This is a genomic window from Nostoc sp. XA010 (genome assembly GCF_020829625.1).
Lineage (GTDB): Bacteria > Cyanobacteriota > Cyanobacteriia > Cyanobacteriales > Nostocaceae > Nostoc.
In genome coordinates this window covers 344,879-402,549 of sequence record NZ_JAIVFX010000002.1, presented here as the reverse complement: position 1 = coordinate 402,549, position 57,671 = coordinate 344,879, and the positions used below count along the sequence as shown (strand labels likewise).

The 57,671-nt window shown below is 41.7% G+C and carries 43 protein-coding genes and 1 pseudogene (1 of these 44 cut by a window edge); 20 read left to right on the top strand and 24 right to left on the bottom strand.

The genetic code is table 11. From position 1 onward, the window contains the following. A protein-coding gene (locus LC608_RS04720; protein WP_229552419.1) for a Coq4 family protein crosses the window boundary here: on the bottom strand, positions 1–440 show its 5' portion. 220 nt of this gene lie to the left of the window's left edge; the window shows 440 of its 660 coding nt (coding positions 1–440); the start codon lies at positions 438–440; its stop codon lies beyond the left edge, outside the window. A gap of 265 nt (positions 441–705) precedes the next feature. Beyond that, the gene (locus tag LC608_RS04715; RefSeq protein WP_229552418.1) at positions 706–894 is read right to left on the bottom strand and encodes a hypothetical protein; all 189 of its coding nucleotides are present in this window, start codon (positions 892–894) and stop codon (positions 706–708) included. A 37-nt stretch (positions 895–931) separates the two neighbouring features. Between LC608_RS04715 and LC608_RS04710 the strand changes: the two genes are divergently transcribed. Beyond that, positions 932–6,397 (top strand): ATP-binding sensor histidine kinase, encoded by a 5,466-nt coding sequence (locus LC608_RS04710; protein ID WP_229552417.1) that lies wholly within the window; start codon positions 932–934, stop codon positions 6,395–6,397. Between the two features lie 87 nt (positions 6,398–6,484). On the opposite strand, the gene LC608_RS04705 is transcribed toward LC608_RS04710, so the two are convergent. Further along, positions 6,485–6,775, bottom strand: a complete 291-nt coding sequence (locus tag LC608_RS04705; protein ID WP_229552416.1) for a hypothetical protein — start codon at positions 6,773–6,775, stop codon at positions 6,485–6,487. Between the two features lie 98 nt (positions 6,776–6,873). After that, complete coding sequence (gene hisC / locus LC608_RS04700; RefSeq protein ID WP_229552415.1) at positions 6,874–7,971, bottom strand: histidinol-phosphate transaminase; 1,098 nt, start codon at positions 7,969–7,971, stop codon at positions 6,874–6,876. A gap of 228 nt (positions 7,972–8,199) precedes the next feature. Here hisC and LC608_RS04695 point away from each other — a divergent pair, with 228 nt between their 5' ends. Both LC608_RS04695 and LC608_RS04690 read left to right on the top strand, forming a co-directional pair. Beyond that, positions 8,200–8,820: an rRNA large subunit pseudouridine synthase E gene (locus LC608_RS04695; protein ID WP_229552414.1), complete on the top strand. Its 621-nt coding sequence runs from the start codon at positions 8,200–8,202 to the stop codon at positions 8,818–8,820. A gap of 88 nt (positions 8,821–8,908) precedes the next feature. After that, entirely contained in the window at positions 8,909–9,940 is a 1,032-nt protein-coding gene (locus LC608_RS04690) for a VOC family protein (RefSeq protein WP_229552413.1), read from the top strand. A gap of 10 nt (positions 9,941–9,950) precedes the next feature. Here the strand turns inward: LC608_RS04690 and fdhD are convergent, their stop codons facing one another. After that, the gene (gene fdhD / locus LC608_RS04685) at positions 9,951–10,790 is read right to left on the bottom strand and encodes a formate dehydrogenase accessory sulfurtransferase FdhD (protein ID WP_229552412.1); all 840 of its coding nucleotides are present in this window, start codon (positions 10,788–10,790) and stop codon (positions 9,951–9,953) included. 27 nt (positions 10,791–10,817) lie between these two features. Between fdhD and LC608_RS04680 the strand changes: the two genes are divergently transcribed. Together LC608_RS04680 and LC608_RS04670 are read left to right on the top strand one after the other, a co-directional pair. Continuing rightward, on the top strand, positions 10,818–11,132 hold the full coding sequence (locus tag LC608_RS04680) for a serine hydrolase domain-containing protein (RefSeq protein WP_229552411.1): 315 nt from the start codon (positions 10,818–10,820) through the stop codon (positions 11,130–11,132). A 441-nt stretch (positions 11,133–11,573) separates the two neighbouring features. Beyond that, on the top strand, positions 11,574–12,023 hold the full coding sequence (locus LC608_RS04670; RefSeq protein ID WP_229552410.1) for an orange carotenoid protein N-terminal domain-containing protein: 450 nt from the start codon (positions 11,574–11,576) through the stop codon (positions 12,021–12,023). 200 nt (positions 12,024–12,223) lie between these two features. On the opposite strand, the gene LC608_RS04665 is transcribed toward LC608_RS04670, so the two are convergent. The 5 genes from LC608_RS04665 to LC608_RS04645 all read right to left on the bottom strand — a co-directional run bounded on the left by LC608_RS04665 (position 12,224) and on the right by LC608_RS04645 (position 20,569). Beyond that, positions 12,224–14,446, bottom strand: coding sequence for an FdhF/YdeP family oxidoreductase (locus tag LC608_RS04665; RefSeq protein ID WP_229552409.1), 2,223 nt, complete (start codon positions 14,444–14,446; stop codon positions 12,224–12,226). Between the two features lie 255 nt (positions 14,447–14,701). Further along, complete coding sequence (locus LC608_RS04660; RefSeq protein WP_229552408.1) at positions 14,702–16,957, bottom strand: EAL domain-containing protein; 2,256 nt, start codon at positions 16,955–16,957, stop codon at positions 14,702–14,704. Positions 16,958–17,202: 245 nt separating this feature from the next. Continuing rightward, entirely contained in the window at positions 17,203–17,781 is a 579-nt protein-coding gene (locus LC608_RS04655) for a tetratricopeptide repeat protein (RefSeq protein ID WP_229552407.1), read from the bottom strand. 828 nt (positions 17,782–18,609) lie between these two features. Further along, positions 18,610–18,915, bottom strand: coding sequence for a hypothetical protein (locus tag LC608_RS04650; RefSeq protein ID WP_229552406.1), 306 nt, complete (start codon positions 18,913–18,915; stop codon positions 18,610–18,612). Positions 18,916–19,894: 979 nt separating this feature from the next. Next, positions 19,895–20,569 (bottom strand): carbonic anhydrase, encoded by a 675-nt coding sequence (locus LC608_RS04645; RefSeq protein ID WP_229552405.1) that lies wholly within the window; start codon positions 20,567–20,569, stop codon positions 19,895–19,897. Between the two features lie 644 nt (positions 20,570–21,213). Here LC608_RS04645 and aroA point away from each other — a divergent pair. From aroA to LC608_RS04630, 3 genes are all read left to right on the top strand, one after another. Then, positions 21,214–22,494: a 3-phosphoshikimate 1-carboxyvinyltransferase gene (gene aroA, locus LC608_RS04640; protein ID WP_229552404.1), complete on the top strand. Its 1,281-nt coding sequence runs from the start codon at positions 21,214–21,216 to the stop codon at positions 22,492–22,494. 777 nt (positions 22,495–23,271) lie between these two features. Next, complete coding sequence (locus LC608_RS04635) at positions 23,272–23,802, top strand: PEP-CTERM sorting domain-containing protein (RefSeq protein ID WP_229552403.1); 531 nt, start codon at positions 23,272–23,274, stop codon at positions 23,800–23,802. A gap of 225 nt (positions 23,803–24,027) precedes the next feature. Further along, positions 24,028–25,617 carry an alkaline phosphatase gene (locus tag LC608_RS04630; RefSeq protein ID WP_229552402.1) on the top strand — a complete coding sequence of 530 codons (1,590 nt, stop codon included), beginning with the start codon at positions 24,028–24,030 and terminating at the stop codon, positions 25,615–25,617. Positions 25,618–26,110: 493 nt separating this feature from the next. Here LC608_RS04630 and acsF read toward each other — a convergent pair whose 3' ends face one another. After that, positions 26,111–27,187 (bottom strand): magnesium-protoporphyrin IX monomethyl ester (oxidative) cyclase, encoded by a 1,077-nt coding sequence (acsF, locus tag LC608_RS04625; RefSeq protein WP_190731574.1) that lies wholly within the window; start codon positions 27,185–27,187, stop codon positions 26,111–26,113. A 479-nt stretch (positions 27,188–27,666) separates the two neighbouring features. Here acsF and LC608_RS04620 point away from each other — a divergent pair, with 479 nt between their 5' ends. Beyond that, positions 27,667–28,161 carry a TM2 domain-containing protein gene (locus LC608_RS04620; RefSeq protein ID WP_229552401.1) on the top strand — a complete coding sequence of 165 codons (495 nt, stop codon included), beginning with the start codon at positions 27,667–27,669 and terminating at the stop codon, positions 28,159–28,161. A gap of 69 nt (positions 28,162–28,230) precedes the next feature. Here LC608_RS04620 and LC608_RS04615 read toward each other — a convergent pair whose 3' ends face one another. Continuing rightward, positions 28,231–28,890, bottom strand: a complete 660-nt coding sequence (locus tag LC608_RS04615; protein WP_229552400.1) for a DUF2996 domain-containing protein — start codon at positions 28,888–28,890, stop codon at positions 28,231–28,233. 139 nt (positions 28,891–29,029) lie between these two features. Next, positions 29,030–29,299: pseudogene (locus LC608_RS04610) on the bottom strand (hypothetical protein); the annotation flags it as partial. A gap of 759 nt (positions 29,300–30,058) precedes the next feature. Here LC608_RS04610 and LC608_RS04605 point away from each other — a divergent pair. After that, positions 30,059–31,018, top strand: coding sequence for a water stress protein WSP1 (locus tag LC608_RS04605; RefSeq protein WP_229552399.1), 960 nt, complete (start codon positions 30,059–30,061; stop codon positions 31,016–31,018). 289 nt (positions 31,019–31,307) lie between these two features. Here the strand turns inward: LC608_RS04605 and LC608_RS04600 are convergent, their stop codons facing one another. Both LC608_RS04600 and LC608_RS04595 read right to left on the bottom strand, forming a co-directional pair. After that, positions 31,308–32,825: an NYN domain-containing protein gene (locus LC608_RS04600; RefSeq protein WP_229552398.1), complete on the bottom strand. Its 1,518-nt coding sequence runs from the start codon at positions 32,823–32,825 to the stop codon at positions 31,308–31,310. Positions 32,826–32,888: 63 nt separating this feature from the next. Next, positions 32,889–33,761 carry a D-alanyl-D-alanine carboxypeptidase family protein gene (locus tag LC608_RS04595; RefSeq protein ID WP_229552397.1) on the bottom strand — a complete coding sequence of 291 codons (873 nt, stop codon included), beginning with the start codon at positions 33,759–33,761 and terminating at the stop codon, positions 32,889–32,891. Positions 33,762–34,138: 377 nt separating this feature from the next. Between LC608_RS04595 and mnmG the strand changes: the two genes are divergently transcribed. From mnmG to LC608_RS04585, 3 genes are read left to right on the top strand one after another with little or no spacing between them, the layout of a single operon-like run. Beyond that, positions 34,139–36,061 (top strand): tRNA uridine-5-carboxymethylaminomethyl(34) synthesis enzyme MnmG, encoded by a 1,923-nt coding sequence (mnmG, locus tag LC608_RS04590; RefSeq protein WP_229552567.1) that lies wholly within the window; start codon positions 34,139–34,141, stop codon positions 36,059–36,061. 47 nt (positions 36,062–36,108) lie between these two features. Next, a complete protein-coding gene (locus LC608_RS36775) occupies positions 36,109–36,231 on the top strand; it encodes a hypothetical protein (RefSeq protein ID WP_263983699.1) in 123 nt (40 codons plus the stop codon). A 60-nt stretch (positions 36,232–36,291) separates the two neighbouring features. Beyond that, positions 36,292–37,647 carry a hypothetical protein gene (locus tag LC608_RS04585; protein WP_229552396.1) on the top strand — a complete coding sequence of 452 codons (1,356 nt, stop codon included), beginning with the start codon at positions 36,292–36,294 and terminating at the stop codon, positions 37,645–37,647. A gap of 90 nt (positions 37,648–37,737) precedes the next feature. Here the strand turns inward: LC608_RS04585 and LC608_RS04580 are convergent, their stop codons facing one another. Further along, a complete protein-coding gene (locus tag LC608_RS04580) occupies positions 37,738–40,023 on the bottom strand; it encodes a glycoside hydrolase family 10 protein (RefSeq protein WP_229552395.1) in 2,286 nt (761 codons plus the stop codon). A 450-nt stretch (positions 40,024–40,473) separates the two neighbouring features. Between LC608_RS04580 and LC608_RS04575 the strand changes: the two genes are divergently transcribed. Further along, positions 40,474–40,785: a threonine dehydratase gene (locus LC608_RS04575; protein WP_229552394.1), complete on the top strand. Its 312-nt coding sequence runs from the start codon at positions 40,474–40,476 to the stop codon at positions 40,783–40,785. A 972-nt stretch (positions 40,786–41,757) separates the two neighbouring features. Here the strand turns inward: LC608_RS04575 and LC608_RS04570 are convergent. Then, on the bottom strand, positions 41,758–41,967 hold the full coding sequence (locus tag LC608_RS04570) for a hypothetical protein (protein WP_094352741.1): 210 nt from the start codon (positions 41,965–41,967) through the stop codon (positions 41,758–41,760). 367 nt (positions 41,968–42,334) lie between these two features. Here LC608_RS04570 and LC608_RS04565 point away from each other — a divergent pair, with 367 nt between their 5' ends. Both LC608_RS04565 and mutL read left to right on the top strand, forming a co-directional pair. Then, on the top strand, positions 42,335–43,372 hold the full coding sequence (locus tag LC608_RS04565; RefSeq protein ID WP_229552393.1) for an adenosine deaminase: 1,038 nt from the start codon (positions 42,335–42,337) through the stop codon (positions 43,370–43,372). 497 nt (positions 43,373–43,869) lie between these two features. Further along, positions 43,870–45,588 carry a DNA mismatch repair endonuclease MutL gene (mutL, locus tag LC608_RS04560; protein ID WP_229552392.1) on the top strand — a complete coding sequence of 573 codons (1,719 nt, stop codon included), beginning with the start codon at positions 43,870–43,872 and terminating at the stop codon, positions 45,586–45,588. An 18-nt stretch (positions 45,589–45,606) separates the two neighbouring features. On the opposite strand, the gene LC608_RS04555 is transcribed toward mutL, so the two are convergent. Both LC608_RS04555 and LC608_RS04550 read right to left on the bottom strand, forming a co-directional pair. Beyond that, positions 45,607–46,158: a Uma2 family endonuclease gene (locus LC608_RS04555; protein ID WP_229552391.1), complete on the bottom strand. Its 552-nt coding sequence runs from the start codon at positions 46,156–46,158 to the stop codon at positions 45,607–45,609. 170 nt (positions 46,159–46,328) lie between these two features. Then, a complete protein-coding gene (locus tag LC608_RS04550; RefSeq protein ID WP_229552390.1) occupies positions 46,329–46,511 on the bottom strand; it encodes a CsbD family protein in 183 nt (60 codons plus the stop codon). Between the two features lie 306 nt (positions 46,512–46,817). Between LC608_RS04550 and LC608_RS04545 the strand changes: the two genes are divergently transcribed. Both LC608_RS04545 and LC608_RS04540 read left to right on the top strand, forming a co-directional pair. Then, entirely contained in the window at positions 46,818–47,705 is an 888-nt protein-coding gene (locus LC608_RS04545; RefSeq protein ID WP_229552389.1) for a TIGR02587 family membrane protein, read from the top strand. After that, on the top strand, positions 47,702–48,097 hold the full coding sequence (locus LC608_RS04540; RefSeq protein WP_229552388.1) for a TIGR02588 family protein: 396 nt from the start codon (positions 47,702–47,704) through the stop codon (positions 48,095–48,097). Before LC608_RS04545 ends, LC608_RS04540 begins: the two co-directional genes overlap by 4 nt. 395 nt (positions 48,098–48,492) lie before the next feature. Here LC608_RS04540 and LC608_RS04535 read toward each other — a convergent pair whose 3' ends face one another. The 4 genes from LC608_RS04535 to LC608_RS04520 form a co-directional block, all read right to left on the bottom strand. Continuing rightward, complete coding sequence (locus LC608_RS04535; RefSeq protein WP_229552387.1) at positions 48,493–49,260, bottom strand: ChaB family protein; 768 nt, start codon at positions 49,258–49,260, stop codon at positions 48,493–48,495. Between the two features lie 162 nt (positions 49,261–49,422). Beyond that, positions 49,423–49,962, bottom strand: a complete 540-nt coding sequence (locus LC608_RS04530; RefSeq protein WP_229485536.1) for a Dps family protein — start codon at positions 49,960–49,962, stop codon at positions 49,423–49,425. A 386-nt stretch (positions 49,963–50,348) separates the two neighbouring features. Next, positions 50,349–50,699 carry a hypothetical protein gene (locus tag LC608_RS04525; protein WP_229552386.1) on the bottom strand — a complete coding sequence of 117 codons (351 nt, stop codon included), beginning with the start codon at positions 50,697–50,699 and terminating at the stop codon, positions 50,349–50,351. A 733-nt stretch (positions 50,700–51,432) separates the two neighbouring features. Further along, positions 51,433–52,533 (bottom strand): glutamate--cysteine ligase, encoded by a 1,101-nt coding sequence (locus LC608_RS04520; RefSeq protein WP_229552385.1) that lies wholly within the window; start codon positions 52,531–52,533, stop codon positions 51,433–51,435. Positions 52,534–53,069: 536 nt separating this feature from the next. Here LC608_RS04520 and LC608_RS04515 point away from each other — a divergent pair. Beyond that, on the top strand, positions 53,070–53,744 hold the full coding sequence (locus tag LC608_RS04515) for a Mo-dependent nitrogenase C-terminal domain-containing protein (RefSeq protein WP_229552384.1): 675 nt from the start codon (positions 53,070–53,072) through the stop codon (positions 53,742–53,744). 75 nt (positions 53,745–53,819) lie between these two features. After that, positions 53,820–54,848, top strand: a complete 1,029-nt coding sequence (gene obgE / locus LC608_RS04510; protein WP_229552383.1) for a GTPase ObgE — start codon at positions 53,820–53,822, stop codon at positions 54,846–54,848. A 15-nt stretch (positions 54,849–54,863) separates the two neighbouring features. Here obgE and LC608_RS04505 read toward each other — a convergent pair whose 3' ends face one another. Continuing rightward, a complete protein-coding gene (locus LC608_RS04505) occupies positions 54,864–57,494 on the bottom strand; it encodes a PAS domain S-box protein (RefSeq protein WP_229552382.1) in 2,631 nt (876 codons plus the stop codon). Between the last annotated feature and the right edge of the window lie 177 nt (positions 57,495–57,671).

Here is a 57,671-nt window from a genome sequence, read left to right as displayed (position 1 = left end):
TGGGCAACATAAAAAGCTTCTAATTGAATTTCTCCAAGAATGTTTGTATTGCATCCAGTAATAATGTGCCAAATGTCATGTGTTTCTGTGATATGCGCTCCTAAAAATTGGTAATCATTCTCTACTTGCCCTGAATGTAAGGGTTTCAAATTGTTCTTGAACATGTGTTCAGCATAGGTATATCCCAATGTATTGGTAGGTAAACAATAAAGTTCCTGTAAATCGATATCACCTAATCTTGGGCGCTTTTGAAATGCTTCCTTTCCTTGTGCTGTGCTATGAAGAAGTTCTATCATTTTTTGTAAACTGTGCAAATCACTAACAGTATTTGCCAAGTTGCCAACACTTTCAAAGTCACCATCAGGCGCTCTTACTATATTTATAATGCTCTCTAGTGCGCTATCCTGCCATGTTGGCTCAAGTTTTTCTACAGAATGCATTCTTAAAAACCTCTGTTAATCCTTTGTCTTTTAGTTTGACATGCTATCAGAATTTTGGTTAATCAGAATCTGGTGCGATCGCAAAATGCTAAACAGGCGCAAGTCTTAGAGCGGAATTACCAAAAGTTGAAGAAGAAGGCAACAGGAATACTACCCTCTAACTCCTGCTGCTAGAGCAAGCTCACTTGAGGTTTCAGTTAAGAATACCAAAAAAATCTTTGAAATTGTGAGTCCAGTCCTGTAAACGGGTAACAGTCGTAGGCAACTAGCTATCTTCGTAGCGTTCGGAATGAGTATCACCCGTAAGGGTTGCTTGGAATTTAGATGGGGTTGAGAGAAAAGCGTTTTGAAGAGGAGCCTCATCTAAATTCCTACCTCCACCAAGAACTGCCTTCTTCAATAGTATTTGAAGAGTTAATTTAACCTGAATTTCGGGAATTATTATAGTAACCATCAAAATCTATTATAAAACAACATTCAGCCAAGTAAGAATGCTTAAATTAATTGCTCGTATCCCAGATTATAGTATTGCAAGTTTAATTTATGAAGCTACTGCCACAGTAATTTATCGAGCATACTCCAAGGCTAACGGGAACTCAGTTGTCATCAAACTGCTTAAAGCAGAATATCCGACTGTCAAAGAGATTGCTCAGATTAAGCACGAATACGAAATTATCCAAAACCTGAACATTGCAGGTGTAATCAGAGCTTATGAATTAATTAGTTACGACAACGGTTATAGTAATGGTCTAGCAATGGTTTTAGAAGACTTTGGTGGAGAATCTTTAAAAGTTCAGATATCTAATATAGGCTTTGAACTTACGAAATTTCTCAACATCGCCGGTCAAATTACTGAAACTTTAGGAGAGTTACATACCCAGCACATTATTCATAAGGATCTTCAGCCCGAAAACATTCTTTATAACCCCAATACCGAAAAAATAAAATTGATTGACTTCAGCATCGCTTCGCTGCTGTCAAAAGAAAGTCCAGAAATCAGTAGCCTCAACCTCCTAGAAGGAACGCTGGCTTATATGTCGCCAGAACAAACTGGACGCATCAATCGAACCTTAGATTATCGTACAGATTTTTACTCATTAGGTGTCATTTTTTACGAAATGCTGACGGGTCGGCTCCCCTTCCAGAATGCTCAAGACCCAATGGAATTGGTACATTGTCACATTGCGAAAATTCCAGTAGCTCCGCATGAGATTAATCCTAATGTACCACTGGCAATCTCTGCGATCGCTATGAAACTTCTCAGCAAAACTGCTGAAGACCGCTATCAGAGTGCTTACGGGTTAAAGGCTGACCTAGAGCAAGCAGCCATACAACTGCAAACAAAAGGCAGCATTGAGCTTTTTACCTTAGGCCAGCAAGATTTTTCGCATCAATTCCAAATAGCTCAAAAACTTTACGGTCGGGAAGTAGAAGTGGCGGCTTTAATGGCTGCCTTTGAAAAAGTTAGCCTTGGTTCTAGCGAAGTTGTCTTAGTAGGAGGATATTCTGGTATCGGCAAATCCTCATTAATTAACGAAGTTCACAAACCGATTGTCGGGCAACGAGGTTACTTCATCGGTGGCAAATTTGACCAACTTAAGCGAGATATTCCTTATGCTTCTTTGATTCAAGCATTTCGAGAATTGATGCGACAACTGTTAGCTGAAAGCCAAGCCAGAGTTGAGGTTTGGAAAAATAAATTACTACAAGCATTGGGAGTTAATGGTCAAGTTATTATTGATGTCATCCCGGAAGTAGAACTGATTATTGGGCAGCAAGCCCCTGTACCGCAGTTGGGCATTGCTGAATCTCAAAATCGTTTTAATCGGGTATTTAAGCAATTTATCCATGCCTTTACTGCTCCTGAACATCCCTTAGTACTGTTTTTAGATGATCTCCAATGGGCGGATGCTGCCTCTGTGAACCTGGTCGAGAATCTGATGACTGACCCAGAAAGTCAGTATCTTTTGCTGATTGGGGCTTACCGAGATAACGAAGTTAGTCCCACCCATCCCCTGATATTAATGCTAGAGGCAATTAAAGCATCTGGGGCTACCGTTGAAGAGTTGCTTTTGAAGCCATTAGCAACACCTCATATTACTCAACTAGTTACTGAAACGTTCAATTGCGAATCATCTCAGGCAGAACCTTTAGCCAATTTGCTATTTCAAAAAACCCAAGGCAATCCCTTTTTCTTGACTCAGTTACTAAAAGTACTACATCAAGATAATCTCTTGACATTTGATTATCGTTCGGGTTTATGGCAGTGGGATCTCAACAAAATTCAGGAACAAGCCATTACCGATAATGTAGTCGATTTAATGGTGAATAAAATTCAAAGGCTCTCAGAACCAACGCAACAAGTTTTACAATTAGCTGCTTGTGTTGGCAATCGGTTTAATTTAGAAATTCTAGCTGTAGTCAACGAAAAATCTCCATCAGCAACAGCAATTGATTTATGGTCAGCTTTGCAAGCAGGATTAATTCTTCCTTTGAGCGATACTTACAAAATTCCTCAGTTGTTGAATCAGTCAGAATTGGCAACATACTGCAATACTGCTGTACAAGTTGACTATAAGTTTTTGCATGATCGCGTTCAACAAGCTGCCTATTCTTTAATTCCAATCGATCAGCAACAACAAGTACACCTAAAGGTAGGTAAATTACTATTACATAATACTGAAAAAGCACAATTAGAAGAACATCTTTTTGATATCGTTAACCATCTCAATGCTGGCAGTTCATTGATTGTGGAACCAGCAGAAAGATATGAATTGGCAGAATTAAATCTGAAAGCAGGGCAGCGAGCAAAATCATCTTCGGCGTTTGTAACTGCACTCAAGTTGCTAAAAACAGGGATGGGTTATCTACCTAAAAATAGCTGGCAGGATAATTATTTACTTACCTTAAATTTATATTTACAATCTGGAGAAGCCGAATTTTTAAATGGAAAATATGAGGAAGCTTTGCTGATTTTCGAGCAGAGTTTCAGCCAGGTTCAAACTACTCTTGATATGTGTCGGGTGAACGAATATCGAATTATGTGTTATCGGATGGAGAATGATTTAAACTCCGCATATAAAATTGGATTAAATACTTTAGAGTTTTTAGGCTTGGAGTTTACAGCTTACCCCGATGATGCATATCTATTAGAAAAACTTAATCAAACCAAAAAAATTATTGGCGATCGCTCAATTTTTAGTCTTGCAGAACTACCACCAATGCAAGACGAAGAGAAGCTGATGGCTCAACGCATCTTAAAAGAAGTCTGGCCTATTGCCTACTTTTTGGGATCTAAAGCGTTGCATATCACATCAATGAATATAACTCAACTTTCAGTTCAGTATGGCAACTCACCAATTTCTGTATTTGGTTACATGCTGTATTCCTTCAATTTAGTATTTCAATATGGTGAGGTGGATTCAGGTTATGAGTTTGGTGAACTATCTCTGCGTTTGCATGAAATTTTAATAACGAAAGAATTAGAAGCAAATATTTTGAATATGTGGGGAGGTTTAATTTGTCATTACAAAGACCATATTAGCCAGGCAAAACCTTATTTATTGAAGGGATTTAATAGTGGTTTAGAAACAGGTTCTTATCAATGGTCTGGTTATTGTTCGGTTAACTTTTTATGGCAATGCTTATTTGGGAATGAATCTTTAGAAAAAACCGCAGAAGTAGCCGAAGATTTTATTCCTAGCCTCCGCAAAATTGACAGAAATATGTTGAACTACCATCTGTTGGCTATGGAAGCGATCGCTAACCTAACTAAGCCAGCAGAAAAGATTGATGAACTTGTTGGAACTTGGGCAGATGAACGGCAAGTGCTAGAGTTTGCGTTGGCATCTTCGGATATGTTGAGTGCATTTGTAGTTTACATCTATAAACTTGCGCTCTGTAACTGGTATGGAGAATATACAAAAGCTGTTGAGTATGCAGAGAATGCCGAAAAATTTGTTGGAGGAGCGCGAGGGATTTTTATTAATCCTGTTTTCTATTTTCACCAAAGTATTGCCTTAGCAGGGGCTTATGCGGAGGCAGATATCGAAACTCAAGCCATTTATCTGCATAAACTAAATGCCAACTTAGAAAAATTCCAGCAATGGGCAATGCACTGCCCAAGCAATTATCAACACAAGTTATTGCTGATCCAAGCTGAAATTGCTCGGATTCACCAACAAGATTATCAAGCAATGGAGCTGTATGATAAAGCGATCGCTTCTGCTGCCGAAAATGGTTATTTACAAAATGAAGCCTTGGCAAACGAAGTCGCATTTCGATTTTACTTGGCCAAGGATAGGAAAAACTTTGCCAAAGTTTATTTTAAAGAAGCCCGCTATTGCTATCTAAAGTGGGAAGCTACAGGTAAAGTCTGGCAACTGGACGAACAATATTCCCAAATTTTTACAGATACAGTTGGGGAAGTAGCTGGGCGAGGTAAGACTACAAAGAAGATCCAGGATATTTCTGAAGTTAAAACCCAAACTCTAGATATCAGCACAGCGATTAAAGCGTCCCAAGCACTCTCAAGCGAGATGGAGCTAAGTCGGCTGTTAGAGAAGATGATGACGATCGCGATCGAGAATGCTGGGGCCCAAATGGGTTATCTACTTGTAAAACGAGAGAACCAGTGGGTGATTGAAGCCGAAGGAAGCATTGATCGAGATCAAGTGACAGTGCGATCGTCGAGTCTTTTTCAAGTAAAGCATAAACTACCAGTTTTGCTGATTAACTATGTTGAAAGAACAAAAGAAAATTTGGTTTTAGACGATGCTAGCCACACAGAACGTTTTGTGAGTGACAACTATATTGTTGCCAATCAACCCAAATCAATTTTGTGTTTGCCTTTCTCTCATCAGGGTAAGCTAACTGGAGTTCTTTACCTGGAAAATAACCTCACCACCGGAGTCTTTACCGCAGAGCGATTAGAGGTACTAAACTTATTAACTTCGCAAGTTTCCATCTCTATAGAAAATGCTCGGCTCTACACAAATTTGCACATATACTCCCAGGAGTTAGAGATTTCGGAAACACAAGCGCGTGAGAAAGCAAAACAGCTAGAACACACCCTCGATGAATTGAAGCTCACCCAGTCTCAGATGGTGCAAAGCGAAAAAATGTCTAGCCTGGGGCAGTTGGTAGCAGGCGTTGCTCACGAAATCAATAACCCAGTCAGCTTTATCTACGGCAACCTTACTTACGTTAATAATTATGTCAAAGACTTGATGAGTGTAGTACAACTTTATCAGCAGCAAAACCAGAATTTACCGCCTAAAGTTCAGAATGAGATAGATGCGGTTGACTTAGATTTTTTGATGGAAGATTTACCTAAGCTGTTGGCTTCAATGAAAGTAGGAACCGATCGCATTCGCCAGATTGTATTATCTTTACGAAACTTTTCCCGCCTAGACGAAGCTGAAGTCAAAGCCGTTGATATCCATGAAGGCATTGATAGCACCCTGATGATTTTGCAAAATCGGCTTAAACCCCAACCGGATCATCCGGGAATTCAGGTAATACAGGAGTACGGCAACCTGCCACCCGTAGAATGTTACCCCGGCCAACTGAATCAGGTATTTATGAACCTGATTGCTAATTCGATTGACTCTTTGGAAGAATTTAACAAACATCGGACTTATGCCGATATCACACGTCAGCCAAGTATCATTACAATTCGTACTACTGTTGAAGGCAATTTTGCCGTCATCCGCATTGCTGACAACGGTTCTGGTATCAGTGAAAATGTGCGTCGGCAACTCTTTACACCCTTTTTTACTACCAAACCTGTTGGTAAAGGCACTGGTTTAGGGCTATCTATTAGTTACCAGATTGTGACTAATAAGCATCGAGGGCAGTTGGAGTGTATATCAGTTTTAGGACAAGGAGCTGAATTTATGATCTCTATCCCCCTTAAGGCAAGGCTAGTACTTGACCAACCCAAAAATGACGAGTGAAGCTCTTGAGGCAGCGACCAGGGGGCAGGGAAGGAAAAAAGCTTAACTGCAACACGCTTGGCTTTGTGAAAAATTGTAGCGACTGTTTTAAAAGTCAAGCGATGGTTTTGTTTGTGGAGATTTATGAAAGCGATGCCTACGGCGGGCTACGCCTACGTGTACTTGATCGCGGTGCGACAAAGTTTGAAGTACTCCAACACGACTTCGGAGTACTCCAACACGACTTCGGAGTACTCCAACACGACTTCGGAGTACTTCAACACGACTTCGGAGTACTTCAACACGACTTCGGAGTACTTCAACACGACTTCGGAGTACCTCAACATGACTTTGAGCTATCTGTTGCTTATATAGCAGTCCTAAATCATTCGTGGACATTGAGATCAAAAGTGCGATGCCTGCTCTGGGCTACGCAAAGCGCAACCCAACAAAGCCCCCGAAATGTTGGGTTACCCTGCGGGATCTTGCTACGTTCCTCAACCCAACCTACACAACTTTTCTCCCCCTGCTCCCTTATCCCCAATCTCTAACAAATAAATTAGTGCCTCAACTAAAGCCTGATTTTGTTCATCAGTGCCAACAGTAATGCGTAATTTATCATCTAGTCCAGGCTGCTTGAAGTAGCGGATTAAAATTCCCCGTTCCTTCAGTTTTTGATAAAGATATTCTGCGTTTCCTTCTTTTGGCTGTACGAGCAAAAAGTTAGCTTGGGAATCCCAAAGGTGAAAACCTAATTGTTTTAAGTCTGTTGCTAACTGATTCCGCGATGCTTTAATCTTTGTCACACAAGCATTTTTATAAGCTTGATCGGTAATAGCAGCCGTGCCAATTGCACAAGCGATCGCATCAATGTTATAGCTATCTTTCACCTTAAACAATCCCTGCAACAGCTTGGGATTCGCCACCCCAAATCCCAGCCGTAATCCAGCCAACGAGTACCCTTTAGAAAGTGTGCGAATTACAATAACGTTTTCGTAGTCCTTGACCAAAGCCAATGCATTCTCTTCGGTAAAATCTATGTATGCTTCGTCAATTACTAAAACTCCCGATAACTGGCTGGCTAATTTTCGCAGATCATTTGTTGCTACCACATGCCCCGATGGACTATTAGGCGATGCAATGAATGTCACACATCCATTGGCAGCAATTAGTTCTTCTAAAGGTAAACTGTAGTCATTGCTGTAAGGAATCTCAATAATTTCCGCAGCTTGCATTTCTGTTAACGTGCGATATAGCACATAAGTTGGCATGGGATAAACTACTTTCGTTCCAGGTTCTGCACAGGCTCGAATCACCACACTCAACAATTCGTCACTGCCATTTCCCACAATTATCCAATCGCTAGGAACACCTAAAACTTTACTTGCAGCTTGCCGGAACTCCCCCCCGAAAGGTTCTGGATACCGCCGCAACCACTCGCCATCAATATTTTGCAGCACAGCTAGCGCCGCAGGCGAAGGAGGATAGGGGTTCTCGTTACTGTTGAGTTTAATTATCTGTGTACCGCGTTGAGGCTGCTCACCGGGAATGTAGCTAGCCATTGCATCTACATTAGAGCGAAAGTAGTTGGTCATAGAGCATGAGATATGGAAAAAACAGAATTTTATTAGTTAGGAGTTCACTAAACATTCAATCCTTGCTTCAAGGGAAGTAGGCTACGCGTAGTGTTCCGCATAAAAGGTATTATCTGTTAGAGAATAACTGTTAATCTACCTGATTTTAGGCTTAACCCAGAAGCATTGAGAGGGGGCAGGGGAAGAAGAATTATTGATTAATGCCCAATGACAAATAACAAATGACAAATGACAAATCATTACCGATATATTATTTTTTATAAACCCTATGGCGTTCTCAGCCAGTTTACAAAGGATGCTCCCACACATAGCACCCTGAAAGATTATATTGATGTACCTGATGTGTATCCTGTGGGACGTTTAGACTGGGATAGTGAAGGGTTGCTTTTATTAACAAACGATGGGCAATTGCAACATCGTCTCGCCCATCCGCGTTTTGGTCATAAACGTACTTACTGGGTACAGGTAGAGCGAATTCCAGATGCAGATGCGATAAAAAGGTTACAAACAGGTGTGGAAATTCAAGATTATCGCACTCAAGCAGCAGAAGTTAGGCTGTTACCACAAGAACCACAGCTACCTGAACGCAATCCGCCAATTAGATTTCGCAAAAATATACCGACAGCTTGGCTGGAAATGACTTTGACGGAGGGAAAAAACCGCCAAGTACGGCGCATGACTGCGGCTGTAGGGTTTCCGACTTTGCGACTGGTTAGGGTTAGCATAGCCCACCTAAAATTAGATGACCTACAATTGGGTCAATGGCGCGATCTCACCACATCTGAACTCCAATTTTTGCATAATTTCAGTAAATCGAAAAGTTTTCCTCCAAACGCGAATGCTCTCTAACAGGAACTGAGTTTCTGTTATAAGCCAGCGACAAGTTTTATTTATTTTGAAGCAATCTAAAATCTAAAATCTAAAATCCAAAATTGCTATGACTCAAGAACAACAAACCGCAATTGCAGGTATCTATGAAGTCTGTATCGGCATTCCAGAGCCAATTTCTGCAATTCAGTATTGGGAGCAATTTGGCTATCGCATTGGTGAAATGGGTGAATTAACCGCAGATGTAGCCAATCAATTATATGGGGTAAATTCATCTTTACGCTCAATCCGCCTCTACCACCAAAATTCAGATCATGGTTTGATTCGGCTGATGATTTGGCAAAATCCTACCCATGAAGGTTTGGGAACAGCCTCAATGAAAATTAAGGGAAATCGCTGGGCGACAAGCTTAACGGCAGATGTTTTAAATATTTTAAATCATATAGAGGATGCTAAAGCGGCAGGTTTGCCTATTAGGTACTCTATCCCTTATTGGGAAGTCATCTACAACAAAGAAAGGAAAAGCCGTCCTTTTATTGAGCCAGCAGTTGGTGTACGAGAAATGCTGCTACTGCAACCTTTAGCTCGACAGGTTTTATTTCAACGGTTTGGCTATACACTACCGCATTACGGACAAGTTAACCATAATGCTGCTCTCAAGACTAGTCAGTTTACCCACCTGGGAATCATAGTTCAAGATGACAGCAAAGAAACGCTGAAGTTTTATGAAGACGTTTTGGGTTTGCTGCGTGTGCGTGATGATGTCGAAACTAGCTATGAATCTTCACCAGCAGGTAAAGATATTTTTGACCTTAATCCTGGTGAAAAGTTTATTGTCACGGCTTTTGATGATCCCCGTTCTTCTAAGTCTGACCTGATGGCCGCACGCAGTGGTAGACTTTACATTATTCGATTCCCAGAAGAGATAAATTTAGAATCGCGCTTTGAGGCTGCCCAACCAGGTAGCTTAGGTATGTCTTTATATACCTATCGGGTAAAGGGAATACAGGAGTATTGCGATCGCATCAAAGCAAGTACTGTACAAAAAGTTACAGATATCATTAGTAACGAATTTGGCGAGATGAGTTTTTCGTTTGTTGCGCCAGATGGCTACTTCTGGACTTTGCTAGAAGATAATTAAATCCGTGTTCCTAAGCAGCGTTTATTCTTTGCAAACCAGTGTAAATATTAAACCTTTCTCCGCGCAGGAATCCAATCAAGGTAATTCCGAATTCCTTGGCGACAGACACCGCCAAACTACTGGGAGCAGAAACAGAACAGACAATTGGAACTCCAGCAGTTGTAGATTTTTGCAAAATCTCAAAACTAGAGCGTCCACTTACTAAAACAATACAATTATTTAAAGGCAACTCGTCACTGAGCAAAGCTGTACCAATCAATTTATCCAAAGCATTGTGTCGTCCAACATCTTCGCGCAAGTTTAACAGTTGTCCTTGAGCATTGAAAATAGCCGCAGCGTGCAAACCTCCTGTAGCAGTGAAGATACCTTGAGCTGCCCGGAGCTTATCAGGTAGGCTGTAGATGATCTCAGGTGTTACTGTTGGGCCAGAAGGAATCACTGGACATCCCCGCAGACGCAAAGCTTCAAGGCTAGCTTTACCACACACTCCACAGGCGCTACTGGTGTAGAAATGACGTTCCAAAGGCTGTAAGTCTGGAATCAAACCATCCCGCAGTTCTACATTTACAATGTTATGGCGTTGTTCACCATCTACCAATTCATCCACACAGTAACTGATACGTCGGATATCTTCTCTGTGGCTAACTACTCCTTCACTGTAGAGGAAACCAGCAGCTAGTTCAAAATCTGCCCCTGGTGTCCGCATGGTTACAGCTACCGTCTTCTGGAAAGGGGCAAGGCGAATTTCTAAAGGTTCTTCGGTGGTGAGTTGGTCTAAACGCGATCGCATTTTACCATTTTCCACTACCCAAACAGTGGCTTTGGTCTTACTCTTAGTTGGCATTTTCATATTTATACTGATTGCAACTACATTCTTTTGGAACTGATTGTTGAAAATATCACTAGAGGAACTCTTGCACAAGCAATTCGCAGTCAGATTTTAAAACCATTAGGATTAAAACATACCTTCACGGAACTGCGCGAACCGACAATTGGAGAAGTAGCTACAGGTTATGGCGATCGCAATAAGGATGGTAAGCTAGATAGCTACGCCAAAGTCAATGATGGCAATGGTTTAGGAGATGGTGGATTGGTTTCAACAGCAGAGGATTTAGCCAAGTTCGCTAAAGCGTTATTTGCCAAAAAAACCTTACTTTCGTCGAAGATGATGAAAGAAATGTTGAAATTTTAATTCGCTTTCCAAAGGTGGTTCGTCACTATATAAATCCCCTAGAGGAAATATTACATCATTTGGTAATTCAAAATCTTTGGCGGCGGACATGGCTGCAAGTTTTGGAGTGATGAGGGTGATATAAACTTACTGTAATCTAGGTTTGTTTTTCTAGACGCGCGATCGCATTATAGTCAAGAACCCCTTCAAGCGATCGCTTACTGTCGCAGACGCTACTTTAAGTTTTAACATTTATCTTTGCTTTCTATACATCGAAGCAGGCATTTTTGTAACTAGCAATTTCAGTTATCTATATCTGTCTTATGTAATGAGTCATATACCTACCCTAAGTAAGGTTATCTATCTGCCTTTGTTCGTTAAGTTATATGAAGTAATCAAAGCAAACCTTCTCAGTAAGTAACTGAGGAAATCAAAATAACCTTAACTTAGTTGGAGTTTTTTATGACTTACACAGCCGATGAAGCAACAAAACCAGCTTTAGAAACCTTTAAAGGTTTTGATGTAGATACTCAGCTAGCCCTACTTTGGTTCGGTTACTTAGATCTTAAAGAACAGCTAAACCCAGCACCTCCTGAAAGCGTTGACGCTCTTGCTAAAGCAGTGTTTGACCAAATCCAGGACTTGTCTAAAGAAGAGCAACTGCAAGCACAACGCGACATTATTAATGGTGCAAATAACAATATCACCCAAGGCTATACTGCTCTAAGTCCCAATGCTAAATTAGACGTTTGGCTACTGCTGGCACAAGGAATGGACAATGGAAGCGTCATTCAAGTGCCGTCCGACTATCAACTACCTGGTGAAACGGATGAATTTGTCGCATTGATCAAAAATTTAGAGTTTGAGCAACGCGTTAATTTCATGCTGAGTGTGGTGCAAGCCTTCGGTTAGTTAAGTGCAACAACTCTCAATACTTCCTAGAATTAGGGATAACTGAAAGTAGCACATTAAGCTAAATCTGGTTGTTTTTGTTCTACTTTAATAGTCTTTAAGTTAGAACTACCGCAGAGATGCTCATCTTTGCGGTAGTCTTGATGCAACTTAATGGATATGCTGTTGGAAATCTTAAAGCTGGGAAAATGAGACTTGATTCAGATTTTTTCTAACCGCACGATCGCATTATAATCAGGTACACCTTCTAGCGATCGCTTACTTTTATCTAGTAGCACATTCCCTTCTGGCCAATGCACTTGCAAGTTTCTTGGCTGAATTGGCGCAATGTAGACTTGACACAACAACTCGCCTAAATCATTCTTAAGAATGACGCGATCGCTATCTTTTAAACCCAACTGTGCTGCATCAGCAGCATTCATTAGCACCGCCTCTCGCATCGCCCCCGTAATTGCATCCTTGCGTTCTTGCACCATACTATTAAATTGTTTACCTCGGCGGGTTGCTAATAAAAAATAGCCTTCTGGTAATTCTCTTTGGCGTGGCAATAATACGCCAAAATGTGCTTTACCATCTGCTGTAGGGAAATTCCAGCCAAAGCATAAATGTGAGCCACCATATTGAAACTGATCGCCAGCCTGCTGTAAGTGTTGAATACCAGCATATTGCGGGACAACTTGAGCAATTTCTTGACGGATAGCAGCTGTGTCAGCAAAAGCCAGCTTATCTGCCAAATCTGGTTTTACCCGCTTTGCCAATTCTAAAAACACTTCCCACTCAGGACGCGCTTCTCCAATGCGCGGCCCCGGAATTTCTGGACTGAAAATTACCCGGCGTTCGGTATTAGTTTCTGTGACTCCCCCTGGTATTTCGTAGCGAGTCGTCGCAGGTAAAAGCACCACAGTATCAGCAGGTTCCACCAACATCTGGCTGGAGAGAACAATATCTATATGTACCCGCAGGGGTATTTTCTTCAGCGCCGCTTCCACATAATCTGGTTCTGGCAGTACTTCTAAAAAATTCCCGCCCACAGAAACCAACACTTCCATTTCCCCCTGATGTGCGGCGTTAATCATTTCTGGAGCAATTAAACCTTTACTTGCTGGCACATCAAAGCCCCAATGTTGACTCAATTGGGCAGCATTTTCTGGGGTGATAGGTTTACCACCAGGAAATACCGTCGCGTAACATCCCATCTCTGCACCACCCTGCACCCCAGAGTGGCCGCGAATTGGCATTAAACCGCAGCCTTCCCGACCGACAAAACCTTTGGTAAGAGCTAAGTTAATGATACTTCGCACATTATCTTCACCGCATTCATGCTGGGTAATGCCCATGCTCCAAACAAATACGGCTTTATTCGCTTCTTTGACCATTTTGGCAAAGGCGTACATTTCCTCGCGGGATGTGCCAGAAAGGCGCTCTAATTCTTCCCAAGATTGATTTTCTAACGATGCCTTGAGTTCGGCAAAGCCATCTGTGTATAAATCTATAAATGACTGGTCTACCCAATTGTTAGCAATTATATGTTTAATAGTGCCATTGAAAAATGCTATATCCCCGCCCATGTTGATTAAGAAAAAGTCTTCGGCAAACTTTGTACCGAAAACGGCACTTTCTACAATTGAGGGAACCCAGTAGCGCTCCATTCCTGGTTCACGGTAAGTATTAATAACTACAATCTTTGTGCCAGCTTTTTTCGCATAATGGAGATATTTGACGGTAACAGGCTGATTGTTAGCAACATTGGAGCCAATGAAGACTAATAAATCAGTACCAATCCAGTCTTTATAAGAACAAGTCGTAGCCCCTGCACCAAGAGCAGCTTTTAGTCCTGCTGTACTGGGAGAATGGCAAATGCGGGCAGCATTATCAATATTATTGCTTCCCATTGCCCGCACAGCTTTTTGGGTAGCATAATAAGTTTCGTTGACAGTCCCGCGACTGGTAACATAGAAACTGAGACGGTCTGGTGTAGTGGAACGGATGCGATCGCTAATTACCCCTAAAGCTTCATCCCAACTCATACGGCGAAAGCCTTTTTCCCCTCGTTGACGAATCATCGGGTAAGGAAGTCTTCCCAAGTCGCGTAATTGGGCACTTTTTTGCTTTTGTAACTGCGAAACATCCGCCAATAGCACAGGGTCAAAAGCTGGCATAGTATTCATCTGCAACAGCCGCAACCGGACATTGCAGAGATGGATACCATCTAAAGTCCAATCTTTCATCCCAGTTGTTCCGAGAGCGCAACCATCGCAGACACCTTTATCGAGAATATTCCACGCATAAGGTAGTTTGTCACGAGATAGCCAGATTGCCCGAAATACCTCCCAAAAATTGTTGGGATACTGTTCGCCAATGCCAAAGGGCTTCCAACTTGCCCAATTTGAAGGTGTCCAGTGCTTTTTGGGTTTAGGTAACATGATCCAATGTGTGTGAGTTGCTGGATTCTCTTAGGCTACCGTTTTGAGTAGCAAATGAGTAGCAGGCGGTTAAAAATCCAGATAAAAGGAATTTAATTAATTTTACTGAGATAACTGCTGATAAATGTATAAGCCAATACGATTTGATTAGTGTCAAAACCTTAAGTTGTGTAGGTTGGGGAGCCACTGCGTTGCGTGGGTTTCCCGCGTTGTAGCAAGTGGCGTTGGAGGCTTTGCGTAACCCAAGATCCTGATCTACCCCAATGGGCGAGGCATTCCAATGCCATATCCCTGTGCGTAATCAATTCCTAGTGCCGTAATTCGCTGTAAAATTGCGTCATTCTCTACAAACTCAGCAATTGTCTTAATACCCATCACACTGCTAATGTGTGTGATTGCTGTCACGATCGCCTCATCTACAGCATTCTCGATAATGTTACGAATAAAGCTCCCGTCAATTTTGAGGTAATCTACAGGCAGAGACTTGAGATAAGCAAACGATGACATCCCCACGCCAAAATCGTCTAATGCAAAGCGACAGCCTATCTGTTGAAGTGACTCAATGAAGTGTCTAGCTTTGCTCAAGTTGGCGATCGCCACAGTCTCGGTAATTTCAAAGCAAACCCACTGAGGTGAGATGGAGTGTAGGGTAAACTGCTCATACAGAAAGTCAATAAACTGATCATCGTTGATGCTACAGCCAGAGAGGTTAATTGCATAAATGTTTTGTTTATCGCCAACAACCCTTATCCAATTCCTGAATAGAGTCCGAATCACCCATCGATCGATCAGGTGCATCAAGTCGTAACGTTCTGCTGCTGGAATAAACGTCATCGGCAGCACTAAATTTCCCTGCTCATCGTGGAGCCGCAGCAGCACTTCATAATAGTCGCCGTTTTGAGCCACCGGAGTGATAGCGGCAATGGGTTGAACATAGAGACAAAACCAATCACTTTCCAATGCTTGAGAAATGCGGCTAGCCCAGTGCATTTCCTTGTGCTGTTCCAGTCGCTCCTGATCGTCAGTCTGAGCAAAGTACACGCGATTGCGCCCCCGGTTCTTCGCGGTATAGCAAGCTGCATCAGCCGTGCTCATAATCTCTACAAGGCTCTCGCTATTCATGTCAATACCCACCAAGCCGATACTTACTCCAATTGAGAATACCTGCTTTTCCCAAACAAACCGGAACTCTTGAACACATTCAAGCAGTTGATTGGCAACTCGTAAAGCTTGCTCCGGCAGACACTGACTGAGCAATACGCCAAATTCATCGCCCCCTAACCGTGCCAGTGTATCAGTTTTCCGAATCTTCTCCTGCAATAGGACAGTAATTTGACGCAGTAATTCGTCTCCAGCCACATGACCACAGGTATCATTTACAATTTTGAAGCGATCGAGATCCAAATAGCACAACGCATGACTCTGGCAGTCTAACTTGGCAAGATGCAATGCTTTTTGAATCTGCTGCTCAAACTCCTGGCGATTCACCAATCCGGTTAAGGCATCATGACTTGCCTGCCAGGATAACTGACGCGACAACTCGCGGTTCTTAGTCACGTCACGAAACACCATAACCCCGCCAATCACTTCTCCCTCACGATTGCGAATGGGCGCGGCTGAATCTTGAATCGCAATTTCTTGATTGTTCTGATTAATTAAGACGGTATGGTTTGCTAAATTCACAGTTCGATTTTCCTTTAACGCTTGTGCAATTGGGTTCTGAACTATCTCCCGTGTCGATTCATGCACAATTCCAAAGACTTCTTCTAACAGCAACCCTTCTGCGGCTGTTTCACTACATCCAAGCAGAGATTTTGCAACCGGATTGAGGTATTTAATTCTGCCAAAAGCATCAGTGGTAAGAACTGCATCTCCGATCGATTGCAATGTCACCTCGGCTAATTCTTTTTCTTGAAAAAGTGTTTCTTCAATTTGCTTCAAGTCTGTGATATCGTATCCCACCGATTGAAATTCCAGCAAGCATCCTTGCTCGTCAAATATCATTCGGTTATGCCACTTAGTCCAACGCACCTCACCTGCGACAATCACGCGATTCTCAATAATCACAACAGGATTATCAGCACTAATTAAAGCTACAAATTCAGCAACTCGCTCCCGATCTGCCTCGAAGATAATGGGTTGATCGTGGCTGCCGAGCATTTCCTCTGGCGATCGCCCAAAATAAAGCGCAAAAGCTTTGTTGAAAAATGTGAGTCTGCCGTCTGGTAAATATCGGGCAATCATTTCAGTCTGATCTTCTATAATCGCACGGTAGCGAATCTCGCTTTGTTTGATCGCAATTTCTGACTGCTTGAGTAAGCGTTCGCGTAGCGTCTCGTCGTAGACATCGTTGATTTCCTGCTCCAGTTTTCCCTTGGCTGCTGCCAGTTGTGCAGAACTGGGGAGAGTAAGTGCCTTTAGTATCAACTCTCTCAACGCAATATCTGTGTACAGTGTTCTTAAAGCCGTGATGGCTTTGAGCCAACTACTTAGCCAATGTTTATAAGCCAATACCTTTGCCCAAAAAACTATGAAGAAAGAGGGCTGAACCCAATACTGCTCGGTTAAGGGGAAAAAGAAAGGGGCAAGAAAAAACCTTTACCCCAAACCTAGTAACCTTTTCCCAAAACCCGATTCCGAATTAAAAATGCTTAACCGAGAAGTATTGGGGCTGAACCTGACTATATCGCTTGACCAGCCCCCTGCATAGATTAGAAGTTTTCTCTATCTTTCGATTTCGGGAACTTCAGACTAAATTAACATTCCGGATAAGTCTCCAGGAGGTGTTTAAACACTGATATAGCTTGCAGATACAACGGCTCGGCTTCGTCGTAGCGTCCTTGAAAATCATAAAGTGAAGCTAGGTTGTTCAGGTTGGTGACGATAGAAGGATGTTCTTCTCCCAGCAGCTGTTTTTTCTGTCCTAAAGCTTCCATTAACAACTCTTCCTCCCGGTCACGTCCTTGAGAATAGTAGACTGCTAGGTTGTTCAGGCTGGCGAAGATAGAAGGATGTTCTTCTCCCAGCAGCAGTTTTTCCTGTCCTAAAGCTTCCAACAACAACTCTTCCTCCTGGTCATAGCGTCCTTGAGAATAGTAGACTGCTAGCTTTTTCACGCTGGTGGCGACAAAAGGATGTTTTTTTTCTACCAGCTGTTTTTCCTGTCCTAAAGCTTTCACTAACAATTCTTCGGCTTGGTCATGGCGTCCTTGATAATAGTAAAGTCTCGCTAGCTCCTTTAGGCTGGTGGCGATGAAATGATGTTTTTGTTCCCGAAGCCCTTTTCTCTGTCCTAAAGCTTGCAGAAAAAGCACTCCTCGGTTAAGCTTGTTCATATTTATAGCTATCCTTGATAATAGTAAGTAGACATGCTGGCTTCTTCAGGCTGGTGGCAAGAGAGGGGTGTTCTTCTCTAAAAGGGGTTTGCAGTGTTGTTGATAAATCTTGCTTATCGAACAGAATTCAGGAGTCAGGAGTCAGAATGGGCTAAAGACCCCGCTACCCCTAACAGCAATGATTTCTGACCGAAAAAGCGGATAGCGCCGGCGGCAAGCAAGTCAGACCCTCCTACGTCGCTAACGCTACGCTATCGAGCGTCTGAATAATCGACCTTTTTGCACCCCCACAAAACAAGAAAATTTGGTGGTCAACAAGAAAGTCGCGGGTCTGAATCCCCGACTGTAAGCGTTGCTTAAAGCCTTCTCTACGAGAGGCTTTGCCTTCGGCATGGCTTCTCTACAAGACGCTACGCGAACGCTTAGAGCGAGTCTTTTTCCTTGGCGCTACCCTCTCCCTTTGGAAGAAGGGGAGGCGCTTTAGCGCAACGAGCGTCTTGATTCTGAATTCTGACTTCTGAATTCTTCTTCAACCCAAACTGCTGGGATTAGCGCTCAATCTATATAGCATACAGTTATCTGCTTGCTGTTAAGTGTTGCCGAGGATTGAAATGTATAATATAAGTAGATAAAGTTTGAGTTAATTACAAATATTTACCTTAACTTGTGTTTTACGAGTATTTACATAGAAAAAACCTAGATAAGACAAGCTTGTTTTTGCCGGATAGCAAAAAACTGAGCCAATAAAATCCTGTATACTTTTCAAAGTCTAAATAAAAATCCCTGCCACAGTGGACAGGGATAGTAGTTTTACTTATGGCATGTCTGCTAGCTAACAAAATCTTTATGAGCAGCAACAAGCATCTGAGCCTGCCTTAAAACGTTTCCGAATAAATAAAAAGGAATCTGCCAAGCTGCAACGGTAACTTCTTTTACTATATCCTGTACACTAATTGCGATTAATTCATGCTCTGGCGGCTCTCCTTCAACTGTACCAGACCAAGTAAAAGCTAACAAGAAATCATCCTCTCCAGGCAAAGATGCAATCAAACATTCTTCTGGTGTTGGCTGGCAAATAATACCATGATCATTTGCAAGTTCTACTAGTTTTTGAAAGTTGTTTACGTTGGTCATTTGTCCTTTGGATCTAATGGAATTTCAGTTTTAGAAGAAATCATATTTTGAACTCCATAACTCAAGTGAGTTGCTCTATAGCATAAACTACGAATTATTAATTATTCAGTCAGAGTTAGGAGTTATTGGAGTTGAATCAGGCTTAAGTCCAAAATCTTAGCGCGATCGCTTGCTTCTATCAGCAACAATTGTTACTTTTTTAAAAAAATCTAGATTACCTACTTTTTCGGTTAACCGTATTTATATACACCTCCCTTTAGTGCTATTTCAATATTGATGCCCTAACCTCACCCAGCCTGACAGAGTGCATTAAGAATTACCATCGCTTTTAAAAGAAGAACTGTAAACTGAAGCAGAAAAAGATGCTCATCAAGATTACACTTTGGGATTACCTTGCCATAGATGTGTTCTTCTTCTGTAGCCAGTTTTAGTTCATTTAATAATTTGAGTTTGATATCACTCAATTCTAAATAAGGGACTTCCAGAAATTAAATTATTCAATTTTGGGAGCGACTATTGTTCGTTAGATTCTTCCTCCCCTACAACGCCAGCTCGCCAAGGGGTACCCTTTGGGGAAGCAAGCTACGCGTAGCGTCCCGCAGGGAGGGATATTTTTTTAGTTGGAAGTCCCTAATGTGGCGATATCTGCTGACAACATGCTGGGTATTTACGCAATTGCACCTCTTTTTGCGAGAGGCTAATCAATACTCCTATAAATACTTTTATCACTGCATATTTCCCTGCAAAATAGTGTATTTCACAGGTACTTCTTCATTAACGATGACTATTGTTTTATCATCTTAAGGCAAGAATAAATTATATTGACCGCCAATGCCACAAATTTAACAAATTGTTATAGGGGTTTTTATTTGTAGTTATCCAGCAATTTGAATGTTAATATTGGCATCTTTACAAGTATTTTTAGAAATTGGAAATTTACTAGCCACTAACGATGATTGATTAAATTTAGTTAAGTTCATCATTCTGGTGTTAATCGGGTCAGGAGATTAGGTACAGGAAAGGGACGGTTTTGCAAAATTTTAAATTTACTAACGCTTGCATCATAAGCAAAGACTTCACCCGTTTCTATTTCATAAATCCAGGCATGAAGGGTAAGTTGATTACTATGTAGTTTAGAGCGGATTATTGGGTATGTTTCTAGGTTTTCTATCTGAGTTAATACATTTTGCTCAATTGCAATTTTTAATAATTTATCGCTGGGAGAATCCTTATAGTTGTCTAAGACAAGGCGGCGAGTAGCTTCACCGTAATGCTTTAACCAGTCATAAACTAAAGGCATTTGTTGAGCAAGGCTACCTATTTGTAATAGCCCTTTCATTGCTCCACACTGGGAATGACCACAGATGACAATAACTTTAATATCAAAACCTTGGACAGCATATTCTATGCCTGCTCCTTCGCTGTTATTCTGTATTCCATAAGCAGGAATTATATTACCAATATTACGGATAACAAATAATTCTCCTGGTTGACTTTGAGTAATTAAACATGGATCGATGCGCGAGTCAGAGCAAGTGATGAATAATACTTCTGGGTTCTGAGCGTGGGAGAGTTGTTCAAACAACTCCCGATGTGTAAGAAAATAGTTGTCATGAAACTCATTTAGACCTTCAATTATGCGTGTAATAGACATAGTTCAATTTTTCTCATTAAAATATATTCAGCTTTAAATTCATCCTATAGTTCAGTGATTTTACGTATAAAATCTTCTGGTATTAAGATGGAAGAATAAAGGCTTACTTCTAGGAAGATCGAAGAAATAAAATGCCCTACCCCTTTGACAAGACACTCGAAAACTGGCTAATGCGATGAAGAGGGGCAAACACTCGTGGTAAAATCCCCTGTAAGAGTTCTGGCTCACTGTATCAAAGGTATTTTGCCTACATCACTGACTATCCATTTTGCCGCTTTCGCATGGAAGCAAAAGCTAGAATCATAGCATTTTATTAGCGGAAAGCAGTATACAAAAGTAACTTTATTAAAGTTATTTAATGTGCAATCCTTTTGGCATCAGAGACAATACATACTCCTCCAAATTTTTTCAGAAGCGGTTTTATAGCGCCTACCAGTTTATACTCTGACTATTCTGTATATACACTTAATACATATCCATTTATGAGCGCCTATGTCTCTAAATAATTGATGACTTTGCCATTGACAGTAAATACCAAAGATGAATATGGCCAAAAACCACATATTTCGTAAGGTCACTGCTCCTTTAGGTCAGAATATGGCAATATATAAAGTTGTAGCTAACCGCCTACGTAGAGGTTTAACGTGGATACCATTGCAATTCCTGCTCTAAATCGGCCAGTGGATGCCACGGTAGAAATTCCTGGTTCTAAAAGTCTTACTAATCGGGCGTTGCTTGTCGCAGCTTTGGCACAAGGTGACTCCCTTTTAGAAAATGCTTTATTTAGTGAAGATAGCGAGTATTTTGCCAAATGCGTAGAACAATTAGGCATTCCCATTACCCTAAATCCTGATCTGGCACAAATCCAAGTGGCGGGAAGAGGAGGAGACATTCCAGCTAAACAGGCAGATTTATTTGTAGGTTTGGCAGGTACAGCAGCACGATTTATCTCGGCGCTGGTAGCACTGGGGAACGGCGAATATCGCCTAGATGGCGTTCCCAGGATGCGAGAACGACCGATGGGTGACTTATTGACGGTGCTGCAAACGGGTGGAGCAACCGTTAACTTTGAGGGAAACTCTGGGTTTATGCCCTACACCGTCTATAGCCAGGGATTCACTGGCGGAAATTTTCGGTTGAAAGCCAACCAAACAAGTCAGCAACTTTCGGCATTGCTGATGATTGCGCCTTATGCTCAACAAGATACGAACATCGAGGTTGAGGGGACATTAGTTTCTCAATCTTACGTCAAAATGACCTGTCGTCTGATGGCAGATTTTGGCGTGGAGGTGATTCAAATCGGCGATAATCAATTTCAGATCAAAGCGGGTCAACGTTACCAAGCTCGACATTACACAGTAGAACCCGATGCGTCAAATGCTTCTTACTTTTTCGCCGCCGCCGCCGTCACGGGTGGACGGGTGCGCGTCAAACATTTGACCAAACAATCCTGTCAGGGTGATATTCTCTGGCTGAATGTCTTAGAACAGATGGGTTGTCAAATTAAAGATTCGGATGATTATACCGAAGTGACGGGGCCGAAGCAATTGCAAGGCATCGACATTGATATGAATGATATATCGGATTTGGTGCAAACATTAGGAGCGATCGCGCCCTTTGCCAGTTCACCGATTACCATTCGGAACGTGGAACATATTCGATATAAGGAAACCGATCGGATTAAAGCTGTGGTAACAGAGTTGCGTCGGCTAGGAGTCCAGGTTGAAGAATTTCCAGATAGACTGAAAATTGAGCCTGGCCCCATTACCCCGGCGGCAATTGAAACTTATCACGATCATCGAATGGCGATGGCTTTTGCTGTCACTGGCTTGAAGGTTCCAGGGATTGTAATTAAAGATCCTGGCTGTACAGCGAAAACTTTTCCAGATTACTTTACCCGATTCTTCCAAATGTTAGAACAATAAAAAACTAGTGCCGCAAGGCGGAAGTCAAAAGTCAAAAGTCAAAATTTTTGTATATCAAGGCTTTTGCAAGTTTTAAAATGATAGCTTGATTTACGCCACGCTGTACTAGTACCGCAAAATTTACTTGATTACCCCACCATGTGCACCTTTCTCTCAAACCTAACCCCCAACCCCTTCCCTACTAGCGTTGGGGAGCAAGAATCAAAGCCTCTCTCCCTGTGGGGGAAAGGAATGGAAGCGGGGTTCTAAGAATAAGTTGCACATCGCGTTTGATTAGTGGAAAACAAAAGTAACTTCAAAGACAATAAAAGATTGTTTTTCATTACCTTGGCTTGCTCACCCGCCTGGAACTAAAGTTCCAGGCTAACAGCTAAAGTCTACTGAAGTAGACTAAAGATTTTTGGCTATATTTAGTCATCAAGAGATAACTTTGTTCCTTGCGGGACATGACTCTGGTTTAACGCGAAAAAATTCATAGAATGCGATCGCCTACGGTGACGAGTACGCCATCGCAAATTTTGACACTCTGCAATCTCGACAATTGATTTTATTTTTACCTCTAATTAAAGTCTACTTAAACTCCTGATTCTAAAATATGGTGTCTCCAAGAAATTGGAGAGTTATTTCTTTTTCTTGAAAAGGCAAAAATCATTGATTTAGATCGCTATTCTAATCCGTGATAAATACCAGGTTTGGAAAGAAGTAAGTTGAAAACCAACTATTTCTATACTTTTTAGTGTGCATTGGTTACAGAAGTTTATGGTGAGGAAAACTGAGATGAAATTTGTTCCGCAATTAGTGCTTGCTGCTGCTAGTGTTGCTTTAGCCCTTGTGACTGTAGATGCAAAATCTGTATCTGCTGCAATTATTAATTATGCTTTCACAGTTGATAGTCCGGTAAATAGGGGAAATGGCTTTTTTAGCTTTGATGACTCAACTTTTAGTAATGAAGCTAATCCGGTAGCCGCCATTAAATCACTCTCTTTCCAATTTGACGATGATACCATTTATACTGAACAAGATGATACCAAATATCCAGATTTCCCTCTTGTCTTTCCAGCCACATCTTCAACAGGACAAACGTATTTCGGATTAGATTATTTATTCAATGATAAATCTAACCCTTCCAGTTCTATTAGTTACGAAATCATCGGTGAGGATTTTACAGCTTTCTCTAGAACTTCTCCAGATGGTGAACCCATATCAGGTAGAGTTTCGTATACACAAGTGCCTGACTCTACACCTTTAATTGGCGCTCTTTTTGCTTTTAGCCTTGGCTGGATGATGAAGAAAAAGGTTAAAGTCTAACCTTGGTTAAGTCGATATTAACGCTTTCTTTGCCAAGGATTAATCTCTTATTAGTAGGCTTTTATGTGGCAAAGAACATCTAACACGATGATAGCAAGAGATAAATTGGGAATTAAAACCTGATTCTGGTAAGAGAATTGTTTACGAAGTTTGTCTACGATTCCCCTGCCTTCTTTGTGTTAGCTGTTGCTGTGTTTTAAGTTACCTGTTACCCAGGAGTAAACAATGGTAGATTACCGGAATTTTGAGCAGTTCCTGCACAGTCGAATGAAACGACGGAACTTAATTATCGGGGCAGGAGCATTGTCTGGTTTAGCGATCGCTAACCAATTTTCTCCTCAAAGAGCGATCGCTACAAGCAGATTTTCTAATTATCCTTTCACCTTGGGTGTAGCGTCGGGTGAACCCTATCCTACCAGCGTAGTGATCTGGACTCGTCTCGCTCCTGAACCCTTAAACGGAGGTGGAATGCCACCTGTTAATGTGCCAATTCGCTGGGAAGTAGCAACTGATCCCGACATGAGGCGCATTGTCTCCAGAGGTACGGTACTTGCAGCTCCAGAACTAGCTCATTCAGTTAGAGTTGTGGTAGAAGGACTCCAATCTAATACTTGGTACTGGTATCGTTTTCTTGTTGGACAAGACGCTAGCCCTATTGGTCGGACTCGGACAGCGCCTCTAGAAAATAGCTATTTGAGTAAATTTAATTTTGGTCTAGTCTCCTGCCAAAACTATCAGCAGGGATTCTATACTGCCTACAAATATCTAGCACAGGACGACCTTGATTTAGTAGTGCATGTTGGTGATTACATCTATGAAGGGGGAATCTCAGACAATGTCCCCAGACAACACAATAGTTCAGAAATTCTCACCTTAGAAGATTACCGCAACCGTCACGCCCTCTATAAAACCGATACCAATCTCCAAGCTGCTCATGCAGCCTTTCCCTGGATTGTTACCTGGGATGATCACGAAGTGGAAAACAACTACGCCAACAACATCTCCCAAGTTGATACTGAACCAGATCAGGCTCAGGCAATTTTCCTTCAACGCCGGGCTGTTGCTTATCAAGCTTACTACGAACACATGCCACTGCGCCCCTTCTCGCGTCCTTTTGGCCCTGATATGCAACTTTTCCGTCGGCTCTCCTTTGGTAATTTAGCCACCTTCCATGTCCTAGATACCCGCCAATATCGTACCGATCAGGCCTGTGGTGATGGTACTAAAGAACGTTGTCCAGAAAACTTAGATCCGAATGCAACGATTACCGGTAAGGTGCAGGAGAATTGGCTATATGATGGTTTAAAGAGTTCACAATCTAAGTGGAATGTTTTGGCGCAGCAGGTTCCGATTGCTCAAAGAGATATGACACCAGGAGCAGGCGGAACTTACAGCATGGATAAATGGGATGGTTATGTGGCTTCGCGCGATCGCCTCATGGCTTTCCTCGGACAGCGCCGCCCTTCTAATCCAGTATCCTTGGCAGGCGATGTGCATTCCCACTGGGCGATGAACTTGAAGGCTAACTTTGATAACCCAGAATCCGCCACCGTTGGTAGTGAATTCGTATGTTCCTCAATTAGCTCCGGTGGTGATGGAGCAGATACTAATCCCACCGTTGAAGCTTACTTACCAGATAACCCACACATTAAGTTTTTCAACGGTCAACGGGGATATGTTCGTTGTGCGCTGACTCCTACAACCTGGAAGTCAGATTATCTAGTTATGTCAAATGTCACAACCCCATTTGGCACAATTAGTAAACGCGCTTCATTTGTGGTTGAAGATGGCCGTCCAGATATACAACAAGCTTAATCGTTTAATTCCCAGGTGTTGAAAAAGAGGCAGGGGAGCAGGGGGCAGGGGGCAGGGGGCAGGGGGCAGGGGGAAATTATTTTGACTTACCCTTCGCGTAGCGTCTCCAATTGTTGGGGCTGATCTCTTTCTCCTGCTTCTTCGTTGAAACTAGACGATCACAGATGAATACAGATGAATACAGATAAATATCAGTGTTTATCTGTATCCATCTGTGTTTTCAATTGACTTTTGCAAATCGATGCTTTTGAGCCTCAACCCAATCTACAAGATTAGGGAACTCCAAAAAATAAATTATCCAATTTCTAGACTTCACTACGACTTCCCCTCCCCCTGCTCCCTGCCCCCTGCCCCTCTGCCTCTATAGCAATGGTATATTTTTTACTTGAAAGTCCCTTAGCGATCGCAGTACTAATTACCTGTAATATTTAGGACAAAAAAAGTGGCTCTGCAATCAGCAGAACCACTAAAGTTTTTGCAAACCTGTTATAACTTAACGAACTGCCCCTTGAGCAGAAACAGTATCAATCGGTTTCATCAGGTAAAGCCGCAATAACTGCCAGCCATTGGAAATGTAAAGCGGCAGTTTTTGGAAGATTTGCAGGAATTTGGGAGTGCTGGAGTTAGCGATCGCACCCAGCTTCTCGTTATTACTTATACAAGTATCCAACCGTTGATAAAACTCTGGATTCTCTACATCCAGCATCAATGGGAACACTCGACCTGCGTTTTCGTTAGTCTTCTTAATTACATGGATATCGTATTCTCGCGCATCCAATCCAAGGGTGGCATAAAAATCCTTGCGTTGGATGTCATTGAGATACATTGTCGCAAACACCGACAACAGGAAGAACCGACTCCAGAGCCGGGCTTTCCAATCATTCAATATTTGCGGCTGGGATTTCATAATCGCATCAAAGAAATCGCCGTGACGGTTTTCATCCTGACACCAGTTCTCAAAGAACCGGAAGATTGGATAAACCCGGTCTTCGGGATGTGCTTCTAAATGGCGATAAATGGTGATGTAGCGCCAATAACCGATCTTCTCAGAAAGATAAGTAGCGTAGAAGATGAATTTCGGTTTAAAAAAGGTATAACTGCGACTCTTAGTCAAAAACCCTAAATCTAGGGACAGATTAAAGTCCGACAAAGCTTTGTTCAAAAAGCCAGCGTGACGTGCTTCATCCCGTGACATCAGGTTAAAACACTCTGCCAAGACCGGGCTTTTGCCTTTCAAGCGACGGCCAAGTTCTTTATACAGCAAAAAGCCGGAAAACTCTGCCGTACACGAGCGTTCTAGAAACTCAACGAACAACCGACGAGTTTCCCCGTCAATATGATCCCAGGATTGTTCAAACTCGGCATCCCGAACAAAGTGATGGCGGTTGTAGTCGGTGCGGAACTCTTCGAGAATGGCTTGTAACTCGTCTTCATTGACGGAGATATCCATCCGCGCCATTTCATCAAAATCGGTAGTATAAAACCGAGGTGTTAATAGGGTTTCTTTTGCCGGGACTTTAATCCCTGGCCGGATTTCTTCAAAGCCTGGTTTTTTGAGGGAATCTACCATGTCTTGATTGCTCTTTCGTCTTTATTATCTTAAGTAAACCCTTCGGGTGACGCTACGCACAGTTGCTACCGCTACGCTAACGACAGTTCCTCATGGGGGAAACCCCGTTGGCGCTAGCCTTTCCCTTTGGGAGAAGATCGGACTGCCTCACCAGAAAGCCAAGGGTAAAGCTCTGTTAAGGCGTAACAGCCGACAATAATCCAATTGTATAAAGTTCAGTCTACCAAGGTGCGGGTTAGAAATTTGTAAGCAAAAGATTAAGAGTTGCAACAATCATTCAATATTTACGGAACCAAGAATCGTGGATTAGTAGTCAAATAAACGTATTCAGTGATTAGCACTGTTTCAAACAAGTGGAATAGCACGCACTTATTGTAGTCTTAAAGCACTACTATCTCAGTAATTTTCTGTAGTTGTTACTACAACATGGAAAACCCATCTTAGACAACAAGAGCAAATCCAAAGGGTTGAAAAGCAAGATGAATCTTGAAAACAATCAGCATAAAGACCGACTTCTTGTCTCTTATATCTTGTGTGCAGTCGGATTTATCGGGATGGGAGGATTGCACCGTTTCTACAATGGCAAGATTGGGACTGGTTTGTTGTGGCTGTTGACTGGTGGTGTGTTTGGTATAGGGCAGATCGTGGATTTGTTCTTCATCACCGATATGGTTAACAACTACGAACACAAGCTGAGACTAAAAGCAGGTGTATCTCCCTTCGGTGTGCCGTTAAATCAAGCAGTAGTTGCCTCTCAAGTCCACCGCCCAACAGGCAACCAACTGATGATTAAACTGATCGAAGCGGCAGAAAACAAAGGTGGTATTTTAACTGTTACTCAAGGCGTGAAGTTCACGGGAGCTAGCTTTGCTGAAGTGGAAGCTACTCTCAATGAGATGTACAAATCAGGTTACGTGAAAATAGATAACGACCCCAATACTGGAGCCGTTATCTACCATTTCCATGAACTTTAAATTGTCCTTTGTCATTTGTCCTTTGTCTTTTGTTAAAAAAACCAATGACTAATGACTAATGACTAATGACTAATTTATACCTAACCACTTTTGACCATTTAAGCGCTGAACTAAGCCATATACCAACAAATCGAGGGTAATTTTGCGCTCATCGATTAAGAATGACTCAAGAGTGCTAGGTTTTTTGCCTTCATTACAGGAAAATCCCTTTTTCCCTTGAATATCTTCTTCTGGGAAATACAGATTAAACTGATGTAGACCAGTTTGTTTCCAACTGCCGATAATTTGCCAGCATTCTTCGGCGGATTCAAAGCCAGTGATTGGAACTTTTTGCTTGGCAAAAGACACCTGTAAATCTTTCACACCTTCTTGAGCGATCGCTTTTTGTAAAGCTGGCAAGTAGTCTTGCTCGATGAACTCGACAAATGGCTTATCTTCAACAGATGGGGCTTTTTCCTTTTTGGCGGCTTTAGCTGCGGCTGCGGGTTTTTCTCCGGTTGCGGCTGCGGCGGGTTTTTCTCGCTTGGGTGATGCAGCAGCTGGTTTAGCAGCATTAGGGTTATCTTCGGGGTTTGCAGCTTTAGGATCTGGTGCGTTAGCAGTAGGAAGGTCTGTAGCTTCCGGTGAGTCTGTACTAGGAGCGTGTTCTTCAGCCACACTGGGAGCTTGCTGGTCAACTGTGCTGGGAGCTACTTCTCCCGCTTGATTGTGATTGGTTGGGTCTGCCATTGCTCAGGTCAATCCTTTAATCTAGCTTTTGGAGCGATCGCTCACCTTGATGTATCGGGTATTTTTATTTTGACATATTAATGCAGCAGGGCAAAAATAACTGTGCAGTCTGGAAAATTAAGCTAGGGGCTAACGCTCAGGGTAAAATAGCCACTGCCGTTAAACTCACCCAATCCTTCCTTGAGAGCTACTTCAAGGTAGCCTTGTTCCACTGTCGCCCATAGATTAGGAGCAGAAGTATCAAAGCGCAAAGGTTTTCCACAAATAAAACATTACAAAAAGAAATTGGATTGCGTAGCTTGCCGCCGTAGGCATCGCCAGTAAAATGTTAAGCACCAATTTCTGTTAGCTTCTGGATAACTACGTCAGAGTTCTTGCAGAATCGGTTAAAGGGCAAAGGAAAAGAGATGAGATTTTATTTTTACCTTTGCCCTTTAATCTTTTTGTTAAAGGTACTTTCAAGTGAATAGGACTAAGACTTACGCACTGTAGAAATTAATGATGGTAAGCATTTACTAAAATAGGTTTGGTTTTTTGAGGCTTTTATTGGCCATTTTTTGATGGTAAATACACCCGCACTGTACGGGTAATTAATAAATTATCCCTAAGACAGATGTATTTTTAAAACATCTATTTTTGGTATTTCCTGCCAATGCGTAATTTTTAAGACCAATAGCGATCGCCTGCGAAGATTAAATCGTTTAATAGCTATTAAAACAGTCGAGTTATGCTTACATCAGTATATAAAATAAATTAGTAACTATTAGATTTAACCGAAATATTATGAAATCTTAACATTACTCAAATATAGTCTTACTAAGATAATTCCAAATACAGTTTTTTTAACCTTAAACTTTGACTTTAAATTGGCAAATCAAATACTCTTTTCTCTTTATTCGTTGAGCAAATAGTAACTATAACAGTATTGAGTTAAGTTGTCCTTACCTGTTTACAGTCAAAGGTTTAGTAGTGTTTCAATTTGGCAAGGTTATAGGCTATATAAGCAAAGTTAAAATAATGCAGACTAGGTTTAACTTTTAGCCTGCAAATGTTAGCTTTGTTTGTGTCGTTAAAGACTTTTAGCCACATACAAATTTGCACATTTGAAATACTGCATATTTGGAATGTTCCCAAAAGGTTAACAGGTTTCAACAAGGAGAAAATTCTCATGGCTCTTTACGGCTATACCATTGGAGAGGATAGTGACGGCAACGCTAGTAATGGCAAGCAACTTGACGTTTACCGCTTTTTGATCCCTTCGGGGCCTGGAGGTTCTATTACTCCTACAAGAGTAGGTACAGTCAATCTTGCAGCTAATGCTACTACCGCCGATCTAGAAGGTTTGGGAACTAACCCCATTACCGGAAGGGTAGGTGCAGTTAACGAAGCACGGGTCACTGGTGCTACAACACCAATTGATCCAACTGTTACTGTCGTTAATAATGTAGATCAGCCTTTTGCTCCAGCCACGACCTCACCAACTCGTACAGGATCTGACCGTCGTTTTGGATTTGAGTCAGGTGCTGACTTTAATCGTAGTGCTTTATACAACATTTCAGGGAATCCGAATCCCGCAAATGGGCCAGTAGGAAGCTCTCTTTATAGAATTACTACAGCTACCCCTGGAGTTATTAGCCTTGTAGACAACTTTGGCCCAGCTACTACTGCTGCACAAAGACAAGGAACTCAACCTACCAACTCTCAATTTGCCGATGGATTAGCTATCGACAATCTCAATCCTGGTAATACTCGCGCTCTTGCTAGCGATTTCAGGACTAATGATGGAGATGGGAACCAGCTTTACAAAGTCGATTTGCTCACTGGTCAGCTATCTGCGCCGATTGCGCTGAGAACTGCTTCAGGGCAAGCTTTGAATCTCAACGCAGATTCTGGGTTGTCATTTACTAACTTGGGTTCTCAAAGATTGATCGGTTGGGCGGAAACTGGCGCTGTGTATGAGATCACAGGCTACCAAGATGAACTTGCTGCATCAGGTCTAGGTTTAGGTAGTGCTGGTGGTGCTAATGGTGCTGGCTTTGCAACCGCCACCTTACTTGGTAACGTTAATTTACCAAATGCTGTGAGTGGAGTCGTTGATTATGAAGGCTTTACGATTGTTAATGAATAACAGTCGTTAGGATACTCTTTCTTCAACTCTTGTAAAAGTAGTTTTTGCAAGAGTTGAAGAACGGAGCTAAAGATAAAAAAGTTTTATTTGCCAAACTACCTGTACTTTTTGTAAAGACTAACTGGATCTTTATTTTTAAATTTATTCAATCTATTTAATTATGATTTTGGTGCGTTAGCCTACGGTATAACACACCCTACGTATATTTCAAAAATCAAATATGAGTCCTATACTCAGGGTAAGCCTGTCTAATTGTGGTCGTGCTGTACTAGTAGTCTGCTAAACGGGATTATGACAGGTTAACGGAGTTTGTAGTAAGTACTCTAGCCCTTAAATAAGGGCTACCACAATTTAAAGTTTTATTTGATGAGCCATTAGAGCCTAAAGTTAACGTTTCTCTCAAAATTAATTTATTGTTATCACTCGATAGACAAATATCTGTTCCTTCAATGGCTTTCTTTAACAAAAATTTCAACAACCTATAACCATGTTTTTCTCTTTCTTGGTCAAAATTTGGGATATTATGTTTCAATATTGTGTGAATCTTAGGCAGAAGAATACCACCTTCTTTAAGCTGACTTAATTGCTCAAAATTATTCTTTAAATCCTGCAAAACTTTATTAGTTACTACTAAAATAGTATCATTTAAAAAACTCTCTCTAGTTACTTCATTAATTGGAATATCCTCTATTTTTCCTTGGGGATCAGGTATAGGTATAAAGCAATCACAAACAGACTTGAGAATACGATTAATTTGTCCTTCATAAGCACATCCAATTACAGTCTTTCCATATTCATGAAGCTTTTTAGCTAAAGCGGCAAATGCACCATCACCTGATACAATAACGAAAACTTGCAGTGTAGGACGGCTTTGGGCTAATTCCATGATATCAATGGCTAGTTGCATATCTGCTGCATTCCGTTTGTGACTATAATCAAAAATTTGAATTGCTTCTATGCCAAGTTCTTGAATTTCATTCTTGAGCGGTCTTAATCGAAAATCACTCCAGTCAGCATAAGCGCATTGGATAGCTATTTTATTAACTAGGGTAGTGTTTTCCAAATTTGTTTGAATGTCTTTTAGAGAAAATTTTAAGTTAGGGTTGTTTCTACCCATTGTTAAGTTTTCAATATCATAAAAAATAGCTGTGTTGAACTGCTCAGTTTTAGGTGAAATGTTAACTGTAGTAAACTGCTCTACACGATCCTGACGTTGCTTTAACTCTTTAAACTCAGCTATTAAAGATGTTATCTCTATTTTTGATTCAGAATTACCTTCTTCCTGTTTTAACTGTGTAATTGTTGTTTTTAAGTCATTGACTTGCTGCTTTGCTTGTTGTAATTCTTCTTGTAATTGCTCAGTTAATGTATTGATTTGAGTCTGGGTTTGAATAGTCTGCTCTCGAAGTTCCCCAATGGTTCTGGAAAGAATTTGCTGGCGTTGCTGATAAGCTGTTACCAAAGCTTGCTGGACGACATCCCATTCTTTAGGGAAAGCCTCACGGGTACACACTTGCAAAACTGTTTCATAACCTGCAATTGCAATTTCCAAATTACTTGCAAGGCTACCTTGTTCAAACCCTTGAATAATTGTGCTTAGTTGGATAATAACTCTGGCTAAATTAATAGCAATGGCAGGTTCTTTAGCAAAGCGATCGCTTACCCATTTCCGCAATATGAAAGCTAAGTTATCATTGAGTTTGCTTAAATTCTGTTGCAGAATTGGATATACTTCCTGATTTTGATAAGTTGCTCTTAATAATTCAATCAGGAAGGCTTGCTCTTGGTTAGCAGCTTCGTTTGGCATAGCTAAATCTCTGACAATACACATTTAAGTTTAGTATTCCCAAGTTTTCAAGCTATCTAACAATTAAAGTGGTGTAATCCAATAAGTAATACCTTGGACGACTTGTTTGTTAAAACCAAACAGAGGTAAATTCTCTTCAGTTAAACCCACATAAGTCCAATGTGGAACGTCATTTTGTACAGTTTGAAACCAACCATTTTGATTAAGAGCTTTTCTTTGTTCTTTACTACTTACGCGTAAATCAATTGCTAATCCCCAAAGATGTTGTGAAGTTCCAGGAGGTGCAACTAAACCGAGAACTTTTGTTTCTTGGCCCTGTTGAACTTTTGCCAAAACCTGATTGTTAGCATATTTGTGCCAAAATCTTAAATTCGTATTGAAAGTGCGAGTACAATCACCAGAACCATAACCAGATTTTAGTGGTATCTGTTGCTGGATTCGCGCTTTATTTAAAGCATCAGCCGCCGATTTTTGTAAATAACAATCCTTAGTGCCCTCAACATGACTCATTGTTAAACTACCTTGAAATTCTTGGGTTTCTTGTTCATTAGCAAAAATATTTTTTTGCGGTAGTTTAATTCCGACATCTTGATTTACAAAGACTGCGCCATAGTTTCGCAGCAAAATATATTCATAAGTACCAGGCTGGGGAACTGTAGGTAATTTCCTAGCGATCGCAGATAAGAAACGCTGTTGAGCATTTAATTTTGGATCGGGAAGAAATGGTTCTGATGTCGTCTTTTTAAAGATATCTGTACAAGGTAACGAATCAGTACTCAAGCATCCGTTTAATGGTTGGGCGGTTATAGCAACTTTCTGATGGGTAATCTCATTACTAGCTACTAATACAAAAATCATCAAAATAACTATACTGATGAAAGTGGCTTTTCTGATGTCTCTAGTAATATTTTTTGTTTTCGTAATGGTAAGCTTCATTTATAAATAGTTGCTGAATTGGTTAAAAAATAAAATTAATAAACTTTTGTAAAATATTTTTTGCTAATAACTTAAAAGCAAAAATTATTCATTGAAATTAAACTATAGGTTCAAACATATCTAACATCTACCAGCACTCAATTAAATGAGTGCTAATAGCTAAATATGTGAACAATAGTTTTTATAAACAACCCGGAAGGTTGTCACAAATTTTAAAAACATTATATTTTTGACTTATCGCTCAAGTTAAAAAAAAGAAACTTGTCTTTAATTTAGTACTAGTAATTTTGATAACTTTTTTATCAGAAAGTTACATCCATGAAACCACTGGAACAGTTAAAATTGAAAAGAACTCTAAGCTTGCTGATCCTGTAAGTATGACCATGCACAATTCCGTTGAATTCCAAGACGCTTTTGATGTCATAGTCGTCGGTGCAGGTCACTCCGGTTGCGAAGCAGCTCTCGCCTCTGCACGCCTCGGTTGTCGTACCCTGCTATTGACGCTCAACTTGGATAGAATCGCTTGGCAACCTTGTAACCCAGCAGTGGGTGGCCCGGCTAAATCTCAGTTGACTCATGAGGTAGATGCACTCGGCGGAGAAATTGGTAAAGTAGCAGACCGCACCTACCTACAAAAACGTATCCTCAACTCTTCACGGGGGCCTGCTGTTTGGGCATTACGCGCCCAGACAGATAAGCGCGAATATGCAGCAGTGATGAAGAATATTGTCGAGAACCAAGAAAACTTGACAATCCGCGAAAGTATGACAACAGACTTAGTGCTGGGCGCTAACGGTGAAGTTATCGGCGTTGAAACTTATTTTGGTGTCGGGTTCCAGTGTAAAGCAGTCATCTTGACAACTGGCACTTTCCTGGGGGGTAAAATTTGGGTTGGTAACAAATCAATGCCAGCCGGACGTGCAGGAGAATTTGCGGCTGAAGGATTGACACAAACCCTAAATCGCCTGGGATTTGAAACTGGAAGGCTCAAAACTGGAACCCCAGCCCGGGTAGACAAGCGATCGGTAGATTATAGTAAAATGCTCATCCAGCCAGGCGATGAAGATGTACGCTGGTTTAGCTTTGACCCAGAGGCGTGGGTAGAACGGGAACAGATGCCTTGCTACATCACCCGCACAACCGCCGAAACCCATCGCCTAATTCAGGAAAATTTGCACCTGTCGCCAGTTTATGGCGGTTGGGTGGAAGCGAAAGGGCCGCGTTATTGTCCCAGTATTGAAGATAAAATTGTCCGCTTTGCCGATAAGGAAAGCCACCAAATTTTTATTGAACCAGAAGGACGGGATATACCCGAACTTTATATCCAAGGGTTTTCCACAGGATTACCAGAAAATTTGCAACTGCAAATGTTACGGACTCTCCCCGGTTTGGAAAAATGTGTGATGCTGCGTCCAGCGTATGCTGTGGAATATGACTATTTACCTGCAACTCAGTGTTACCCCACACTGATGACTAAGAAGATTGCTGGATTGTTTTGTGCTGGGCAGATTAACGGCACCACAGGTTATGAAGAAGCTGCTGCTCAAGGGCTTGTAGCGGGAATTAACGCAGCTCGATTTGTTCGCTCTCAAGAAATGATTGTCTTTGCCCGCGAGCAAAGTTACATTGGGACGCTAGTTGATGACTTGTGTACAAAAGACCTGCGCGAACCTTACCGGATGCTCACCAGTAGGTCTGAGTACCGATTGATATTGCGTTCTGATAATGCCGACCAACGCCTGACACCCTTGGGACGGGAAATTGGTTTAATTGACGATCGCCGTTGGGATCTATTTACCCAAAAGCAAGCCAATATTACCACAGAAAAGCAAAGATTGCAAGCCACACGAGTCAAAGAACATGATGAAATAGGAATAGCGATCGCATCTAATACCCAGCAATTAATTAAAGGTTCAATTACCCTCAATGACTTGCTGCGCCGTCCCGGATTTCATTACGTTGACCTCGACAGGTTCGGGCTGGGAAACACCAATCTCAACCGCGCTGAGAAAGAAGGCGCAGAAATTGACATCAAGTATTCTGGCTATCTCGCTAGGCAACAAAATCAGATTGACCAAATTGCCCGCCAAGCGCACCGCCAGTTACCTGCGGATTTAGACTATACAACAATTGATACCCTTTCTAAAGAGGCACGGGAAAAGCTAACTCACGTAAAACCACTCACTCTTGGTCAAGCTGCACGTATTGGTGGTGTAAACCCAGCCGATGTTAACGCTTTATTATTATATTTAGAATTGCGTAGAAACAAGAGCCAGTCAGCATTTCCAGCGTTAGCTTAACACAAACTTGATAAAGACTGAGTATAGTAGTAGGGAGGGGGATTGGTATGATAGATGACATAACTATTAGTAGTGGCATCATCAACAATCCCCAGATTAAAGTTGACTTTAATACCAACGCTCAACCAACTCGTCTCAATCAGACGGCAGATTGGATATTTTATCTGTAATCCTAATTCCCAGGCAGTAGGCGCGGCGTTTCCTCGTCCTAGCAACAACCCAGAAAGTCTATGTTACAAGAAGCCAGCACCCGTCTCATAGTACCGGAACCATCAGAAGACTTAATCGCCAACGAGCCTTGGTCGATAGAAAACTATGCTGATGGTCTAATGGATGAACTCTTTGCCGATATCGACTCCATTCTGGATGTTAGTGGTAATCTGCTTTCTCAAACCGTTAGGCACAGTAGGCAGAACAAATCGAACCAGTCTGTTGCTGGGGTTTCTCCCCAACCTCAACGCCAGTCACCTCCAGAAAACGTGCTGCAAAGAGTCACGATACCGCAGATTATACCGAACACGGTGAACCAACCAGTACAGTCAGTTGCTCAAGATAACCACAAACACTTGAGTACCGTTGTATTTGACACCGCCACCGTAAAAAGAGTTAGTAGAAAGCGTCAGAAAAGTAGTCGGAATTTGGGCAACCTGCTGATGGTGGGAACAACTTTAGGCGTGGCGATCGCTGGTACTATCTACTTGGTACAGTCTGGAGTTGTATATCTGTTAAATAACAACTTGACCCTGCCAGCTGTTCTAGTGCCGCAACCGCAGTCACAGTTGCCAACAAAAGTAGAAATAGAGGCAGATTTGGTTGACTACATGCTCCAATCGCTGGCAGTTATAGATAAACAAGGAGCAACTCCCAATCAAAAATCTGTCAGTTCAGGATTTTCTAGTCAGGCAAATACTAACCAAGTAGCCTTTGGTAACAGGCAAACAACTGGTAATTTACCATCACTTCCACTTTTAGCTAACAACACACCACTAGTCCCCAACCGTTCTGGAAGCGTTGTTGAGCGCATCTACGTTCCCGTTTATCAAGCGCCGTCGCCAATGCGCTACGCGCTGCCGGCTATTCCTGGGACTCCCACACTTTTACCACGAGTTGCGAGTGCGTTACAAGGATCTCAACCGAATGTTGTGAAAAGTGCCCTGAATACGGTGCGACAAGCCGCCAAACCAGTAACTGTCAACATGTTAGCTGCGGCTGTAAGAGCCGAACTTAAACCTGTAGCTGCGAAAACTGCACCGATTACCGTGCGACAAACACCCAGCCCTCTGCCTGCATTACCAGTAGTTCCATTACGTGCAGCACTAGCCCCAGAGTCCGAACCTACTATTACCCAAGAACAAGTATATCCGGCAGTTGCGATCGCAACTGCTCCGAGTAATACCTTAGAAGGATTACTAGAGTTAGGCAATAAGTCTGCCGCTTTATTTAAAATTGATGGCGTGACTCGCCGCATCAATATGGGTGAAAGTATCGGCTCAAGCGGTTGGACATTAGTAGAGGTGAGTAATGGTGAAGCTGTTATCCGCCGTAACGGCGAAGTGCGATCGATTTACGCAGGGCAGAAGTTATAATAATAACCTGTTTAAACCTCTCGAACTTCCCTTGATAGACAACAGTGCTTTGTATCATTATTTCTGAGAGAGCAAGTTTTTACTTCCCTTTTACCGCCGACTGCGAAAACCCTGTCTTCCATTAACTTGGTCAAAGAGGACATCGTATTTATCAAAAAATGCAATGCCAGTATTTACTAATATAGGAAGTTCTGCCTGTGGTGAGATACTTAAATTCCAGCGATTAAATCCATCGCGGGTTCCTGGTGTCAGGCTGTAATCAAAAATGCCATTAATTGCTACTTTCAAAGCATTTGTTGAGCGCAATACTCCTGGTTTGAGTTTACCTGCTGTGGAAGCTGACTTAAATTCAGTCAAACCATTAATAGTTCCAGTATCAGCAATCATTGTGCCATTACAAGAATTTTTAGCAGAACTCCCAGCAAGAGTTAAACAAACTTTGCTCAATCGAGAATCCCATCTATTACCAGTTACACCATTAATTTCGCTTTGCTTAGTCCAAGCAGCCATTTTGAAACCTGCTTGATTGTCAGCAGTTAAACCGAGAATTAGGCTGCCATTTTTGTTACTACCGCCATTTCCAACTACGATAAATCCGTTACTCAGATTGCCTGGTAATTTTCTCAACGGATTATAGAGAAGTGACTTTTCAAAATAGTTGACACCGATAATACCGGAAAATGGCACACCACTCTTTGCTGAACAATTAGGCTTTTGGGCAGTACATTGGCGACTAGTAACAATCTGTACCGGAACGGGTTCTGCGGCGGGAAGCAAACCAAATCGGATGTTAGTATAAACTAATTCTCCCTCCAAGATAGTACCATCACTTAATACCTCCTTGATATTTTGTCCAGTTCTGCGGATAGGGGCATTGCCTAAAAACTCTTTGGGAACTCGCAGCCCTGCTGACCCTGTATCTAATAAGATACGCTTTGGTTTACCACCTGCGATCGCCATTTCTAGGAAATAGCCGCGAACCCGTTGACCGAGGGAAGGTTTTGTGTATAAAGGTAGGGATATAGTATCAAAACTTGGCTTGCGTGGTGTATTTTGAGAGATGTCGCGCAACGCTGGGTTTGGGAAAAGAGCCGCAAATGCTGACTGTCGTTCCGCAGCTGGTTCAGGTGCGATATCCCAAAGGCTTTCGTAGTAGAAAAAGCCGCTACCTAAACCGCGTTGTTGCGCTGCTTTTACCTGGGATTGAATTTGTGGCATGGAAACTGGGCGATTTCGCAATCCCGCCATAATACCGATACCAGTTTGGATGACTTTTTGTGTTTCTAAAATTTCTGGGCGGGTAATTTGAGCAATAAAACTTTCTAAATCATTACGGTACACCTGCATGACTAACTCATCGACAATACCCAACCGTACCCAGTTGAGCCAGTCTTGCAGTTGCAGCTTGTAGGCGAAATCATAATAATTAGGAGAAACTGAGAAGATGGCATTCGGTTTTCTGGCTTTCACGGTTTGGTAGAGGTCTACCATGAATGTGCTGATTTTATCTGCCCGCCATTTTATCCATGCTTGGGCTTGAGGATTGGGCGGGGGAGGATTGCCAGTTTCTTGAGTATATAGACTAATTGTGTATTTATCGTAACCAAAATCTACAGGTAAACTCGTATGGTCGTCAAATTGAACGCCATCAGCATCGTATTGAGTAATGACTTCCATCACCAGTTCGGTGATAAACTTTTGCACTTCCGGGTGGAACGGATTCAACCACGCTACTTCACCCGCAGCACTAATTGAAGTTTGAGTCCCATCCCGCTTTTGTGTCAGCCAATCTGGATGCTGAGATGCAAGTTCCGAAGTTAGGGGAACCATGAAACCAAATTCAAACCAGGGAATTGCTAGTAACCCTTCTCTGCGGGCTTGGCTGATAATGTCTGCAATCACATCTTGTCCATCTGTTCCCTTGAAGAAGAAAGGAATACCCATTTTTTGCATGATGGCACTGGGGTAATGTGTATAGCCATCGTTCCACACTACTGGATAAACAGTGTTAAAGTTTAACTGCCGCAGTTGGCTCATGGCTGCTTGTACCTTTGAGCGATTTCTGAAAACGCTAAAATCGTTACCACTCAGCCACACCCCCCGAATTTCCTGACGAGGTTGAGTAGGTAGTTGAGCAACGCTAGGGGCAAAAGTGTTAAGTAGTAATACCGCAACGAATGATATCAGACATAATAATGGCAGCAGACGCTTCCTTAAAAGCCACCAACCTTGATTAATGAGGCGACTAGGCGCAATACCAGACGCTTTACGTAGCTTGCTACGACATAAGAGTAAGCCTCTACGCACAGGCTTAAATAGTAAGTTAGTTAAAGTAGCATTAATTTTTATGCTTTTTTCCCAGAACTGAGTTGCCATTACTTCTGCTTACTAAATGAGGTTAATTGGTTATATTTCATTCCATATCAACATTAAATTGCTCCACCAGGAAAACTGATACAGTAATTTAGCTGCAAGATAGTTGACGCAGTTATCGGGTTAGTAGTGCCAAGTATAAATGTTTCAAATGTAACCTGTAATATCAGAATTCAGGAGTAAAACACGCTGTATACCTGGGTAAAAGACTTAGCTTGTCTACCTCACCAACTTTAAATCTGCTGTATTTTCGCTGCTCTCATACCAATTTTAAAATGATTACGACAGATGGACAGAGAAAACCCAGATACACTAAGCGGTTTCCAATCCAAAATCTAAAATCCACAATCCAAAATGGTATCACGCCTATGGCTGGTAGATTTTTTGCATAACACCATTCCTCTTATTGGAATTAAGTCACAATGATAATAGGCAATCATAGGGGGTGCTGTTATGTTTCGTCTAACTCAAATTGTTCGGAACTTGTTCATTCGGATTCAAGGCTTGTTTGGTGTTTTATTCCAAAGTGTTTCCAATTTTTTCGGAAATTTCTTTGGTTTTTTTGGCAACCTGTTTGGATTCAATAGCTCTGGTTATTTCTTGGAATCTGATCAGCAGCAAGGTATGAAACAAGCTTCTGCAAAAGAGCAAATTGAAACGAATCAGGATAACACTCCTAAAGTTTCCGCTACTACTCGCCGTCGTCCTAATGCCAAAGTTGACGACTACTTTCTCAATATGGCTCGTGATGTGAAAAAGAACTAACAAAAGCCATCAATTGGAGGGTAATCTTAGTAATGCGTTAGCGTACCACTTCGTGGAAGCAAGCTACGCGGAGCGTCTGTCTGCGACACGCTGCGCGAACGTAGAGAAGCTCGCCGTAGGCATTGCTTTGCCACGGTAAGATCATCTCAATTAGGCTTGACACAAGGACTCACAAGAGTTTGAGCCTACACCATGCCTAAATTTAGCAGTGCGTAGGCGTATGCGCTCAGGAACCACCCGTCGTAGACATCGCTCTAAAATCGAAAAAGATAGCCAAAGCTTTCTGTTGCTTATCGCCACAATGCTCAAGCGATAAGCAACAGAATTTTTGTTTGACTTTTTTTACTTATTGTGAATTTGCTTAGGAGCGATCGCTCTTCACCCTACTAAGTTGGAACATAAGTTCGACGAGTCAGATGGTGTCCGTCTAAATTATGCGTAAAGAAAAGACCTCTCCCTACTTTTACTACGCAAAACCGTCCCTCTCCGACTCGGAGAGGGACAGGCTTGAACTTTAGTTCAAGCCAGGGAGAGGTTCTTCCAAGATTACTGAATTGGTGCTCTAGGCTCAAATGGGGCGAATGGATTGCTGTTGAACCGTGCGGTGGAAATGTCTCGCTTAGATGAGTGGTTGCAAGGGAATTAAGGACTAAAGTCTTTACTACGAACTTGCTTACCCATCAATTTAAATTTGACAAACTACTAGAAACTAAGCACAATGCTAATCACTTTGTGCCTAGTTCTCGCATTTCTTGGCGGCGCATGAACATAATATCAGTTTGTTCAAAAAACTTCGCCTGCACTACTATAGTGTGAAGGCGTTTTTCTGGAAAATCATCCAGCCACAATTAATTGATTTGTCTGTGCATAGCCGTAGCCCAACCCAGGCATCGCACCTTTAAAATAACTATATCCAGCTTGAGGCTGGACAATAGTTAGAGATATTTTTGAGATTGAATATTTACTTGATTTTTAACTTACCAAATCAACCAAGGCGTTGCTCTGAAAGCGGACTATAGATGAAACTGAGCAACCGCGATAATTCTCAGATGTAAATACTGATAGTGTAATATTAGCTTGACCGGGATCTAAAATGCGTTTTACCTTGCAGGTTTGCATTTTGTTGTTGCAGTAAGCAATAATGCGATCGCCAGCCTTGACTTCCAACGCTTGAATTTTCAATTAATACCAACCTTGCCAGGAATTTGCTTCGTTAAAGGAAAAATATATTGTTATATTCCACTTTCTTTAACAATAGCAATGTTTCTTTAAGTATAACACAAAAAATTAAAGTTTTTAATCTTATCAATTTAATCTTAATGATGTCAAGTTGATTTATGCTCAAAACGCTATATAAATGCTGGATTTTCAGAAAATAAGGATAAAATCCCGACCTTCGCGCAGCCTCTAAGCCGGAAGCCTCATCTGAAAAATCCAAATGGTGGGAAACCTCTGCTCCAATTTCTCTGGAGCTAATTTTTTCGAGTCCAAATTTTTTCCTTCTATGTTTTTGTTACAATTAATGAAATTTTTACATAAAAATACCACTATGACTTTATATGCTGAATTACATAGACATCTAGGCGGCTCGGTCGTACCAAGAGTTCTATGGCGATATTTCGAGCGACATTCTTCGGAGTTGATTTCCCGCTTTGATGATTATTCACAATTTGAAGATTTTTACACCCGTCCACGCAACACCCTGGATGAGTATCTAGAATTACACACCCTGGTAGAAAGTGTGCAAACTGTGGAAACTTTGCCTTACTTTATCTATCGGTTGGTGCGGGGTGCTTACATTTTTGAAAATTTGGCTTATCTAGAGCTGCGCTACACTCCCTATTTACGGACACCTGAGCATCTGAGTCAATCCGAAAGAATTGACAAGATGGCAGAAATCGTGCAAGTAGTAGGGCTTGCTAGCCATCAGCCAGAATATCCGATTGTTACTAGCCAAATTCTCTGTATGCACACGCGCCTACCTTATGAGGTGAACAAGGCGATTGTTGATTTGGCGGCGCAAAATAAGCAGTATGTCTGTGCAGTAGATGTAGCGGGGGGTGATAGTTATTATGCCGATCGCTTAGAAGAATGGATTAGCTTATATGATTATGCGCGATCGCAGGGCGTTAAAACCACCGGGCATCTATATGAAACCACTGCCGGCTGTTACCCTGAACTGTTACCCTATCTCATGCGAATCGGTCACGGCATCCAAATTCCCCTACTGTATCCAGAGTTACTTAATGATGTAGCTAAACGCGGACAGTGTTTAGAGGTTTGCCCCACAACTTACTTGAAAACTGGTACTTTGCAGGATATCCGTCAACTCAAATTAGTTTTTGACCGTTGTTTTGAAGCTGGGGTAGATATTGCTATCTGTACTGATAATGCTGGATTGCACAATGTGCGTCTACCGTTTGAGTATGAGAATCTCTTGACTTACAACATTATCAGTTTTGCACAACTACAAGCTTGTCAGGATGCAGCTTTCCGTCATGCTTTTGCTTGGCCTTACAGTCAACGTCCCGCATCCCTGTTGAACGGTTTACTGAAACCTGAACCACCTAAAGTTCTGACGCGATAGTAATTAACCATTATCTAGAGGTAAGCAGAAAGTAAGATAATTCAATATTAATTAATGTTGCAATCACTGAGTTTTTTTGATGCTGTAGATAAAGCTGTAATGCACAGTAAATATCTTGCAAAAGTCAACTTTTTAGGGATTAAACCACAGATATACGCAGATAATTTATCGGTGTTTATCTGTGGTTTCCTTTTCGCTAATTCAGATTTTTGTTATAAGTCTAATGTGCAATACAAAAAAGCAGTAATTTATCAAAAATCCCCGTTTAATAGAGTTTTGTTGACAATTAATAAAAATTTATCGTAAATTCGCCTTCTTATCTCCCAGCCTACGGTAAGCTAAACCTACATCTCCCCCAGTCTTTTTCTTCTCTACGAGACGCTGCGTGTAGCTTGCTTCCCTGTAAGGGTACAATTATTTAATTTTTAATTTTTCAATTGATTTCTTCCCCCACTTCCCCTGCTTCCCTTGCACCCAGAAGCTATAAACTATAATTTATGGCATCTACTATTCAAGCTTTACCAACAGAAGTTGTATATCTCATTACAGCTGGTGAGGTAATCGACTGTTTCGCTTCTGTGGTGCGGGAATTGGTAGAAAATTCCCTAGACGCAGGTGCAACGCGCATTGTGGTTTCTTTATGGCCGCAGCAATGGCGAATTCGCGTTGCAGATAATGGTTGTGGAATGAACCTAGATGATTTGCAACAAGCAGCCACAGCCCACAGCACGAGTAAAATTCGCTCTAGTGCCGATTTATGGAAAATTAACAGTTTAGGATTTCGTGGTGAGGCGTTACATAGCTTAACAACTTTGGCAGATTTAGAAATTTTGAGTCGTCCTGTGGATGGAAAATTAGGATGGCGAATTAGCTATGGCAATGGCGGGGAAGTTGTGCAAGTTGAAGTAACTGCGATCGCACCTGGTACAGTGGTGACAGTTTCTCATCTTTTCGGTAATTGCTCATCTCGTCGTCAGGGATTGCCCACAGCAGCACAGCAAATGAAAGCTGTGCAAGCCACAATTCACCAAATCGCTATGTGTCATCCTCACGTCACCTGGCAGATTTGGCAAAATGATCGTCAATGGTTCACCATCTCTCCAGCTTCGACAACTGGGCAACTGCTACCGCAGATTTTACCCCAAGTGCGACAAGGTGATTTGCAAGAAGTCAAACTCGAAATACCCAACCCTCCAAACTCTTGTACAGACGCGATTAATCGCGTCTCTCCCCACTCCGCACTAAACTTAGTGGTAGGATTACCCGATCGCTGTCATCGTCATCGTCCAGATTGGGTACGTGTAGCCATCAACGGACGGATGGTTAAGACACCAGAATTAGAGCAAACAATATTATCAGCATTTCACAGAACATTACCACGCGATCGCTATCCAATTTGTTTCCTACATCTTGCCATTTCCCCCGATCAAATTAACTGGAATCGCAATCCAGCAAAAACAGAAATTTACCTCAACGAAATCATTTATTGGCAAGAGCAAATTACTCAAGCAATTAACCAAGCACTCAGCATCTCTTCTAACAATCTCAAAGAAGCTGTCCACACAACACGAGTTAGTAAATTACTCAAAGCCGCAGAAGCAAAAGGCAGCTACAATTTCAATTCTCAAAACCCTAACGAAAATCCCAAAACTCCTAACTCCTCACTCCCAACTCCTAACTCTTTAAAAGCTGTCGCTCAAGTTAGCAACACCTATATTGTGGCGGAACATCCAAGTGGTATGTGGTTAGTGGAACAGCACATTGCCCACGAGCGAGTTTTGTATGAGCAATTGTGTGATGATTGGCAACTTGTCCCCGTCGAACCGCCAATCATTCTTTATCAATTGTCGCCAGCGCAAGTATCGCAACTGCAACGCATCGGTTTAGAAATAGACCCCTTTGGCGAGCAACTTTGGGCAGTACGAAACATCCCTGCACCTTTGCAACAGCGAGACGACTGTGCAGAAGCAATTTTAGAGCTTAGTTGGGGAGGCGATTTACAAACAGCTCAAGTAGCTGTCGCTTGTCGCAGTGCCATTCGTAATGGTACACCTATGAATCAACAAGAAATGCAGACACTTTTAGATAATTGGCAACGCACTCGCAACCCTCGCACCTGTCCCCACGGACGCCCTATTTATCTATCCTTAGAAGAATCAGCTTTAGCCCGATTTTTCCGGCGTAATTGGGTAGTTGGTAAAAGTCATGGAATTTGACTTTTTATTTAAAATACTTTAACTGTTAATAATCTGTTCCACTGCAACAGAAATATCTGGAAATGCCAGAGGTTGAATTGTTCCCGTAGTCAATGTCAGTTTTGTGGCATACTCTCCGTCTAAGATTTCTCGAAACACTACTAGGTGTAGCTTCTTGAGATTGACAACCCAATATTCTAAAATACCTGCTTCTGCGTAGATTTTGCTTTTTCTCTCTAAATCTTTTTCTAAACTGGAGTTAGCATACTCAATCAACCAAAAAATATTTTCTGGATAGGGATGATGCTGTCGATACTCGCGTCCTAAACGTTGGACAATGGCAATATCTGGCTCTGGTTCCGAGTCGTTAGGTAATGTGATAGGCTTGGCATGACGAATTTTGGCGCGTTCAGCCAATAACTTTGCTAGATACTCACCAGATTCATCACTACAATAAGCATGGGGTTCCCCTTCCGGCGACATTTCGACAATCTCTCCCTTAAGTAGTTCAACTTTGCGATCGCTCAAAATGCCAGCATCAATCATGCGGTGATATTCGTCAATCGTCCACTTTGCAACAATAACAGTCATGACGATTGATTCCTCCCAATGATTCTTGATATTTTCCCATCTTAAACGTATTTCAAAAGAAGCCGACACAAAAACTCCACTTTCTGAAAGTAAGTGGAGTAATTAATATTACACTATGACTCATGAATCATCGCTAGTCTAGTATTTCTATTTACACTGCAAAAACTAAATTAATCTAAAGCTTTCTTAAGTTCGTCTTTAATGTTTTCTACAGTGTGAGTTGCTTGGGCTTGGGCTTGCTTTGTTTCTCCTTCAGCTTTATCTTGTGGATTGCCGGTTATTTCACCCACAACCTCTTGAATTTTCCCTTCAATATTTTTTGCAGTAGCTTCTACTCTTTTTTCGGCGCTCATGGTTTTTATTTCCAGCTTGTAGTTGATTCAGCTATTACATAAACTAACAGTAGTGTATTATTTTTGACCTCCATCAGCCGAGAGAAGAATTTAGTAGATTATGTATCTTAAGATAGATACGGGGTGCGACAGAACACCCTCCTTCAAAAATATGAAAATATTATAAATTTGCGGTGTTCAGATCCCCGACTTCTTTGAGAAGCCGGGGATCTAACTTTTCACGAAGGATTTAGGACTGCTATATGCATCTTCATAGAGAATGAGTATAAGTCAAAGAAAAATTTTCAACAAAAGGAAAGTAAAGGAGTGACAACAAAACGTCAAAAAAATCTATGGAGGAGTGAGATTAATGACATCATTCGGGGTGCTTGCGGAGGTTTTTTATTTGGTATACCTTTACTGTACACAATGGAGGTTTGGTGGATTGGGTCATTGGTAAAGCCACAACTGATGATGATGGCGATCGCATTCATGTTTATTGTGGTTTACTTCCTGAATCAGACAGAAGGCTTTCGGAAACGCAGATATAGCTGGCTAACTACTCAAGCCGCAATGGATACTATAGAAGCGATCGCGATCGGACTAGCTTGCTGTGCCTTTGTGCTGCTACTATTGCGAGAATTGACGCCAGAAACTTCCTTAAAGGAATCTTTAGGTAAAATCATCTTTGAAAGTGTGCCTTTCACTCTCGGTGTAGCATTAGCCAACCAGCTTTTAGGAGATACTAGAAATGCGAATGCAGAAGCACAAGCAGGCGATCGGGTAAACAGCGCAACCAAGAACAAAGAGGATGAGTTACAAGCCACCTTTGCCGATGTGGGTGGAACCCTGATTGGTGCGACCATAATTGCATTTAACATTGCTCCAACAGATGAAATTCCTATGCTTGCAGCCGCAGCCTCGCCACTTTGGCAGTTGGCAATGATCGCCACATCTTTGCTGATTTCTTATGGCATTGTATTTCAGGCAGGCTTTTCTGACCAGCAAAAGCGGAAACAGCAAAAGGGAATTTTCCAACGACCATCAAGCGAAACCATTATGTCCTATTTAGTATCACTGCTAGCAAGTGCTTTTATGCTGTGGTTCTTTCAAAAGTTAACTTTTAGCGACCCTTGGACAATGTGGTTAGATCATACCTTGATGCTGGGCTTACCTGCAACTATTGGCGGTGCAGCCGGAAGGTTAACAATATGACTAAAACAGAACAACCATCACGCTCAATAGCTGAGTGGGTAACATTCAGCGTCGCCTCACTTATCCTAGCAATCATTGTGAGTTTGGTGGGCTACACTTGGCTGAACGAAAAGAATCAACCTCCCATCCTTTCTGTCAGTAAAAAACAAACAATTCGGGAAATTAATGGGCAATTTTATGTTCCCTTTGAAGTCGTCAATAGTGGAGGAGACACAGCCGAGTCAGTTCAAGTTATGGCTGAGTTATTAATTAACGGTAAAGTTACAGAAACAGGAGAGCAACAGATCGACTTTTTATCTAGCGGGGAAAGTGAAGAAGGTGCATTTATATTCAGCCAGAACCCGCGCCAAGGTCAGTTAAATCTGCGTGTTGGTAGCTATAAATTGCCCTAATAAAGATTTAAAACCGCAGATATAGCGATTTTTATAGGTAGGGACACGCCATTGCCCATTAGTGTCAACAAAAGCCTTGAAATAGCAAAACTTTTGGCTTGACTCCCCGCCTGGAACTAAAGTTCTTTGGCTTTTAGCTAAATTCTACTTCAGTAGACTAAAGATTTTTTGGATTATTTAGTCATCTTTAGATGACTTTCGCTATTAGCAAGGAACTGAAGTTCCTTGCGGGACATGGCTTTTACGTTAAGTTGACGCTAATGGGCATTGCCGTGTCCCCATGAGTATTTGTATTCATCTGCTTGTAGGGTGGGCATCTCGCCCGCCCTTAACTAAAGAAAACCTAGCAGGATTACCCACCCGATAAAATTGGATAATTTATTTTTTGGAAATCTTTAAGCTTTAATTTTAGCTTTTGACCAAACACCGTTTTCATCTTCATCATATTGCTCATGAACAGACTCCCAAGCGGCTTGTTCAGCAGTGAACTCGTCATTTTTTTCATTGAAAACAGTGTTATAGCGCTCAATGAAGGTGTGTTGAGCTTCATCAGAAAGATGAGCGCGAACTTCAGGAGATAAGTCTTGCGGACTGTTGCACTGTCCAGGACAAGGGCGAGCAAAGGTTTTTTCAATTGTGTGAATTTCTTCGCCACCAGCACTTTCGAGCAACAATTGAAATTCGCCAGCGCGATCGCTCGGTATTTCTGCCATCACCAAGAACTCGCCAGCTTGTAAGCGGGTTTGGTAGATAGTCGCTTTATCTTCTGGCATCCCCAAAGTAGTTAGAACCGATACTAAACCAGCACCTGCACTACCTGCGATCGCTCCACTAGCAGCCCCTAACAGCACTGTACCAATAGGCCCTGCTGCCACGATTGAGCCGACAAAAGGAATAAACAGTACGCCTACACCCGTGAGCAAGCTGAGAAAGGAACCAAACAAGGAACCAAAAACTGCCCCTGTTCTCAAACCTCCCACAATCACATCTTTTTTACTAATAAAGCCAGCAATTCTAGTTTCGGACTGGAAATTTCTACCCATAACCGAAATATGATCTCTAGGCACACCCCTGTCTAATAACCGCCGAATCACATCATCAATTTGCTTCTGTTCTTTAAATACAGCAGAGATAGTATGTTCTGCTTTATATACTTCTGGCACTTAAAAACCCCTGTTTGGTTTGTATTATCTTATTTTTGTAATGAATATGGTAATAGGTAGATGCAGGCAGATTAATCCTTTTACAGCAATTAGAAGGAGAAATCAATCCTCCTTCTAATTGGTTTCACAGACAATCATCCTCTACTCAGACGTTGTTATGAGCTACACACCTACAGGAGTCTTAGCCCCTTCTGCTGGCTGTCTACCATCTGGGCCTAATGCTTCGCCTTCAATGAATGAACGTAACATCCAAGCCATTTCCTCATGCTGTTCCATCAGTCCAGTCAGAAAGTCAGCAGTTCCCTGATCGTGGAACTGGTCACCAGACTGATCCACATGGTCTCTTAAGTTCCGAATAACTTGCTCGTGATCATTCACTAGATTAGCTACCATCCCCGTTGCTGTGGGAACATTACCAGCATGTTCTTTGAGGCTAGCAATCTTGAGAAATCCTTCCATTGTGCCAACTGGATAACCGCCCAAAGCACGAGTCCGCTCTGCCAAAGCATCAATATTTAGAGTCAGCGTTTGGTAGTGTTCTTCCCAAAGCTGGTGCAAAGAGCGGAACTGAGGCCCAACGACATCCCAGTGATACTTTTTGGTTTTCACCAACAGTAGATAAGCATCTGCCAAATCTTGATTTAACAGATTAATTACACCTTGACGCTGTTCTTCAGTCAAACCAATGTTTATCGAACGCATTGTTTTCCATCCCTAAGCAAACTTATCTATTAACTTCTCAAATTTCAGATAGATTCCACATCAACCAAAGGTAACATTGTCGGCTGAAATTAATTACTAAATTTTTTACTATGCCTATGCCTTAATAGGTAGTATTAAGCCAATATTCTAGTAATTAGCGAACTTCATTGATTTTTTTGGCTACAATAATAAAAGATACTAAATATAATTATCAATTAAGATATCTTTAATCAAAACTATGCAAACCCAGTTTCACTATAAATGCTCAAAGTGAACATATTTTTATAATTAAATTTTAGTTGCCAGGTTAGCAGTACTAATTAGTAATGGGTCATTGCTTTTACGCAATCACCCATTACTACCGAAAAATTACCAGAACTATTAATTTAGTTCTTACCTGTAATTTTCCCCAATGCATTCTTTATATTTTCTTCCACTGAGGTTGCACTCTGGGAATTTTCTGGACGCTTCTGCTTGTCAATATCAGCAGCTCCCTGAACCTCATTAAGTCCTTCGTTAGTTTCTTTTTGAGTCTTTCTCAATCCTATTGGTGGTGCTTTACCGGCTTCGTCAGTTTTGGCCTGAATGTCAAGCAGTTGTGTAGTACCTTCGGTAGGGTGACTTTGATAGCTATCGATCGCAAAAGCAGGAAAAGCACTAGATAATAATAGTAAGGCGCAAGTAAAAGCCACAACTAGGAAGCGTACTGGACTTAAAACAGAAGCAATAATTTTCATTTGAAATCCTCGATAACAGCTTTAACAACGCAGAACTTGACTGAAATAGCGGCAGATCACACCTTACTTGGTAAAGAGTAATAATAAAAATAGCCAGCTACGCTTCAATCTGAAAGTTCTTTACAAATGAACCTGACGAAGAAATTGTCTTAGGATTTCTGCATCGAACTATTTAAGGGATAATAAGCAAATACCACCTTAATTCTTTAGCAAAATCATTACGTTTTTTATTGACAATCTTCTCTCAAGGTTCTCTGTTTCTACTTGTACTTTGAAAATGCTAATGCCTGCATCAATCTCTAGAATGAAATTTCCTATATCTTTAGTTGGAATAAAATCAGTCTCTAGGTATATCGACTTAATATAGTTTGGTTTCTGCAACCAACTTGGTAGAAATTGACCTTTTGGACAAGGAGAGTCAATGCCTATTATAAGATGTGAAGCAATCAGCACAGGCGTAGGTATCGTATTTCGCTTACAAGTGAGGTTTTGTAAAAATTGCCACTGCGCTTGACGCAACTTTTACCAATTGCAGACAACCTCTAAGGGATGTTTGAAAAGTGTTTCGCTGTGACTTTAGGCACTTTCAGATCCCCCCTTACCCCCCTTAAAAAGGGGGGAACCGGAATCAAAGTCTCCCAATCTATCGGGAGATTTAGAGGGATCTAAAATTTTTGATACCAACAAGAGGACTTTTCAAACATCCCTTAAAAGTCCCCATTCCCAATTTATTTTAAACTTGATAAGTCTGCCTTATTACCTCTTCTATAGAACTTACAAGATGAAACATTTCTATTAATTCATGGGATTTTGTTTTTCGCTTTGCCAGCATTACTTTTAACGGCGTTAAATAATGAACATCTGCGTCATCTCCCAAGGCAACTTCGGCTGCTTGCAAGACTTTTGTCGCATTCCCAAAAATATCCTCGTTGTCAAACCCTTCTTTTGCAGAAAGTTGGTGTAATGCTGCATCGGGTACAGTTGCTCTACCCAGCAAGGTTTCATCTAACACCAAACCTTTTAATAATGTCAGTAAAGCTGCATAGATAGAAAAGTCATCACAGCTATCACAAGCCTTAAATTCAATGCGTCCCACTTCCGCCGGAATGCGGGCGATTTTTGTTAAGGAAGGTATGCTATTAATCAGTTGTTCTTGTTTCTGAATAAAAACCAGAGCTGCTGGTCTTTTTCCGGTTCTGATAAATGTTCGTACCGATAAACCATCCCATAAACCTCCCTTATAAAAGGGTGAACTATAACTAAAAGGGACTATGTAGGGACTATAATAAGTTAACTTTTTGCCAACATCAATTACATCTTCAGTAGATAAATTTGCCACTGAAATATTTAAATCTGGCCCGTATGACACCATGTGAATATTAGCAGTTTGCTCGTCAGGATAAGCCTGTAGCTCTTTAATTTCGTAATCGTTTAATGGGGGATGAGGTTCAAAAACCGGATTGTATGGATTAAAACTGACTAAAACTGGTGAGAAACCAAAGTTTGCAGCAACTTTACGTAGTAAGTCAAAACTTTCTGATAATTCAGTAATAGCGTCTTGAATATTAGAATGTATAGTCGTTCTAATTTCAATACCTTTAGCATGACAGTCTATCACTTTGTCGGAATCTGCAAATCTTTCAAATCCCTCAATGTACCATCTCTTCATCTTAATACCTGCATCTCCGACGCGCAGTTGAGGATAGTCGCTAGGGTATGTAGGTAGCTTTTCAATAATTTGATTGAAATCAGCAAATTTGGTGTGGCAAAAATCAGCAAATTTTCCTTCTTTATTTAGGAAAGCAACTTCATGCTCAATGCCAAATAAAAACATTATTTATACCTTTATTGTGTAAGTGCGTAACCAGTTGTAGACAATAATTCCTTATAAACAACAGCCTATTTGAGAAGATTTTGCAGTAGCAGGTTAATCAAAATGGTAAGGCGATGCCTACGGCAACCCGTTCGCGTAGCGTCTCCTACAGGAGAAGCGGGTACGCTGCAATAATCTCAGATGATTTAGGATCTACTATAATTGGGGATACTGCCTGAAACTCACAAACTCCAGCCCAGAGCGAATTAGTAGTGTTTCTTGAATGATGCTGAGGTGAACTTTGGTTTTATTCATAAATATCTCCACAATAAAGATTAAATCTTCCTTTTCAGTATAAGTAGAAAAAATTCTCAAGATTACTCTCAGATGGATTTTACCCCAAGACCGACTATTGCGATTTGAAAACTTCTCTAGTTTATTTCTTGAGGCAGCGATGCATACGTACTTTCTTGATTATTCTGTATTGCCCCACTATCTTCCTAGTCACTGGGTAGGGTAGTTTAGTAGTGACTGAGGAAAGCTTGAGACGTGAGTTTATGACAAGTACCGTTCAATCCCCCTACAGCAACGAACAGATTGCCGCTTGGTTGCGTGGGCTGCTCACCATTGCTTGGGCAGATGGTAATTTTGATGCCCAAGAACAAGAATTAATTGCCAGCATCACCAAAAATGAATTAGCTCCTAAGATTAAATGCGACTCGCTAGAGGTAATTACGCCGGAAGAATTAGCCGCAGTGTTGGGTAAAGGTACCCCAGCTGCGGAAAATTTTTTAAGGACAGCAGTGATGGTAGCGATCGCAGATGGTACTTATTCTCCCAGCGAAGATCAGGTTCTGCAACAGTTCTGCCAAGTCTTAGGACAGCCAGAGGATTTATTAGAAGCCCTTCGCCACACTCTAGAAGACCCACAGCTTACCCCCACTATCGCCAGCACTGGGCTTACAAAGCGTCAAATTGATGCACTATACCCCCTGCGCGACTGGCTGGATAGGCTAGATATCCAAGACCCAAGATTAGCCCGCTTTTTGTGTAAAATGATTCCCTCCCAGTGTCCCTTTGAGCGGGATGTGACCTTATTTGGACGAAAGATTGTCCACATACCGCCGATGTGTAAAATCAACCCCTTATATGAGCAACTGGTGGGCTTACGTTTCCGCGCCCTCTCTTATTTGGCAGATAAATGTGGTGAAGATGTTTCACCATATATTTAGTTAAAGTGGAGAGTGAGGGGTTATAATTTTTAACTCCTAAATTCCTAACTCCTCACTTCTCACTATTACTTAAATATGCAATTTATCGACCAAGCAAAAATTGAAGTTGAAGCTGGTAAGGGCGGCGATGGTATTGTCGCTTTCCGGCGAGAAAAATACGTGCCGACTGGTGGCCCCTCTGGTGGTAATGGGGGAAAAGGCGGTTCGGTATTTTTCGTTGCCGACGAAAACCTGCAAACCTTGCTGGACTTCAGATACAACCATCGCTTTCAGGCAGAAAAAGGCACTCGTGGTGGGCCAAATAACTGCACTGGAGCAGGAGGAAAGGATTTAATCATCGAAGTTCCCTGTGGTACAACCATTTATGATGCTGAAACTGGCGAATTGCTAGGCGATTTAACTGAGCCTAAGCAGACTTTGCTGATTGCCCAAGGTGGTAAAGGTGGACTGGGAAATCAGCATTTCTTGAGTAACCGTAACCGCGCCCCAGAATACGCCCTCCCAGGATTACCAGGCGAAATAAAACAGTTGCGCCTAGAGTTGAAACTTTTGGCAGAAGTGGGGATTATTGGCTTACCAAATGCTGGTAAATCCACTCTAATTTCATCTTTATCAGCTGCACGTCCAAAAATCGCAGACTACCCTTTCACTACCCTCATCCCAAATTTGGGTGTAGTGCGGAAACCTACTGGTGATGGTACTGTTTTCGCCGACATTCCCGGATTAATTGAGGGAGCGGCTCACGGTGCAGGATTGGGACACGATTTCTTGCGTCACATTGAGCGCACGCGAGTACTACTTCACTTGATTGATGCCACTAGTGATGATGTGGTTAGAGATTACAACACAATTAAGGAAGAATTACAAGCTTATGGACGGGGTTTAGCAGAACGCCCGCAAATTTTGGCGCTTAACAAAATTGATGCAGTTGATCGGGAAACTGTCGATTTGGAGGCGTTAGCTACCCAACTTAATCATCTCTCCTACGCCCCCGTTTTTGTGATTTCAGCAGTTACCCGCACCGGGTTAGACCCGATGTTACAAGAAATTTGGGGAATTCTCGACCAAATGAAGGTTCCTCAAGAAGTGGAGGTATTTAGCTGACAAAATAATTACAAATTATGTTGACGTATCCTGGATTAGGGGAATCTTAATCACAAACTTAGCCCCTTGTCCTGGCTGCGAAATACATTCTAAGGAACCGCCATGTCTTTCTGTAATGATCTGATAGCTGATGGCAAGTCCCATCCCCGTACCTTTGCCGATGGGCTTGGTGGTAAAGAAAGGGTCAAATAGTTGTTTTTTAACATCTTCTGGTATTCCCAATCCATTGTCAGCAATTCTAATTGTTACCTGATTAGGCTCTTGTAGTTGGGTACAAATGCGAATTGTCGGAATTGGGCATGGGGCATTGGGCATGGGGCATTGGTCAATAATCACTAGTTCTTCTTCCCCTGCTCCCTCTTCTAAAGCATCGATCGCATTTGACAAAATATTCATGAATACTTGATTTAGCTGCCCAGCGTAACATTGAACCAGTGGTAGTTTGCCGTATTCTTTGATTATTTCAATTGTTGGGCGTTGGTCATTACCCTTGAGGCGGCTTTGCAAAATCATCAAAGTACTGTCGATTCCCTCATGGATATCAACAGCTTTCATTTCGGCTTCATCCAAGCGCGAAAAAGTTCTCAAGGAAAGCACAATCTCTCGAATTCGGTCTGCCCCAACTTTCATTGAGTTGATTATTTGTGGCAAATCTGACTTCAAAAATTCCAGTTCGATTAGTTCTGCAAAATCTTGAATTTCTAGCACAGGTTCAGGATAATGACTTTGGTAGAGTTGCAAAAGTGAAAGTAAATCTTGGGTGTATTCCTTGGCAGGAGTGAGGTTGCCATAGATAAAATTTACCGGATTGTTGATTTCGTGTGCCACTCCTGCAACTAGTTGACCCAAACTGGACATCTTTTCACTTTGAATTAAGTGAGTTTGGGTGTTTTGAAGTTCGCGGAGTGCAACTTTAAGTTCTTCGGCTTGTTGTCGTAGTTGCGCTTCCGACTTTAATAGGGCTTCCTTGGCTTGTTTACGTTCTGTAATATCCCTAGCAACAGCTACCTGACAGAAAGGCTCTCCTGTTTCAGGATGTTTAACCATGAACAGGCTGCAATCAGTAGGAATTTCTATGCCCGTTTGAAAATGCCTATGGCGAAACTCACCTTGCCAGAAACCATGTTGAAGCATCAAAGGAAGAATTTGTTGCTGAAACTCTGCAAAAGCTTCTGGTGAATGAAAATCAGCCCCTGGCTTAGTTTTGGCTACTTCCAGGCTACTAAGTCCAACCATCTTGAGTCCGGCAGGGTTCACATAAAGAACTTGCCCTTCCATTGAAGAAATGCCAATAAAGTCACTGCTGTTTTCAACCAACGCTACAAATTTTTGCTGTTCCTCTTCAGCTCGTTTGCGTTCTGTAATATCTAACACCATTGAGGCAACGCCAATTACCTGTCCATCAGCAGCCACTAACGAGTTGTTATACCACTCACAGACCATCGTTCTGCCATCTTTAGTGGCGTTCTCATTGACGCTAAAACTTCCTCCACGTTGTGTTAACAGGGCAGTGAGAATTTCATTTACTTGTTTTTTGATGTTTTCAGGTATTACGATATCAAAATGTTTCCCCAACATTTCCTCTGTGGTGTACCCAAAGATTCTTTCTGCTGCGCGATTCCATGTCTGAATCTCAAAGTTGGTATTCCATTCAATAATCGCTAAAGGTGTTTGTTCAATCAGCAACACCAGTCTTTGCTTTGAAGCCCTAAGTTCTGCCTCTGCTTGCTTGTATTCGGTAATGTCCCGAAAATACCAAATCCTACCGTAATCGTCTCCTAAAGGTGATGTCTCACCATCAGATCCTTGGTCTTTACGCACAGGTGCAGAATAGCGCTCAAAAATCTTTCCAGACTTCAATAAAATTTCATCATGGCTGGTTTTTTCTGGATGCTGGTAAAGATACTCCACCTTAGCTAAAAATTCGTCTGGATTTACTAGTTTGTCTAGTACCCATTGCAGGAGTTGGCGATCGTCGTCTGTTTGGAGTAGTACCGCAGGAATTTGCCATAACTGGGAGAATTTTTGATTAAATGATGTAACTGTACGATTTTCATCAATAATTAGAATTCCATCGATAGAAGCTTCTTGTTGAGCTTTCAGTACAGCATTAATACGGTGCAGGTCTTTCTCTGGTTGCTGGCGTAAGTGTTCGCGTGGCGTCTCGTAGAGAAGCTCGTCGTGGACATCGCGCAATGCTCTGCCAGCTATACCCGGAATTTTAGCGATTTCATTCTGTAAAATGATGTCTCGAATACTACCCACCAGAAATTTATTACCAGTCTCATCCTCAAAGCAAGACTTTTTTGTAGAGATGAGATGGGTTATACCCTGAGCATCGGTAAAAAGATCCTGGCTCTCATTAGTGATATTTGCGATGAAAACCAGTTCATCTTTTTCTCGGAACACATCAGCTTCTGCTTGAGGAAAAAAATCATAGTCTGATTTACCAATCAATTCTTCTCGGCTATGACCGACGAAATCACAGTAGGTATCGTTAATTAATACCCAGCGATGTTGACGGTCTTTGACAAAAATTGGGTCAGACATGCCATTGATAATCTGATGCAGAAATGCTGGGGAGAAGTTTTGCTGCTGCGTGTTTTGTTTTTGCGCGGGGTCATTTAAGGATCTAGGATGGTTCATACTCGAATTTATAATTGAACAATAAATAAACCTCTCCCTGTTTTACTACGTAAAATCCTCCCTCTCCGAGTTGGGGAGGGATACACTTTAATGGAAGTTCAAGGCAGGGAGAGGTTTGTCGAACTCACGTTTATTTAGCTCCGAGTGTGCCAGCATGAGTAGTATTTATTATTCCCA

What these genes read in the sequence shown, in the direction of transcription:
- LC608_RS04715 (WP_229552418.1), bottom strand. Translation starts at nt 894, where the DNA reads ATGGTTACTATAATAATTCCCGAAATTCAGGTTAAATTAACTCTTCAA.
- LC608_RS04710 (WP_229552417.1), top strand. Translation starts at nt 932, where the DNA reads ATGCTTAAATTAATTGCTCGTATCCCAGATTATAGTATTGCAAGTTTA.
- LC608_RS04705 (WP_229552416.1), bottom strand. Translation starts at nt 6,775, where the DNA reads ATGTCCACGAATGATTTAGGACTGCTATATAAGCAACAGATAGCTCAA.
- hisC (WP_229552415.1), bottom strand. Translation starts at nt 7,971, where the DNA reads ATGACCAACTACTTTCGCTCTAATGTAGATGCAATGGCTAGCTACATT.
- LC608_RS04695 (WP_229552414.1), top strand. Translation starts at nt 8,200, where the DNA reads ATGACAAATCATTACCGATATATTATTTTTTATAAACCCTATGGCGTT.
- LC608_RS04690 (WP_229552413.1), top strand. Translation starts at nt 8,909, where the DNA reads ATGACTCAAGAACAACAAACCGCAATTGCAGGTATCTATGAAGTCTGT.
- fdhD (WP_229552412.1), bottom strand. Translation starts at nt 10,790, where the DNA reads ATGAAAATGCCAACTAAGAGTAAGACCAAAGCCACTGTTTGGGTAGTG.
- LC608_RS04670 (WP_229552410.1), top strand. Translation starts at nt 11,574, where the DNA reads ATGACTTACACAGCCGATGAAGCAACAAAACCAGCTTTAGAAACCTTT.
- LC608_RS04665 (WP_229552409.1), bottom strand. Translation starts at nt 14,446, where the DNA reads ATGTTACCTAAACCCAAAAAGCACTGGACACCTTCAAATTGGGCAAGT.
- LC608_RS04655 (WP_229552407.1), bottom strand. Translation starts at nt 17,781, where the DNA reads ATGAACAAGCTTAACCGAGGAGTGCTTTTTCTGCAAGCTTTAGGACAG.
- LC608_RS04650 (WP_229552406.1), bottom strand. Translation starts at nt 18,915, where the DNA reads ATGACCAACGTAAACAACTTTCAAAAACTAGTAGAACTTGCAAATGAT.
- LC608_RS04645 (WP_229552405.1), bottom strand. Translation starts at nt 20,569, where the DNA reads ATGTCTATTACACGCATAATTGAAGGTCTAAATGAGTTTCATGACAAC.
- LC608_RS04635 (WP_229552403.1), top strand. Translation starts at nt 23,272, where the DNA reads ATGAAATTTGTTCCGCAATTAGTGCTTGCTGCTGCTAGTGTTGCTTTA.
- LC608_RS04630 (WP_229552402.1), top strand. Translation starts at nt 24,028, where the DNA reads ATGGTAGATTACCGGAATTTTGAGCAGTTCCTGCACAGTCGAATGAAA.
- acsF (WP_190731574.1), bottom strand. Translation starts at nt 27,187, where the DNA reads ATGGTAGATTCCCTCAAAAAACCAGGCTTTGAAGAAATCCGGCCAGGG.
- LC608_RS04620 (WP_229552401.1), top strand. Translation starts at nt 27,667, where the DNA reads ATGAATCTTGAAAACAATCAGCATAAAGACCGACTTCTTGTCTCTTAT.
- LC608_RS04615 (WP_229552400.1), bottom strand. Translation starts at nt 28,890, where the DNA reads ATGGCAGACCCAACCAATCACAATCAAGCGGGAGAAGTAGCTCCCAGC.
- LC608_RS04605 (WP_229552399.1), top strand. Translation starts at nt 30,059, where the DNA reads ATGGCTCTTTACGGCTATACCATTGGAGAGGATAGTGACGGCAACGCT.
- LC608_RS04600 (WP_229552398.1), bottom strand. Translation starts at nt 32,825, where the DNA reads ATGCCAAACGAAGCTGCTAACCAAGAGCAAGCCTTCCTGATTGAATTA.
- LC608_RS04595 (WP_229552397.1), bottom strand. Translation starts at nt 33,761, where the DNA reads ATGAAGCTTACCATTACGAAAACAAAAAATATTACTAGAGACATCAGA.
- mnmG (WP_229552567.1), top strand. Translation starts at nt 34,139, where the DNA reads ATGACCATGCACAATTCCGTTGAATTCCAAGACGCTTTTGATGTCATA.
- LC608_RS36775 (WP_263983699.1), top strand. Translation starts at nt 36,109, where the DNA reads ATGATAGATGACATAACTATTAGTAGTGGCATCATCAACAATCCCCAG.
- LC608_RS04585 (WP_229552396.1), top strand. Translation starts at nt 36,292, where the DNA reads ATGTTACAAGAAGCCAGCACCCGTCTCATAGTACCGGAACCATCAGAA.
- LC608_RS04580 (WP_229552395.1), bottom strand. Translation starts at nt 40,023, where the DNA reads ATGGCAACTCAGTTCTGGGAAAAAAGCATAAAAATTAATGCTACTTTA.
- LC608_RS04575 (WP_229552394.1), top strand. Translation starts at nt 40,474, where the DNA reads ATGTTTCGTCTAACTCAAATTGTTCGGAACTTGTTCATTCGGATTCAA.
- LC608_RS04565 (WP_229552393.1), top strand. Translation starts at nt 42,335, where the DNA reads ATGACTTTATATGCTGAATTACATAGACATCTAGGCGGCTCGGTCGTA.
- mutL (WP_229552392.1), top strand. Translation starts at nt 43,870, where the DNA reads ATGGCATCTACTATTCAAGCTTTACCAACAGAAGTTGTATATCTCATT.
- LC608_RS04555 (WP_229552391.1), bottom strand. Translation starts at nt 46,158, where the DNA reads ATGACTGTTATTGTTGCAAAGTGGACGATTGACGAATATCACCGCATG.
- LC608_RS04550 (WP_229552390.1), bottom strand. Translation starts at nt 46,511, where the DNA reads ATGAGCGCCGAAAAAAGAGTAGAAGCTACTGCAAAAAATATTGAAGGG.
- LC608_RS04540 (WP_229552388.1), top strand. Translation starts at nt 47,702, where the DNA reads ATGACTAAAACAGAACAACCATCACGCTCAATAGCTGAGTGGGTAACA.
- LC608_RS04530 (WP_229485536.1), bottom strand. Translation starts at nt 49,962, where the DNA reads ATGCGTTCGATAAACATTGGTTTGACTGAAGAACAGCGTCAAGGTGTA.
- LC608_RS04525 (WP_229552386.1), bottom strand. Translation starts at nt 50,699, where the DNA reads ATGAAAATTATTGCTTCTGTTTTAAGTCCAGTACGCTTCCTAGTTGTG.
- LC608_RS04520 (WP_229552385.1), bottom strand. Translation starts at nt 52,533, where the DNA reads ATGTTTTTATTTGGCATTGAGCATGAAGTTGCTTTCCTAAATAAAGAA.
- LC608_RS04515 (WP_229552384.1), top strand. Translation starts at nt 53,070, where the DNA reads ATGACAAGTACCGTTCAATCCCCCTACAGCAACGAACAGATTGCCGCT.
- obgE (WP_229552383.1), top strand. Translation starts at nt 53,820, where the DNA reads ATGCAATTTATCGACCAAGCAAAAATTGAAGTTGAAGCTGGTAAGGGC.
- LC608_RS04505 (WP_229552382.1), bottom strand. Translation starts at nt 57,494, where the DNA reads ATGAACCATCCTAGATCCTTAAATGACCCCGCGCAAAAACAAAACACG.